Genomic DNA, 57,671 nt, shown 5'->3' with positions numbered 1-57,671 from the left:
TTGCGCGAGCCGCGCAGAAAAGGAGCCCGGGTCGCGGCTCCCAGCGGCTGCATCGTGCCTTGGGCGGCACGCGCATCCTGCTGGCCGCAGCCCCAACAGCTCCTCCCTGTTTCTGCCGCTGGCAGCGGTCGTCGCTGTTGCACAGGGGCTTTTTTACCCGCCGGACTGTTCGGCGGGTCGATGCTGTTCGAATCCACCCACATTTGTGAGTCTCACGCACAAGCAAAACAAAAAACTCCAGCGTGCTAAATACGCTAGAGCTTTTTTGGTGGGCGCGGGTGGATTCGAACCACCGAAGCTGAAAGCAGCAGATTTACAGTCTGTCCCCATTGGCCACTCGGGAACACGCCCATATTCTTTTTTACAGCCACGCGGACTGCTTGTATATGTTACCACTGAAAACGCGGTTTGTCAACCCATAATTTGGGCTGAGCGCAAAAAATAAGAAAGAAATGCAGCAAACACAAAAGCCCTCCCGTCCGGGTGTGCTTTACAGCGTCCGGGCGGGAGGGCTTTTCAGCCTGACAAAAACAGGTCAGGAGAAGATCACTTCTGGTTCTTCATGTAGATGTGGTGCGGCAGACCGGCGATGTACAGCGGGGTCAGCTCGGCCTGGATCAGCGGACGGGCGTAGTCCAAGAAGTCCTCGGTCATCTGGGTATGGTTGTTGTTCATCCAGCTCAGGGGAACCTTCTTTTCCAGGTTGGCGACCTCGCTGATGGGATGCAGCTCGGTGGTGCACTGGTAGGGGTTGTTGGAGATGCGCTTCAGCGCAACCATCTGCCCGGTAACGCCCTCAAAGGCTGCCTTGGCAGCGGCACCGCCTACCTGATAGGCTTCGGTGATGTCGGTGCGGCTGGTCAGGTGACCGGCGCAGCGCTGCAGGGTGGAAAGCTCGATGCAGCGGGTCTTGGTGTCCAGATTGCGGGCAACCACATTGGCCAGATACCGTGCAGTACCGGTCAGTGCCTTGTGGCCGAAAGCGTCCACTGCGTGCACGTCGTCCGCCAGCTCACAGACATAGCGGCCGTCCTCCAGCTTTACGCCCTCGGAAACAGCAATGACGATGCTGGGCTTCTTTTCCTGCATCACACGCACCTTTTCCACAAAGCGCTCCACATTGAAGGGAACCTCGGGCAGGCAGATCATGTCCACGCCCTCGCAATCGTCGCTCTTGGCCAGTGCGGCAGCGGCGGTCAGCCAGCCGGCGTTGCGGCCCATGATCTCCACCGCGGTGACGTACTTGGTGCCGTACACGGTGGCGTCACGGATGATCTCCTTCATCACAACGCCGATGTACTTGGCCGCAGAGCCGTAACCGGGAGTATGATCGGTGACCATCAGGTCGTTGTCGATGGTCTTGGGCACGCCCATAAAGCGGATGTCGCTGCCAACGCGCTGGCCGTAGTCTGCCAGCTTGCCGATGGTGTCCATGGAGTCGTTGCCGCCGATGTAGAAGAAGTAGCCGATGTTCAGCTTTTCTAGAATGGCGAACAGCTTTTTGTACACCGCCTCGTCATCCCGCCAGTCGGGCAGCTTGTAGCGGCAGCTGCCCAGAAAGCTGGACGGGGTGCGCTTGAGCAGCTCGATGTCCAGGTCATCGGTCAGCAGGGTGGAAAGATCCACCACCCGCTCCTCCAGCAGACCGGCAACACCGTTGCACATACCGTACACGATGTCTGCGCCGCGGTTCTTGCAGCTTTCAAAGACACCCGCCAGACTGGCATTGATGACAGAGGTGGGGCCGCCGGACTGACCGACGATTGCGTTTTTTCCCATGATGATTTCTCCTTTTTTGTTTTTTCTGTTTCGGCTATAAAAACGTGCAGTTGCACGAAAACAGACGCGGAAGGGAAAGGGAGATCACAGACGGATGTGGCGGGGGGTACCGTTCACATACACAGGAGTTACCTCGTCCAGGATCAGCGGACGGGCGTACTCCTCAAAGGCTTCGGTCACCTGCATCCCGTCCGGAGTGATCCATTCCAGCGGGACTTTCTTTTCCAGATTTGCCACCTGCTGCACATCCACAGACTCGGTGATGCACTGGTACGGGTAGTTGGAAACGCGCTTGAGGGCGATCATGCGGCCGCTCTCGCCCGCAAAGGCAGCAGCGGCAGCGGCACCGCCAACGGCGTAGGCCTCGTTCACATCCGTGCGGCTGGCCAGATGGCTGGCGCAGCGCTGCAGGGTGGAGAACTCGATGGCGCGGCTCTTGCACTGCAGTTTGTCGTGGATGAGCTCCGAAAGGTAACGGCTGGTGCCGCTGAGGATGGCCTTGTGACCAAAGGCGTCCAGCTGCCCGGCGGTGGAAACCAGATCGCACAGGTAAGTGCCGTCTGCGGTCTTTACGCCCTCGCTGGCTGCGATGATAACGTTGGACTTTACCCGCTGCAGCTCGTCCACCCGGGCAAGGAACTTATCCTGATCGAAGGGCACTTCCGGCAGCAGGATCAGGTCGGGGCCTTCGCAGTCCTCGCCGCCTGCCAGACAGGCCGCACCAGCCAGCCAGCCAGCGTGACGACCCATGATCTCGGCCACCGTCACGCTGCGGATGTTGTAAACCGAGGAGTCGCGGATGACTTCCTTCAAGATGGTGGCAATGTACTTTGCGGCAGAGCCGTAGCCGGGGGTGTGGTCGGTGAGACACAGATCGTTGTCGATGGTTTTGGGCACACCGATGAACCGCACACTGCTGCCCACCTGCTGCCCGTAGCGGGACAACTTCGCGATGGTATCCATCGAGTCGTTGCCGCCGATGTAGAACACGGCGCAGATGTCGTACTTGTCAAACAGGGTGAACAGCTTGACGAACGGGGTGGCATCGGTGTCCGGGTCGGGCAGCTTGAAGCGGCAGCTGCCCAGATAGCTGGACGGGGTGCGCTTGAGCAGCTCAATGCTCATGCGGTCGTCCAGCAGAACGTTGAGCTCCAGCAGCTCCTCCTTGAGCAGACCTTCGATGCCGTACTTCATGCCGTACACCTTGTCTGCACCCAGACTGCGGGCGGCTTTGTATACGCCTGCAAGGCTGGAGTTGATCACGGCGGTAGGGCCGCCGCTCTGACCAATGATGATATTCTTGGCCATGGAAACCTCCTTCAGATCATTTAAAATGTATCACTGCCGGGCAAACGGTTTTCCGCACCGTCCGGTAAAGTAGTCTGTCGACCCTGCACTGCCAACAGACCGGAACGGCAAAACAGCCGCCTGCCGCAACTGACACAAAAATATTTGCAGCTTGTGTATTCGCTTTTTGTAAAATGTGCAAAATAAGCTGCAATCCTATTGTACCCGTTTTGCCTGTTGTATGCAAGACCCAATTGGTTGCACAGGCAAAAAAAATATGATAAAATGGGTGCGCACTCCAAAATTACCGGGCAGAAGTACCTGCCTGTTGGGATAATTGCAGAAAGCTGGACAGAGATTATGGGCATTTCACACGAATATCATTCGGCACCCCGGCGGCGCACGGGCGGGGGCATCAGCGGCAAACTGCGGCTGGCAGGGGTCATTGTGGTCATCCTGCTGGTCGCCTATGCGGTGACCGCTATTCTGGAAAAGGGAACAGCGGCGGAGGACAGCACCCCGCAGACCAGCGCGGGCGGCATTGCGCAGAACATTCTGGCACCGCTGCCCATGCAGGGCGAGGCGGCTTCCGGCAGCGACAGCGAGGGTGCAGCCGATAGCAGCGGCACGGCGCAGGCGGTGCAGCTGGAAAACTTCGGCCCCGCCCGGCAGACCGACGGTGCCTATACCATTAAGGCTTACGACGCCAGCGTCATCCGGCAGCCGACCTGCGGTCAGGTAGACCTGAGCTATTTTTCGGACGCTGCCTTTCTGGGCGACAGCCTGACGGTGGGCTTTTCGGACTACCAGATCAATCTGAGCGGCGCGCTCATCTGCGGCTATACGGGTGTAGGGCCGGACGCCATCGTCAACCGCGCCGCCGTCAAGAGCCCCACCCGCGGGCAGGAGGTGGCACTGGATGTGCTGGCAGCGGCGCAGCCCAAAAAGCTGTATATCCTGCTGGGCACCAACACCCTGACCACCTTGGGCGCTGCGGACCGTTTTCTGGCATACTACGGACAGATGCTGGACGAGCTGCGCCAGACGCTGGGCGAGGACTGCATTATTTATGTACAGTCCATCCCGCCGGTACGGCCTGCGGCAGCGGAAAAAAAGCCGGGTCTTGCCTCGGACGTGCTGCGCGGCGTGAATGAGCAGCTGGCGCAGCTGGCTGCCAGCAAGGGCTGCGTTTATCTGGATCTGTGGGAGACACTGGCTGACGGCGAGGGCAACCTGAAAGAGATGATCGCCGCACCGGACGGCGTGCACCTTTCGGCCGGCAACGGCTACGGTGCATGGGTCACTTACCTGCGCAACCACGCGAAATATTCCGCAAGTAACCCGTGGATCATGGGCAGCGCATACAGCGCAGAATAACCAGAGCAAAGGACAGCTGCACCAAACGATGCGGCTGTCCTTTTTTTTTGCGGGTTCAGCGGGATGTTTTTGCACAAAACAGTCTTTTCTGCATGGAAAAGGCTGTCTGCCAAAAAGTTTTAGTTGACAGAAAAGGCGAATCATGTTATTCTTTTGTTGATTTTGAGAGACACCGCCTTGCAGAGTCTTTTCAAAGCAATTTACTCGGGACCGCCCAACGGGGCTAAGGCCATACGGACAGCCGGGTCCACTGCCGACCGGCGGCGCAAGCTGCCATTATTGATTGAGTTACTGCGAGACAACGATGAAACGGGTTTCAAACCTTGCGTTGGCTCGCGTGCCGCAGCACTGCTGTTTTGATTAGAAGCAGCGGCTGCCCCTGCGGCAAAGCTCTAAATTTTATAAGTTGGTTCCTTTACAACCATGAAATTGCGCAGCCTATGCGCAGACTTGTGAAACGGTCAATAAGAGTAGTAAAAGTGTAGTTGCTATATAGACTCTCATCACCCCGTCTTTTTGGATCGCGAATAACGCGCAGCACCGGCACTTACGGCTGGGTGCTTTATCAGCGCGGAAAAAGCTGTTCCAAGCGCAGGTCTGCACATTTGTGCAGTGCCTGCGCTTTTTTGTTGTGCAAAAAGGGAAACAGGGACGGAGGATAAGATGAACGAGAACAAAGCACGTTCCCGGCTGGACCAGCGCCGTGCGCCCATCTACGAGGCGCTGGAGCGGTTCCGGCAGATGCGGGTGGTGCCCTTTGACGTGCCCGGTCACAAGCGGGGCCGCGGCAACCCGGAGCTGACCGCTTTTCTGGGTCAGCAGTGCGTGGGCGTGGACGTGAACAGTATGAAGCCGCTGGATAACCTCTGCCACCCGGTGTCGGTCATCCGGGAAGCTGAGGAGCTTGCCGCCGATGCCTTTGGTGCGGCACACGCCTTTTTAATGGTAGGCGGCACCACCAGCAGTGTGCAGAGTATGGTGCTTACCGCCTGCAAGCGGGGTGATGAGATCATTCTGCCCCGCAATGTGCACCGCAGCGTGCTGAACGCGCTGGTGCTGTGCGGCGCTGTGCCGGTGTATGTGAACCCGGAGGTGGATAAGCGTCTGGGCATCTCGCTGGGCATGAAGCGGGAGCAGGTGGCAAAGGCCATCAAGGAGCACCCCAACGCCGTGGCTGTGCTGGTGAATAACCCCACCTACTACGGCATCTGCTCCGATCTGCGTGCCATCGTAAAAATGGCGCACGACGCCGGAATGCTCTGCCTTGCGGATGAAGCCCACGGCACCCACTTCTACTTTGGCGGCGGCCTGCCGGTGTCTGCCATGGCGGCAGGCGCAGATATGGCCTCGGTGTCCATGCACAAGAGCGGCGGCAGCCTGACCCAGTCCAGCCTGCTGCTCATCGGCCCCAATGTGCATCAGGGCTATGTGCGCCAGATCATCAACCTGACCCAGACCACCTCCGGCAGCTATCTGCTGATGTCCAGTCTGGATATCTCCCGCCGCAATCTGGCGCTGCGGGGACGGCAGGTGTTCCATCAGGTGGCAGACATTGCCGAGTACGCCCGCGAGGAGATCAACGCCGTAGGCGGTTACTACGCCTTTGGCAAGGAGCTGTGCAACGGCGATTCCGTCTTTGACTTTGACACCACCAAGCTCAGCGTCCATACGCTGGATATCGGTCTTGCCGGCATTGAGGTCTACGATATCCTGCGCGATGAGTACGATATTCAGATCGAGTTCGGCGATATCGGCAACATCCTTGCCTACCTGTCCATCGGCGACCGTCCGCAGGAGGTGGAGCGGCTGGTCAGTGCACTGGCCGAGATCAAGCGCCGCTACCGCACCGACGGCTCGGGTCTGCTGAGTCAGGAATACATCGACCCCGTGGTGGCCGCCAGCCCGCAGGAGGCCTTCTACGCCCCCAAAAAGAGCCTGCCCCTGCGGGAGACCGAGGGCATGGTGTGCAGCGAGTTCGTCATGTGCTATCCCCCGGGCATCCCCATCCTTGCACCCGGCGAGCGCATCACCAAGGAGATTTTGAACTATATCGAGTACGCCAAGGCCAAGGGCTGCAGCATGACCGGCCCGGAGGACCCTGAAATTTTGCACCTGAATGTTCTGGCATAAGGAGGGAAAAAGATGGAATTTTGGTTTTCAGAGTTTCACACCCCGGATGTGAAGCACAGCATCCGGGTGAACAAGCAGCTCTACTCCAAGCAGAGCGATTACCAGCGCATTGATATCTTTGAGACCCCGGAGTTCGGCCGGGTGCTCACGCTGGACGGCAACGTGATGCTGACCGAGCGCGATGAGTTCATCTACGATGAAATGATCGTCCATGTGCCCATGGCGGTGCACAAGGAAGCCAAAGATATTCTGGTCATCGGCGCCGGTGACGGCGGCGTGGTGCGGGAACTGACCCGCTACGACCGTGTGGAGCGCATCGACCTTGTGGAGATGGACCCGCAGGTGGTGGAAGCCTGCCGCGCCTATCTGCCCGGCAATGCCTGCCGTATGGATGACCGCCGGGTGCATATCTACTTTGAGAACGCCCTGAAGTATATCCGCCGCTGCGAGGAAGAATACGACCTCATCATCGTGGACTCCTCCGACCCCTTCGGCCCCTCTGAGGGTCTGTTCACCCGCGAGTTCTACGGCAGCTGCTTCAACGCCCTGAAAGAGGATGGCATCATGGTCAACCAGCAGGGCAGTCCCTTCTACGCCGAGGACGCCAGCGCCATGCAGCGCAGCCACAAGCGCATTGCGTCCACCTTCCCCATCAGCCGGGTGTATCAGGCACATATCCCCACCTTTGCGGCGGGGTACTGGCTGTTCGGCTTTGCAAGTAAAAAATATCATCCCATTGATGATCTGGACGCAGAGTCGTGGAAGGCGCTGAATATGCGCACCCGCTACTACACCACAAAACTGCATATCGGAGCATTCTACCTGCCGGCTTTTCTGGAGGAGATGCTGCGGGAAGTGGAGGAACACTGATGCACCCCAACGTTGAGAACTTTATCGGCTGCGACAGCAGCTACCGCGCCGCCAGCATCGTGCTGTACGGTGCACCTTACGATTCCACCACCAGCTACCGCCCCGGCGCACGGTTCGGCCCGGCGGCTATCCGGCACGAGAGCTATGGTCTGGAGACTTACAGCCCCTACCAGAACGCCGACCTGACCGATTTTGACGTGTTCGACAGCGGCGATCTGGAGCTGTGCTTCGGCTCCAGCGAGCTGGCGCTGGCCGATATCGAGGCTCGGGCAGAGGAAATTTTGAAGGACGGCAAGTTCCCGCTGCTGCTGGGCGGCGAGCATCTGGTCACGCTGGGCGCGGTGCGGGCTGCGGTGAAGAAATATCCCGACCTGCACATCGTCCACTTCGATGCCCATGCCGACCTGCGGGACGACTATCTGGGCGCGAAGCTGAGCCACGCCTGTGTGCTGCGCCGCTGCCACGAGCTGGTAGGGGACGGCCGTATCCATCAGTTCTGCATCCGCAGCGGAGACCGGGCAGAGTTCGAGTTCGCTGCCCAGCACACCGAGATGCACAAGTTTGATTTTACCGGCCTTGCAGAGTTGACCGCACAGCTGTGCGAGAGCAAGGTGCCGGTGTACCTGACCATTGATCTGGACTGCCTTGACCCTTCCTGCTTCCCGGGCACCGGTACCCCGGAGGCCGGCGGCGTGAGCTTTTTGCAGCTGCTGGATGCCATCCGCACTGTGACCAAGGCCAACATCATCGGCGCAGACCTGAACGAACTGGCTCCCACGCTGGACACCACCGGCGTTTCCACCGCCACCGCCTGCAAGGTGCTGCGCGAGACCCTGATCGCGCTGGACAAGGGCTGGCCGGGATTTCAGGTATAAATACGAACCTACCATTTACAGATAAAGGAGTAATCGACATGAGCAAAGTTCTGATCATCGGCTGCGGCGGCGTGGCCTCCGTTGCCATCCATAAGTGCTGCCAGGTGCCCGAGGTGTTCACTGAGATTTGCATCGCCAGCCGTACCAAGGCAAAGTGCGATAAGCTGGCTGCCGAGCTGGCTCCCACCACCGCTACCAAGATCACCACCGCACAGGTGGACGCAGACAAGGTGGAAGAGGTCATCGCTCTCATCAAGGCGTACCAGCCCGATCTGGTAATGAACATCGCCCTGCCTTATCAGGATCTGACCATCATGGACGCCTGCCTTGCCTGCGGCGTCAACTACATGGACACCGCCAACTACGAGCCCGAGAACACCGACGACCCGGAGTGGCGTGCCATCTACGAGAAGCGCTGCAAGGAGGCCGGCTTCTCTGCCTACTTTGATTACAGCTGGCAGTGGGCCTACGCCAAAAAGTTTGAGGAAGCCGGTCTGACCGCCCTGCTGGGCAGCGGTTTTGACCCGGGTGTGACCCAGGCATACTGCGCCTACGCCAAAAAGCACGAGTTCGATACCATTGACACCATCGATATTCTGGACTGCAACGGCGGCGACCACGGCTATGCCTTTGCCACCAACTTCAACCCCGAGATCAACCTGCGCGAGGTGTCCGCACCCGGCAGCTACTGGGAGAACGGTCACTGGGTAGAAATCCCCGCTATGAGCATCAAGCGGGAGTACAACTTCGATCAGGTGGGCGACAAGGATATGTACCTGCTGCACCACGAGGAGATCGAGTCTCTGGCAAAGAACATCCCGGAGGCAAAGCGCATCCGCTTCTTCATGACCTTTGGCCAGAGCTATCTGGATCACATGCGCTGTCTGGAGGACGTGGGCATGCTGTCCACCACCCCTGTCAACTTTAACGGACAGGAGATCGTGCCCATCCAGTTCCTCAAGGCACTGCTGCCGGATCCTGCCAGCCTTGGCCCCCGTACCAAGGGCAAGACCAATATCGGCTGCATCTTTACCGGCAAAAAGGACGGCAAGGACAAGACCTACTACATCTACAACGTCTGCGACCATCAGGAGTGCTACAAGGAAGTGGGCTCTCAGGCCATCAGCTACACCACCGGCGTGCCGGCTATGTGCGGCGCCCTGATGCTGCTCACCGGCAAGTGGACCACCAAGGGCGTGCACACTGTCGAGGAGTTTGATCCCGATCCGTATCTGGATGCACTGGACAAGTACGGCCTGCCCCGCTCCGAGAGCCACAACCCGGCTCTGGTGGACTGATGCGGGTGCGCGACAGCCGCCCGCCCTTTGCGGGGCTGGCAAACCTGTCCGAGGAGCAGCTGCACCGCCTGCCCACGCCCTGCTACCTGCTGGATGAAGCCCAGCTGCGCCGCAACGGCGAGATCCTGCTGGGGGCGCAGCAGCGTACCAGCTGCCGCATTCTGCTGGCGCAGAAGGCTTTTTCTAACTTCAACGTCTACCCGGTGCTGGCACCCTATCTGGCCGGTACCGAGGCCAGCGGCCTGTACGAGAGCCGTTTGGGCAGGGAAGAGCTGCCGGAGAAGGAGAACCATGTGTTCTGCGCGGCCTACCGGGCAGACGAGTTTGAGGAATTGCTGCAATACGCCGACCACATCGTGTTCAACTCGCCCAGCCAGCTGGCAAAGTTCGGCCCGGCGGCAAAGGCGGCTGGCAAAAGTATCGGCCTGCGCATCAACCCGGAGTGCTCCACGCAGGAGGGCCACGAAATTTATGACCCCTGTGCACCCGGCAGCCGTCTGGGCACCACCCGCGCCCAGTGGGACGCCGCCGTGGCAGCGCACCCGGAGCTGCCCGCCCTGCTGGACGGTCTGCACTTCCACACTCTGTGCGAGCAGGACGCGGATGCGCTGGCGGTAACGCTGGCAGCAGTGGAGGAAAAGTTTGCCGATCTGCTGCCCCGCATGAAATGGCTCAATTTCGGCGGGGGACACCACATCACCCGCCCGGGCTACGCCCTTGCTACGCTGGAAAGTTGCATCCTGTCGGTGCGGCAGAAGTACGGCGTACAGGTGTATCTGGAGCCCGGCGAGGCTTGGGCGCTGAACGCTGGCTATCTGGTTACCACCGTGCTGGACACCCTGCGCAACGGAGATACCAGCCTTGCCATTCTGGATATGTCCGCAGCCTGCCACACACCGGACGTCATCGAGATGCCCTACCGCCCGCCGCTGCTGGATGCCGGTGAGGCAGGGGAGAAGGCACACACTGTCCGGCTGGGCGGCCCCACCTGTCTTGCGGGGGATATCATCGGGGATTACAGCTTTGACGCCCCCCTTGCCGAGGGCGATAAGCTCATTTTCGGCGATATGGCCATCTACACCACCTGCAAGAATAACACCTTCAACGGGATGCCCCTGCCGCCCATCTGGCTGCTGGGTGCAGATGGCAGCTGCCGGGAACTGGTGCACTTCGGCTATCAGGACTTCAAAATGCGCTTGGGCGCACAGTAAAATAAAAAGCGTTTGTCACGGCCTGTGGGCTGCGACAAACGCTTTTTTCATGAAAGGGGTCGTTAAGGTGAACGACAGATAAGACAAAAAAGCACCACACGTTTCCGTGTAGTGCTTTGGTTCTGGTGGAGATTACCGGGCTGTTGTAATCACGGTGACCCTCTTGCAGTCCATGCACGGCGCTCTCCCGGGTGAGCTAAGCCCTCACTCGGTTGGCCTTAACGAAAAAAACACCACACGTTTCCATGTAGTGCTTTTCTTTCTGGTGGAGATTACCGGGATCGAACCGGTGACCTCTTGCATGCCATGCAAGCGCTCTCCCAGCTGAGCTAAACCCCCAGATGTCTTATTTTGTGCCTGACGACGTGTGTAATTATACCAGCCACAGGGGCGCTTGTCAACAGTTTTTTGAAAAATTTTTGCGGTAAAAGATCCCCGCAGGGCATGTGCCCGGCGGGGATCGGAAAGCGGGGGAGTGCTCGTTTTGAAAAACTACGCCTTAGCGTGCCTGACGGTCGAAGATCTGCGGGGCCACGCGGCACAGCAGCACAGCGGCCACCATGGTGAGCAGGGTCTCGGGCAGCATATAGCTACCGTTGTAGGTCAGGCTGTAAGTCCATGCGGCCAGACCATCATTCAGGTTGCCCCACACCAGCACGCCGGACAAAAAGCTGCACATAAAGCGCAGGAAACCGGCGGCAAAGGTGCCCACGGCTACGCCCACGGTGCGGTTTTTGAAGGGGCGGGCGAACAGCTCGGCCAGACCCAGTGCCATAAAGGCCAGCACATAGTCCAGCAGCACCTCACCGAGGAAGTAGAGGAAGGTGGAAGCGGGAGGAGGGTAGAAGCCCATGATCATTTGCAGGCAGGAGTTCACGAAACCGGTGAACAGGCCCCACTTTGCGCCGTGGCGGAAGGACACCAGCACAAAGGGCAGCATGCTCAGCAGGGTAATGCTGCCGCCGTTGGGCATGGTGAAGAACTTGATGTTGGAAAGCACCGTGCCAATGGCGATCATCAGGGCGCATTCCACCAGAATACGGGTCTTGGAATAGGTTTTGGACATGATGAAAAGATTCCTCTCTCATAGTAGTACACAAAAACAAAATGCGCCTGCTGGCAGCAGACGCATGGAGGTTTGTTGAACGTACCGGACAGTTCCGCAAACTCCCTACGCCGGTATTGCCCGGATCAGGTAAAGGGTACTCCGCGCAATGCGGATCTCAGCCTTACGGCGCCCCTGTTTTTATGTCCGCCCACAGTATACGCGCCGGGAGACAAAAAGTCAAGCCCGCAGACATATTCCGCCCCGGCGGCGCGTATGTTATACCATTGCAAAGCTGGAACGCAGGGAGGCGGGATATGAAAGCCGATCCGGAACAGCGCGCCGTGCAGCTGGGCGAGTACATTGCCGCCCACAACGCCACGGTGCGGGCAGCGGCGGCTGCGTTCGGGTGCAGCAAGTCCACCGTGCACAAGGACGTTGCCGTGCGGCTGCGCAGCATCAGCCCTGCGCTGTACGGGCAGGTGCGTGCCGTGCTGGCGCGCAACAAGGCCGAGCGTCACCTGCGGGGCGGGGCTGCCACCCGGCGCAGATACAGCCGCCGCTAAGCCCCAAAAAGACCGCTGCATTGTGCAGCGGTCTTTTTTGAGCCACTTTTTCATGGAGGGCGCAGCGAAAAGCGGCTGCTTTTATCCCCCGGTGTGGAACTGCTGCAATGCGCCTTTTTCCAGCCGGCTTACCTGTGCCTGACTGATGCCGATCTCCTGCGCCACCTCCATCTGGGTCTTACCGCGCAGATACCGCAGCTCCATAATGCGCTTTTCCCGGGGCGTAAGGGCGGCTACCGTGTCCCGGAACTGTAACCCGCTGATCCAGCTTTCCTCGCTGTCCGGGTCGCGCACCTGATCGATGACATACATCGCATCGCCGCTGTCGGTGTACACCGGCTCGTCAAGGCTGAGCGGCTCTACCACCGATTCCAGCGCGGCGGTCACCTCGCGCCGGGCAAGGCCCGCTGCGGCGGCGATCTCGTCCATGGTGGGTTCGCGTCCCAGCTGCTTTTCCAGCGCTTCCCGCGCCTGCATGGCGCGATAAGCGGTGTCCCGCAGGGTGCGGCTTACCCGCAGGGCGTTGTTGTCCCGCAGGAATCGCCGTATCTCCCCGATGATCATCGGCACGCCGTAGGTGGAAAAACGCACCGGCTGCGCGGGGTCAAAATTGTCGATGGCTTTGATCAGCCCGATGCACCCCACCTGAAACAGATCGTCCAGATTTTCGCCCCGCTGGGCAAACCGCTGCACCACGCTGAGCACCAGCCGCAGGTTGCCCTCCACCATCCGCGCCCGGGCAGCTTTGTCCCCGGCGTGGGCAAGGGTGAGCAGCTGACGCTTTTCCGCTTCGGTCAGCACAGGCAGCTGCCCCGTGTTTACACCGCATAGCTCCACCTTGTTGTACATCCAAACGCCCCCGGTCTTTTAGCTTTACCGGAAGTATGGCTCTGTGCGCCGGGCGCTATGCGTGGAAAAAATTGAGCGCCCCTCCGCAAAAGAGGGGCGCTTTATAGACAAATCTGTAATTTTATGGTATGCTGTGACTGGCGGCGCAAGCCGTCCATCAGGCGCTGTGCCCACAAACGCAGGACGGGTTGCGGCACCCAGTATCCGCTTCGTGCCTTGGGCGGCACTCGCGTCTTACTGGCCGCTGCCCCAACCTCGCCTCCCTGCTTCTGCCGCAGGCAGCGGTCGGCTCCGTTGCAGCTAGCTCCTTACCGGTACCTGAGTGCCGGGTAAGAGCGAATTTTTTTTTCTTTGAAATCTCGATTCTCCCCGGACGCTTAAGGGCGGGAAGGGGGGATGCGTCATGACATTTGAACAGGTCGTATTGCTGCTCACGCTGCTTGGCGGAGCGATCTACATCACCTTTCAGATCACATGGACTGTATCACACAGTGATGATAAAAAGAAAAAATGACCGCCTCCACGATTCCCCAATCCTGAACGGTCATTTTTCTTTTGATCTAACATGGTAAGGAGTTAGCCGTTTGCCGGGCCAGCGCCTCTTGTGTTCTTATTATACACGTTCCCACGCGGAATGTCAAGCGCTGCTACTCGCTTTCAAGGCGGGTTTTCAGGGTGTGGATGATGCGCTTTTCCAGCCGGGAGATATAGCTCTGGCTGATGCCAAGGGCGTCGGCGGCTTCCTTCTGGGTGCGCTCCACGCCGTCGGTAAGGCCAAAGCGCAGCTCCATGATCTGCCGCTCCCGTGCCGAAAGCGCTGCCACGGCGCGGCGCAGCACGGCGCGCTCGGCGTCCTGCTCCAGCTGCTGGCTTACCGCGTTGGCATCGCTGCCAAGGATGTCCGAAAGCAGCAGCTCGTTGCCGTCGCCGTCCACGTTCAAAGGCTCGTCGATGCTGGCTTCCTGCCGGCGGTTGGAGCTTTTGCGCAGGTACATCAGGATCTCGTTGCCGATGCAGCGGCTGGCGTAGGTGGCAAGTTTGATGCTGCGGGCAGGGGTGAAGGTGTTTACCGCCTTGATCAGCCCGATGGTGCCAATGCTTACCAAGTCCTCGGCGGGCACGCCGCTGTTTTCGTACTTTTTTGCCAGATACACCACCAGCCGCAGGTTGTGGGTGATCAGCTCCTCGCGGGCGGCGGCGTCCCCGGTGGCCATGCGGTCAAGCAGGGTTTTTTCCTGCTCGGGGGTCAGGGGCGGGGGCAGGCTGGGCCCGCCCGCCAGATAATGCACCGCGCCGCAGTAGCGCAAACGCCCCCACAGCCGCTGCCACATCTGCCGGAAAAACTGCAACATGGATATCCCTCCTGTGCACCATTTATTATATGTACTATAAGAGGAGCGTGCTCGCCCTCTCAGGCGCTAACGCGCCAGCTCTCCCAAAGGGAGAGCCCTTGGCATAGCGGAAAAGTTTTCAGTTACACCGTAAAGCATGTAGGTACAAAAACTTCATCTGAAAGTGACTCTTTACAAAGGGAAGCACTCTTGTCAAAAGATGAATCAAGCGGGGACTGCCAAGGCCTCTCCCTTTGGGAGAGGTGGATGCGAACGTAGTGAGCAGACGGAGAGGGCGAGCTTGCTGCCCGCAGCGCTGCACTTTCGCAGAAAGCGGCGCTGCAAATGCCGCCCCCCTTTACGACCCTTCCTGCGAAAATGCATTTGTAGCGCTCCGCAGAGCGCTACACCCCCACATCCTCCGCTACGTCGTCCCCCAGCAGCAGCGTCCATGCGCCGGCGGGGGCGTCCGGGGCGCAAAAAGCCGCCAGCAGGCCGGGCACGCGGCGCTGCCCGCAGCACAGTGCGGCGGGCACGGCAGGCAGCAGGCAGCGGCCGGTAACGGCGGCGCAGGGCACAAACTGTACCCCAAGCCCGGGGGGCGGGGCAGCGCCGGCGGCAAACCAGCTGTCTAAGGTTTCCCGCAGCGGCGCGGGCAGCCGGCTGCGCACCGGCGGGTACTGCACCAGCACCACCCGCCGCCCGGCAAGGGGGTCCTGCAGGGTAAAGCCGGTGTCGTGGTAAGCCTGCACCGGCACAGCCGCCCCTGCCAGATGCAGCACGGCGGCAAAGCAGCCCCGCTGCGGGCGTCCAAACACCGCCAGCAGCCCGCGCAGCAGCGCATACACCCCAGCGCAGCAGATCAAAAGCTGCCCCGGGCGCACCGGCAAAAGCACGCTCAGGTTGTTGGTCTGCACCCCGGGCAGCACCACCGCGCCGCACAGCACGCCGTTCAGCGCCGCGTACCACCCGCACAGGCGGGCAAAGCTGCGCGCCCCGGGCACGCCGTAGCACACCGCTACCACGCAGCAGCAGCTGACTATTTTATATAGTACCGCCAGCGGGGCGCACCACGGCGGCGCCAGCAGGGCAAGGGTGCTTACGGCAGCCGCCGCGCTGCCCGCGCACAGCCGCAGCCCGGTGCAGCTGCGCCCGCACAAAAGCCCCGCGCCCAGCAGCAGCGCGGCGGCTGCGGCAAAGTTTACCAGCAGCAATTCGTCCACAAAAACAACTGTTTTCATTGCAAAGCACCGCCTTATGGTTCTGAGAGCCAGTTTTTCATAAAATTGCGAAAAAAACTGTCACACCAGAAAAACCCGCATGAACAGTGCATATTTGCTACAAAAGCCGGGACTGGGTTTCACAGTTTTTACACTTTTTTCAAAAAAGTACTTGAACATTTCTGGAAAGTGTGGTATATTATTGCCATCCTAGTAAGGATTGAGCCGGAAACACCGGTTCGAAAATATTTTTTCTATTTTTGAAGGGAGTAATTCATTATGATGATGCCTGCAAATTTCTCTGCTGTGTCTGAGAACGAAATGACCTACGTTATCGGTGGCGGCGTTGCTGACTACCTGGCCCCCGTGATGGAGTCTGCTCAGTGGCAGAACTTCAGCAAGAACATGGTGACTGTGGTCGGTAACAAGTACCTGAGCGATTTCCTGACCAACACCGTTGGCGCTATGTTCAGCGGCACTTGGAAGCCCGGCGTTGGCATGGCTGGCTTCGGCAAGCAGTTCGGCGACATCTGGGCTGTTAACTACACCAACAAGCTGGGCGATGACACCACCGGCTTCCAGAAGTTCAAGTGGGGCCTGAAGGGCGCTGGCAACATCGCTCTGAACGTTGTTGGCAACCTGGCTGCTATCTACAACCTGGGCTTCGGCACCGTGAAGAACGCTGCTTCCGAGAGCACCTTCGTTAAGAATGGCGATTTCGCTTTCTAATCAGTTTTAACTGACTAGATCATGCTTGCGTGACTGTACCCCTAGGGGTGCAGGGAACATACTAGCATAATAACACCCCCGTAGGCTTATGCCTGCGGGGGTGTTTTTTTACCCCTTCCGTCTCGCTGCGCTCGCCAGCTCCCCCAAGGGGGCGCCTTTTGGCAATGCCGGAAAGTTTGCCGCTACCGCTGAAGCCGTCCCCTTGGACAGACTCTCCCCGGCCGGGGAGAGATGTCGCGTTAGCGACAGAGTGGGGAGCGGGTGACTGCGAACGTAGTGAGCAGACGGAAGGGGTGCACTCCGGGAAGTCGCTAACCGGAAAAACGAGACTGAGAGGGTTTTCCCACGTTCACACTTCTTTTACCAGACTGTTACTTTCCGTTTTATGCGGTTTGTGGTATACTATGGTCAACATGGGTCACCATGGCAACATTGAAACAGACAGGATGTGAAATCCTCTTATGAAAGATGGTTTTTTAAAGGCAGCTGCTTTTTCGCCCGCGCTGCGGGTGGCAGACTGCACCTATAACGCGCAGCAGATTCTGGAGCAGCTGCAAGCTGCCGCGCAGCGTGGGGTAAAGCTGGCGGTTTTCCCGGAGTTTTGCCTTACCGGCTACACCTGCGGCGATTTGTTTTTGCAGCGCACTTTGCAGCAGGGCGCACTGGATGCGCTGGAATGGCTGCTTGCGCAGACCCGCACGCTGGATACCGTGGCGCTGGTGGGCTTGCCGCTGCTGGTACACGGCAAGCTGTACAACTGCGCCGCCGTGCTGTGCCGCGGGCAGCTGCTGGGCATCGTGCCCAAGACCTACCTGCCCAACTACGGCGAGTTTTACGAAAAACGGCAGTTCACCCCCGGCAGCACCGAGGTGCAGACGGTGACTGTCTGCGGGCAGCAGGTGCTTTTTGGTACGTCGCTGCTGTTCCGCTGCCGCCAGATGCCCAGCTTTGTGCTGGGCGTGGAGCTGTGCGAGGACTTGTGGAGCGCGCTGCCGCCTTCCACCTTCCACGCGCTGGCGGGCGCTACCGTCATTGCAAACCTTTCTGCCAGCGACGAGACCGTGGGCAAAGCCGAGTACCGCCGCGCACTGGTGGCAAACCAGTCCGCCCGGCTGCTGTGCGGCTACCTGTACGCCTCGGCAGGGCACGGTGAAAGCACCACGGACATGGTGTTTGCCGGCCACGACCTCATCGCCGAGGACGGCAGCATTCTTGCCGAGACTGCGCCCTTTGCGGGCGACCATGCCGAGACCGAGCTGGACTGCCAGCGCATGGAAGTCGAGCGTGCCCGCAACACCAGCTTTGAGCCCAGCGCCGAGGGCTACGTCACGGTGGAATTTGACCTTGCACCGGAGGAAACGGTGCTCACCCGCCGCATTGACCCTGCGCCCTTTGTGCCGGGCGACCCGCAGCGCCGCGCCGCCCGGTGCGAGCTGATTTTAAAAATGCAGGCCGACGGCCTTGCCAAGCGGCTGGAGCACGCCCGCGCAAAAACGGCGGTCATTGGCATTTCCGGCGGCTTGGACAGCTGCCTTGCCCTGCTGGTGGCAGTGCGCGCCATGAAGCAGCTGCACCGCCCCGCCGCCGATGTGCTGGCGGTGACCATGCCCTGCTTTGGCACCACCAAGCGCACCCGCAGCAACGCCGAAATTTTGTGCGGGGAGCTGGGCGTGAGCTTTCAGGAGATCCGCATTGCCAACACTGTGCGCAGCCACTTTGCGGATATCGGGCAGGACGAAAAGGTGCTGGACGTCACCTTTGAAAACGGGCAGGCGCGTGTGCGCACGTTGGAGCTGATGGATCTTGCCAACCGCACCGGCGGCCTTGTGGTGGGCACGGGCGACCTTTCGGAGCTGGCGCTGGGCTGGGCGACCTACAACGGCGACCACATGAGTATGTACGGCGTAAATGCCGGTGTGCCCAAAACGCTGGTGCGCTATCTGGTGCAGTACGAAGCCGAGACTGCCGCCACCGCCGCTTTGCACGATGTGCTGCTGGATATTCTGGCTACCCCGGTCTCGCCGGAGCTGCTGCCCGCCAAGGACGGCGAAATTGCACAGATCACCGAGGATCTGGTGGGCCCCTACGAGCTGCACGATTTTTACTTGTATTATGTGCTGCGCTGCGGCTTTGGCCCGGCAAAGATCTACCGGCTGGCAAAGGCTGCCTTTGCGGGCAGGGCAGAGTACACGGACGCCGTGCTGTACAAGTGGCTGCGCAACTTCTACTGGCGCTTTTTTGCCCAGCAGTTCAAACGCAGCTGCCTGCCGGATGGCCCCAAGGTGGGCAGCGTGACCCTTTCGCCCCGGGGCGACTGGCGGATGCCCAGCGATGCCTGCGCCACCCTTTGGCTGGCAGAGCTGGAGCAGCTCAAGCCCGGGGAGCAGTAAGCTATGAAGAACAAAAAGCTTTTGACCAATATCCTGTTTGCAGCGGTGGTGCTGGCCATCGCAGCGGTACTGCTGGCTGTGCGCAGCCACAGCGCCACCGACGGAAAACTGGCTGCCCAGCTGATCTACGGTGACAACAATGCCGTGCTGGACATTCCGCTGGACAAGGATGAGACTTACAGTGTGGACACCGGTTATTATACGGTGCATATAGAGGTAAAGGACGGCAGCGCGCGGTTTATTGAATCGCCCTGCCCGGATCACATCTGCGAGGGCTTTGGCTGGCTGTCGGCGGAGGATCAGACCGCCACCTGCCTGCCCGCCCGCGCCGTGCTGACCATCGTTCCGGTGGGCTAAAAAAGGAGTATTCTCATGTTGGATGAAAACGAGCATTCCCGCAAGGAGGACGGCCGCTCCCTGCACCGCCTTTTGCACAAGACTGAGCAGCAGGACGCCACCGTGGAGGTGGACAGCGCCGCGTTTTTCTCGGAGCTGCCGCCGGAGCAATCTGCTCCGCCGCCCCGCCGCCCGCAGCAAAACACCCCCCGCACCACGGTGTCCGGGGGAAATGGGGCATACCAGCCCCCGAAACGAGGGAAGATCTTGCTGATCGTACAGGCAATTTTAAGCGTTCTGGCGCTGGTGCAGCTGTGGCGCACCCAGATGCTGCCGGTGCTGTATCTGGTGGTGCTGGCGGCGCTGCTTGCACTGCTGTGGCTGCTGGTCAAGCGCTGTCAGGAGTACAAAACTGCAGGCGCGGTGTCCCGGGCATTCTCGGTGGTGCTGTGTGCTGCCATGGCGCTGGGCTGCGTGTGGGCGCAGCAGGGTCTGACGGCGCTGGGCGATATGACCACCGGCTTTTTGAGCGATGCCGAGGCGAAAAAGATCACCAAAGAGCCTTTTGTGGTGTACTTGAGCGGCGTGGATACCCGCGGTGAGCTGACCGAAAAAGCCCGCAGCGATGTGAATATCCTTGCCGCCGTGAACCCCGAGACCAAGCAGGTGGTGCTGATCAACACCCCGCGCGATTACTATGTGGATCTTGCCGGAACAAACAGCAAGGATAAGCTGACCCATGCCGGCCTTTACGGCGTGCAGACCAGCATGGACACCCTTGGCAACCTTTACGGGGTAGATGTGCAGCACTACATCCGCATCAATTTTGCAGGCTTTATCAACATCGTTGATGCGCTGGGCGGCGTGGACGTGTACTCCGATCAGGCATTCACCTCGGTGGGCAGCCCCGGCTACTACGACCCCACCACCTTTGCCGAGGGCTGGAACCATCTGGACGGCAAGGCTGCGCTGGCCTTTGCCCGCGAGCGCCACGCCTTTAAGACCGGCGATGTGCAGCGCGGCATCAACCAGATGAAGGTGATCGATGCCATGCTGAACAAGATCAAGTCCCCGGCGCTGCTGATGGGATTTTCCAAGATCATGGATTCTGCCGCCGATTGCTTCGTCACCAGCCTTTCCCAGAACCAGATCAGCGCACTGGTGCGGATGCAGCTGAGCGATTTTGCAGAGTGGAACATTGAAAGCTACACCGTTACCGGCTCCTCCGGCAGCAGCACCAAGTGCTACTCTGCCAAGGGGCAGAAGCTCTATGTCATGAAACCGGACGAAAACTCCGTGGCAAAGGCCAAGGAGATGATCGCGGCGGTGCTGGGCGGCGAGGGCACGGTAAGCTCCACCACCCAGACCCCGGAAAAGACGGACGTGTACACCCCCACCGCCGACCCCGATGCCGCTGTCTCTGTGCCTGAGACGCCCGCCGACAGCGTGATCGTGGAAGAACCGGCGGAAAGCGTGCCCGAACAGTCTGGTGAGCAGTCTGCGGAGCAGCCCGCCGAACAGCCGGCAGAGCAGCCTGCGGAAACGCCCGCCGAGCAGCCCGCTGCCACCGAGACGCCCCAGCCGGAGACCCCCGCCGAGGGCGGCAGCACCGAGACGCCCGCCGTCAGCCTGCCCACGCAGGAGCAGGTAGAGCAGACCGCGGGCTCGCTGTACAGTGCCGCTTCCACCGTGCTGGACGCCATCCTTGGCGTCAGCGGGAACTGAGCATCCCTTTTGCGTAAACAACAAAGAGGTCACTGCACAAATCCTGTGCAGTGGCCCCTTTTTACGTTGCTGCAACAAAAAAGCTGCCTGCATAGCAGCAGACAGCGCAAAAACACAAAAGGGAAAACGAGATAGACCGTAAGCCGGGTTCTGTATTAAACGACGATCTGTCTAGGCCTGCCATTGCTGACAGGCTCGTGCCGCCTTCGGGACACGCGAGCAGCGCTGTACGTCCCATATAGGCGTTGCTTCCGGTAGGGTTTACAAAGCCGCATGGTCACCCATGCGCTGGTGAGCTCTTACCTCGCCGTTTCATCCTTACCGCATTGCTGCGGCGGTTTGTTTTCTGTTGCACTTTCCCTAAGGTCACCCTCGGCTGCCGTTAGCAGTTACCGTGCTCTGTGAGGCCCGGACTTTCCTCAGAGCGGTCAAAGCCGCCCCGCCGCCGTATGTTCCACTCGTTTTCCGTTCCTCATGATACCATAAAAAAGTAAGATTTGCAAGTGAAACGGATTTTTGTTATAATATCATTTGTGTTTTTGTGAATTTTGCAGGGGGAGGGCAGGCCATGCAGCTGTATTTTGCCGTGCCAGATACGGCTACCACCCACGAGGGGGTGCTGGTGCGCAGCTTTCTGCGCCAGTGTGCCGTCTCTACTGACCTTGCCCGGGCGGTCAAGTTCCGGGGTGGCGGCTTTTTTGCGGACGGTGTGCCTGTGCTGGCAAACCGGCGCATCTTCCCCGGGCAGGTGCTCTCCTTTGCCCTGCCGCCGGAAGGGGACGGTGTGACCCCGCAGCCGGAGATCCCGGTCAAGGTGGTCTACGAGGATGCCTTTGCCGTGGTGCTGGAAAAGCCGCCGCAGCTGGCGGTGCACCCCACCCTGAACTACCCCGGTGGTACGCTGGCAAACGGCTACGCGGCGTGGGCGGCTGCCCACGGCTACAGCCCGGTGTTCCGCCCGGTGAACCGCATTGATAAGGACACCAGCGGCCTTGTGCTGGCGGCGAAAAACGCCTACGCCGCACCGCTGCTGGCAGGCGGGGTGGCAAAGCTGTACTATGCCGTTGCGCAGGGTGCGCTGCCGCTGGGGGAAGGGGTCATTGATGCACCCATCGGCCGCCGGGGCGACAGCATCATCGGGCGCTGCGTCACCCCCGAGGGCAAGCCCAGCCGCACGGAGTATACTATTATAAAGGAAGAAAACGGCCTTAGCCTTGCAGCCTGTGTGCCGGTGACCGGCCGCACCCACCAGATCCGGGTGCATTTTGCGTCCATCGGCCATCCGCTTGCCGGGGACGACCTTTACGGCGGCAGCCGGGAGCGCATTGGCCGGCAGGCGCTGCACTGCGCCCGGCAGAGCTTTGCGGTGCCTGTGTACACCCCGCTGCCGGACGGTATCCGGGTAGAAATGCCCTTGCAGCTGCGCACGGTCACGGTGGAAAGCCCGCTGCCGCCGGATATGGAAGCGCTTTTTTCGTGAAAACTGCGTGAAAAAGTAGCCAAATTTTATGTAAGCGCTTGTTTCAAACCATGCAAAGTGTATAATAAAAAAGAGAGCGTATTGTGTACAGGCCCTGTTGGTCTTTTGAACAGGGGAACGTACACCATCTAGCTGCTGCGTTCCGGGCCGAAAAAATGCCCTGCAGCGGCGCAGGAAGGAGAAAATCCCGTTGACTGAAGATAAAACAAAGGAGCAGCAGCCCGCTGCGCAGCCGGTACGGCAGACCCGCCGCCAAAAGCTGCGCTCGCTGTGGGCACAGCTCCAGTGCCGGGGTGTGCTGCGGCGGCACAGACTGCGCCGCAAGCGTCAGCACCGCCGGGAAACGCTGTGGCATAAGCTGCTGCACAACCCCGTAGCGCCCATGGTGGGCGAGACGCTGTACGCCATCGGCTTTTCCGCCGAGTATGCGGTCATCCGTACCGGGCGCCGTTTGCAGCACGGGCTGCAGCGTCTGCTGCAGATGGGCAGAGATCTGCTGAAAAATATTGCATCCATGGCCTTTCCCGGGGCGGCGCGGCTGCTGCGGGATCTGTTTGGCCCGGTGGTGCTTGCCCTGCGGGGCACCGGGGCGCTGCTGCGCCACGCACACCGGGTGCGCAAGCAAAAAGGCTTTGGCGCTGCGCTGCGCGCAAGCGGGCACTTCATTGCGGAGGGCATCGCCGATAACATCCGCCTTGTGCCCCGCATGGCCATGTATGTGCTGCCGGCGGCAGCACTGGCTGTTATGGTGACGGTGTTCCAGACCACCATCCGTCAGCCTTACGCTTTGCAGGTGCAGGTGGACGATAAAACTGTGGGCTATGTGGCCAACGAAGAGGTGTTCAACTCTGCGCTGGAGGCTGTGCAGCAGCGTATCAATTATTCCGGTACAGAGCAGGCGCGCTTTACCGTGGAGCCTACTTATTCCGTGACCGTCGCCCATGACGTGATGGACGAAAATGACGTGGCTGACGCTATCCTCAAAACCTCCAGCGACCAGATCAGCGAGGGTACGGCTTTGTATCTGGACGGCGAGCTGACCGCCGTATGCGCGGACGGCACCGGTCTGCAACGATACATCAGCAGCCTGCTGGAACCCTACGAGAACCCGGACGACCCCAACACCACCGTGGGCTTCAACAAGGATGTCACGCTGGAAAACGGCATCTACTTCAACGAGAGCTTTCAGGAGGAAGCCGAGGTGGAGCAGCTGCTCTCCGGCGTGCAGCAGGCGGAAAAATCCTACACGGTGCAGAACGGCGATACCATCTGGTCCATTGCCCAGAAAAACGGCCTGACCGTGAAGGAACTGTGCGAAATGAACACCGGCTTTACCGCCAACGGCGAAAACGGCCTGACACAGGATTCCAAGATCCTGCCCGGCGATGCACTGACCGTGGTGCGGGAGGAGGAGACGCTGGAGGTGCGCATCACCAAGGTGGAAAGCTGGGAGGAAGAGATCGCCTACACCACCGAGACCACCAAGTCCAACGAGCTGAACTCCGGTACCAAGCGCGTTACCCAGAAGGGTGAGAACGGCATCCGCACCGTGACGGCACAGCGGGTGTACGATGCAAACGGCAATCAGCTTTCCCAGCAGATTTTGAGCACTGTAGTGACCAAGGAGCCTGTGACTGAAAAAGTTACGGTGGGCACCAAAAAGGTGTCCTCCGGTGCATCCTATATCACCGGCAGAGGACAGTTTATCTGGCCGGTGCCCGGCTATCGGAACTGCTCCCGCTGGTACGGCGGCAGCCACAAGGGCGTAGATATCTGCGCCGCCGCCGGTACGCCTATCTATGCTTCGGCAGGCGGTACGGTGACCAAGGCCGGCTATAACCGCGCCGGTGCAGGCAACGGCTACGGCAACTCCATCATCATCAACCACGGCAACGGCTACACCACCTTGTACGCCCACTGCCTGTCGCTGGTGGTGCACGCCGGTCAGTCGGTCAAGCAGGGTCAGCTCATCGGCTATGTGGGCAGCACCGGACGTTCCAGCGGCAACCACTGCCACTTCGAGATCCGGCGCAACGGCTCTTACATCGCACCGCAGAACGTGTTCAACCGCAGCAAATATCGGTAAATAGCAGCAAGGGCTTTTCCACAGGGGAAAGCCCCTCTGCTGTATCATGAATAAAAAGGAGAGATCATCTATGTCTACCCCTCACATCAGCGCAGAAATGGGCGATTTCGCCAAGACAGTCCTTATGCCGGGTGACCCCCTGCGTGCCAAGTTTATTGCCGATACCTTTTTGCAGGATGTCCGGCAGGTGACCGGTGTGCGCGGGATGCTGGGCTTTACCGGCACCTACGAAGGCCGTCCCATCAGTGTGATGGGCAGCGGTATGGGAATGCCCTCCATCGGCATCTACTCCTACGAGCTGTTCAGCTTCTACGGCGTGGAGAACATCATCCGCATCGGTTCTGCCGGCAGCTATACCGAAAAGGCCAAGCTGTTCGACACCGTGTTGGCTACCGGTGCTGTGAGCGAGAGCAACTACGCCCGGGTACAGAGCGGATTTACCGGCAACATCACCCTGCCCAGCGCAGCTTTGAATGAAAAGCTGCGTGCCTCCGCTGCAAAGCAGGGCATCCCCCTGATCGAGGGCAACATCCACTCCTCGGATGTGTTCTACCGCCAGCCCTCGGACGCAAAGCCCACCTACTGGGAAAAGCTGCGGGACGAGGATGGCTGCTTGTGCGTGGAGATGGAAAGCTTTGCCCTGTTTGCCAACGCGCAGGTGCTGGGCAAGAACGCCGCCTGCCTGCTGACCATCTCGGACAGCTTTGTGGCTCCCGGCATCACCACCGCAGAGGAGCGCCAGAAGAGTTTTACCGACATGATGAAGGTCGCTCTGGGCGCAGAGTACTGATCGCATAATTTTCCAGCGCGGCTGCCGCCCCAAGGCACAGCCGCGCTGTTTTTGCCCATAAAAGGAGGAAACAGCATGACAAAATTGACCATGGAAGAAAAGCAGGAGCTGATCCGCATGGCACTGGCCGCGCGGGAAAAGGCCTATGTGCCGTACAGCGATTTTATGGTGGGCGCTGCACTGCGCGCTGCGGATGGCCGCATCTTTACCGGCTGCAACGTGGAGAACGCCGCCTTTACCCCCACCAGCTGCGCCGAGCGCACCGCCCTGTTCAAGGCGGTGGCGGAGGGCGTGACCGCGTTTACGGATATCGCTGTGGTGGGCAGCCGCCGGGGCGAAGTGAACCGGCAGATCACCTCGCCCTGCGGGGTGTGCCGTCAGGCACTGTTTGAGTTCGGCGGGCCGGAGTTGAACGTCATTATGGCAAAGACCCCGGAGGATTTCATTGAGCGCAGCATGGACGAGCTGCTGCCCTTCGGCTTTGGCCCCTCCAACGTGGCGGGCAACAGCGCCGTGGAAGGGGAGTAAGTGTTCTTCTTTGAAAAACAGCGCAAGCAGGGATAAATTGGTGAATAAGCATTACTATTTTATAAATTATACAAAGGATTTGTAAAGAATTTGTAATCGGAAATTGCTTGCATCTGTCACATCCACCCGCTATACTTGAGCCAGTAAATGTGCCAGAGCGCACATTTCATTCTTTTGACGCATTTTTTTAAAATAAAAGGAGAGTTTCTTATGAAGATTTCTCGTCGTAACTTTCTGGCTGTGGCCGGTGCTGCTGCCGCTGCCGCTGCTCTGACCGCCTGCGGCGGTTCTTCCGCTTCTTCTACCAGCACTGCTTCTTCCGCAGCTGCCAGCTCTGCCGCCGCTTCCGGCGCAGCAGACGGCGCTGAGAAGATCACCAAGGTCGCTTTGACCTGCGATACCGGCACGATCGATGATGAGAGCTTCAACCAGGCTTGCTGGGCTGCTGTTTCCAGCTACATGGGCAAAAACTGCCAGTACTATATCCCCGAATCTGATGCTTCCGATGAGGACCGTGAGACCATGATCCGTCTGGCTGTCAACGAGGGTGCTGACGTTATCGTCTGCGTGGGCTACCTGTACGGTGCCTCTCTGGCATGGGCTGCTGAGCAGTACCCCAACATCAAGTTCATCGCTATCGATGTGACTCAGGGCGATATCGGCACCGACAGCATCCCCGCAAACTGCTACTGCATCACCTTCAAGGAGGAGCAGGCAGGCTATCTGGCAGGCTACGCCGTTGTCAAGGACGGCTACACCAAGCTGGGCTTCTTGGGCGGCATGGCTGTGCCCGCCGTTATCCGTTACGGCTACGGCTATGTGCAGGGCGCTGACGCTGCTGCAAAGGAGCTGGGCACCAACATCGACATCAACTACTTCTACGGCGGCCAGTTCTACGGCGATGCCAACATCACCTCCCGTATGGAGGGCTGGTATGCCAACGGCACTCAGATCGTCTTTGCCTGCGGCGGCGGCATCTACACCTCCGCTGTTGAGGCTGCTCTGAAGAACAACGGCTACGTTGTGGGCGTTGACGTTGACCAGAACTACATCGGTGTCAACGGCGTGGCAAAGGACGGCTACGCTTACAACCCGTTCATCACCTCTGCCATGAAGGGTCTGTCTGAGTCTGTCAGCACCGCTCTGGGCGATATCGAGGCCGGCGAGTGGAGCAACATCGCTGCTACCAACGGCAACTTCGGTCTGGAGGACGGCGACTACGTTGGTCTGCCTACTGCTGATGACAGCTGGAACTTCAAGACCTTCACCAAGGACGAGTACGAGACCCTGAAGACCAAGATCGCTTCCGGCGAGCTCGTTGTGGACAACAGCTCCGACGACGCTACCAAGCCCACCGTCAGCGAGTTCACCAAGGTCAACTACATCCAGTAATCGCTATCCCGGAATTACTCCCGTAATAGGGGCGGGGTGCTCATGCAGGGGCACCCCGCCCTTTTTGTATGCCTGCGTGGGAGAATCAGATTGGAAATCGTGCAGACCGTACAAAAGTAATACTTTTACTTGTGCTTTTTGACAAAAAATCAAAAAGCCGTGTGCAAACTGCAAAAAATCAGGTATAATGGTTTGTAGTATAGAAAAGGTGTCGTTACGGCACGAAAGGAGAGTGAGCAGATTGGCAGAGGATTATGTGATCGAGATGCTCCACATTACCAAGGAATTCCCCGGTATCAAGGCAAACGATGATATCACCCTGCAACTGCGCAAGGGCGAGGTACACGCCCTTCTGGGCGAGAATGGTGCGGGCAAAAGTACGCTGATGAGCGTGCTGTTCGGCCTGTATCAGCCGGAACAGGGCAAGATCCTGAAAAACGGCAAGGAGGTTGCCATCCGCAACCCCAACGATGCCAACGCACTGGGCATCGGCATGGTGCACCAGCACTTCAAGCTGGTGGAATGCTTCAGCGTGTTGGACAACATCATTCTGGGCGTGGAGCCCAACAAGATGGGCTTTTTGCAGAAGGCCGAGGCACGCAAAAAGGTGATGGCGCTGAGCGAAAAGTATGGTCTGCGGGTAGACCCGGACGCCCTGATCAGCGATATCTCGGTGGGTATGCAGCAGCGCGTGGAGATCCTGAAGATGCTGTACCGCGACAACGAGATCCTGATCTTTGACGAGCCCACCGCTGTGCTGACCCCGCAGGAGATCGACGAGCTGATGGAGATCATGCGCGGGTTCAAAAAGGAGGGCAAGTCCATCCTGTTCATCACCCATAAGCTCAACGAGATCATGGCTGTGGCCGACCGCTGCACCGTGCTGCGCAAGGGCAAATATATGGGCACGGTGGATATCAAGGGCACTACCAAGGAAGAGCTTTCCCGCCGCATGGTGGGCCGTGACGTGCAGCTGCAGGTGGAAAAGCAGCCCGCGCACCCCGGCGAGACCGTGCTGGACGTGGAGAATGTTACCATTCACAACGACCAGCGCAAGAAGGACGTGGTGAAGGATGTGTCCTTTAAGGTGCACGCAGGCGAGATCGTTTGTCTGGCGGGCATCGAGGGCAATGGCCAGACCGAGTTCATCTACGGCCTGACCGGCCTGAGCAAGCTGTCTAGCGGCAAGCTTACGCTGGACGGCAAGGATATCACCCACGAGAGCATCCGCCAGCGCTCCAAGGACGGCATGGGTCACATCCCGGAGGACCGCCACAAGCACGGTCTGGTGCTGGATTTCAGTCTGGAAAACAACATCGTACTGCAGCGCTACTGGCAGCCGGAGTTCCAGAAGGGCGGCTTTATCCGTGCCGATAAGGTGCGCGAGTACTCTGACCGGCTGATCAAGCAGTACGACGTGCGCAGCGGTCAGGGCAGTGTGACCACCGTGCGCAGTATGTCCGGCGGCAACCAGCAGAAGGCCATCATCGCCCGCGAGATCGACCGCGACCCCAAGCTGCTGGTGGCAGTGCAGCCCACCCGTGGTCTGGACGTGGGTGCTATTGAGTACATCCACCGCCAGATCGTGGCCGAGCGCGACAAGGGCAAGGCCGTGCTGCTGGTCAGCCTTGAGCTGGACGAGGTGATGAACCTTTCTGACCGCATCCTTGTAATGTACGAGGGCGAGATCGTGGGCGAGTTTGACCCCAAGACCACCACCGTGCAGGAGCTGGGTCTGTATATGGCAGGTGCCCGCAAGCAGGGAAAGGAGGAGCAGTAACACATGAATAAGAAAAAACTTTCCCGCAGCGGCAGCCTGCAAAGCTCTGTTACCAGCGTGCTGGCTGCACTGCTGTGCATCCTGATTGGTTTGCTGGTGGGCTTTCTGGTGCTGGTAGCCATCAACCCCGCGCACGCATGGGGCGATGGCTTTGTGCGCATCATCAAGGGCGGCTTCCACGATGCCCCCTACGGCGTGGGCAAGGAGCTTGCCAATGCCGCACCCCTGATTATGACTGGTCTGTCCGTGGCGTTTGCCTTCAAGACTGGCCTGTTCAACATTGGTGCAGCCGGTCAGTACACGCTGGGCGCTTACGGTGCGCTGTACTGCGCCATCATGCTCAAGCTGCCCTGGTTCGTCTGCCTGCTGGCAGCAGCGGTGCTGGGCGGCCTGTGGGGCGCAATCCCCGGTTTCTTCAAGGCCTACTTCAACATCAACGAAGTCATTACTTCCATTATGTTCAACTGGATCGGCCTGTATCTGGTAAATGAGCTCATCTACCAGAACGGTACCGGCCCTATGTACGATGTGCGCAACACCCGTACCTTGAACCTGAGCAAGAACGCCGATTTTGCCCAGTCCCTGATTCCGGACTTCGGCCTGAACAAGCTGTTCCAGACCAACAGCACCACCATTGCCATCTTCCTGGCGGCAGCGGTGGCCGTGCTGATCTGGGTGGTGCTGAACAAGACCACCTTCGGCTACGAGCTCAAGGCCGTTGGTCTGAACAAGAATGCCGCCCGCTATGCCGGTATCAACGAGAAGAAGAACATCATCCTCTCCATGGCCATTGCCGGTGCGCTGGCGGGCTTCGGCGCAGGCCTGTTCTATCTGTCCAACGTGTCCCAGTGGAACCCGCTGAACTCCACCAGCCTGCCGGGCATGGGCTTCAACGGTATCTCGGTGGCACTGCTGGCAAGCTCCAACCCCATCGGTACCGTGTTCTCTGCGCTGTTCATCTCCCATATCTCGGTCGGCGGCTCCTTCCTGTCCACCAAATTTTACCCCACTGAGATCTCGGATCTGATCAGCGGCATCATCATCTACCTGTGCGCATTCTCCATGCTGTTCCGGGGCAAGATCCAGAGTCTGCTGTTCCGAAATGCCGAAAAGACCAACGTGAACGCAGAGCCTGCGCCTGCCGCAGAAAAGACCAAAAAGGAGGGCAAGTAATATGCTGCTTCTGATCAAATATACCCTGCTGTACGGCATCGTGCTGATGCTGGTGGCACTGGGCGGTATGTTCAGCGAACATTCCGGCATCATCAACATTGCGCTGGAGGGCATCATGGTCATCGGCGGTGTGGCCGGTGTGCTTACCCTGACCATGCTGCCTGCAAGCCTTTCGCCCTTCCTTGTGGTGCTGATCTCCATTCTGGTGGCAGCGCTGGCGGGCGTGATCTACAGCCTGCTGCTGGCTTTTGCCTCCATCAACCTGAAGGCAGACCAGACCATCGGCGGCACGGCACTGAACCTGCTGGCTACCGCCATTGCCGTGGTCATCTCCAAGTACTTCAGCGAGAGCGGCAGCGCCAAGCTGAACTACTCCAACAAGCCCTTCCTGTTCAGCATCGGCGGACTGGAGCTCAGCGTGTTCGTGCCGCTGGGGCTGATCTTGCTGGTGGTCAGCTACATCGTGCTGTACAAGACCCGCTTCGGCCTGCGTCTGCGTGCCTGCGGCGAGCATCCGCAGGCTGCGGACTCGGTGGGCATCAACGTTTACAAGATGCGCTACGCCGGTGTCATCCTTTCCGGTGCGCTGGGCGCGATCGGCGGTCTGGCTTATATCGTGCCCCCGGTGCAGACCTGGAACTTTGAAGTCGGCGTGGCCGGTGCAGGCTTTCTGGCACTGGCAGTTATGATCTTTGGCCAGTGGAAGCCCTTCCACATCTTTGGCGCAGCCATGTTCTTTGCTGTGTTCAAGAGCCTTGCCAACATTGCAGACTCCACCTTCCTTGCGCAGCTGCACTGGTCCAGCAACATCTATAATATGATGCCCTTCGTGGCATCCATGGTCATTCTGGCCTTCACTTCCAAGAACAGCATGGCGCCCAAGGCCGAGGGTATTCCCTACGACAAGGGCTCCCGTTAAACGCTTTCGCTAAAAATCCATAAAAAGGGCAAATTTTGTTCATTTGTTTGCCGGCAGAAAATGGCATTTTCTGCTTGTAAAATACGCCGGGATATGTTATCATTAAAAGACGAATGTGTATCTATAGGAACCCGGTGTACATTTCTTGCACTGCGGAACAACAAGAAAGGTGAGTTTCTCTACTATGGACGAAAAAACAACTATGGGACAGCCGCTCCGAAGCATGGAGGACGAGGAGACCATTGATCTGATGGAGCTGGCGCGCCTGCTGTGGGCGCATATTGTGCAGATCGTGGCAGCAGCTGTTGCGGCAGCGCTGATCTGCCTGCTGGTGTGTATGTTTGCGCTTACACCCAAGTATCAGGCTTCTATCAATATGATCGTGAACACCCGGCAGGATAATTCCTCTACCTTTACCAGTGATAACTTCAACTCTGCCAAGAACCTGATCAGCACCTATGCGGTCATCATCAAGGGCAACACCGTGCTGAACGAGGTGATCGACACGCTGGATCTGGATATGACCTACGGCAAGCTGTATAAGATGGTGGAAGTGACCAGCGTGGACTCCACCCAGATCATGCAGATCACTGTCACTGATACCGATGCAGAGCGTGCAGGCGAGATCGCACAGACCATTGCCGACATCGTGCCCGATGTGCTGGTGGAAAAGGTGGAAGCCGGTTCCTGCAAGGCGGTGAGCGATGTGAGCATCGATCCCAACAAGGTGTTCCCCCAGACCAAGAAGTACGTTGTGCTGGCCGGTCTGCTGGGCGCTGTGGTGGTGTGCGGCGTGCTGGTGCTGGCACACCTGCTGCACGATACCATTGTGGATGACGAAGATGTTCAGAAGAAGCTCGGCCTGCCCGTGCTGGGCCTGATCCCGGAGGTGTAAGACGATGTGGAATCTGTTTAACAAAAAGAACAAAACTGACGGCGAGCACCGTACCCTGCAGCTGATCACCGATAAGGGGATGCCCTTTGGCTATGTGGAGGCCTACAAGTCTCTGCGCACCAATCTGGACTTTATGGCGGGCTCCATGGACGTGCACACGTTGGTCATCACCAGTACTGTGCCGGAGGAATCCAAGAGCAACGTGGCAGTCAACCTGGCACTGACGCTGGCCGAAAGCGGCAAAAAGGTGGCTCTGGTAGACTGCGACCTGCGCAAGCCGGTGCTGCACCGCTACCTGAAGGCAGGCCATAACGTAAAGGGCGTTTCCAACGTGCTGTCCAACCAGTGCACGCTGGACGAGGCGCTGCAGGAGCTGAAGGAAATGAATCTGACCTTCCTGCCCGCAGGTACCCCGCCGCCGAACCCCTCCGAGATGCTGAGCCAGCCGCAGATGCAGGCCATGGTCAACACCCTGCGGGAAAAGTTCGATGTGGTCATCTTTGATGCACCCCCGGTGTCCGTGGTCACCGATGCAGCGGTTATCGGCCGCTATGTGGATGGTGCAATGTTTGTGGTGCGCTCGGACTACGCCCCCGCCGATGCAGTGCGCGGCGCGGTGAAGAAGCTGCAGGATGCCGGTGTCCGGGTGCTGGGCAGCGTGCTGACCCGCTACGACATGAAGAAGGCGCTCAAGGGCTCCAGTTACGCATACAGCTATGCCTATAATTACAATTATGCCTACGAAAAACAGAAGGCTGATGTTGCTGAATAAGGAAGCGCTGCTATGACTGATCTGCATTGTCACATTTTGCCCGGCATTGATGACGGCGCAAAGGATACAGCGGTCTCGCTGGAGCTGCTGCGCAGGGAATATGAGGACGGTGTGCGCAATATCGCCTTCACCAGCCACTTCAACAGCGAACGTACCACGGTGGAAGCCTTTACAGCAAAGCGACAGGCTGCCTTTGAGCAGCTGACCGCCGCACTGGAGGGACAGCCCATGCAGTTTGACTTCAAGCTGGGCGCAGAGGTGTTCTTCTCTCCCGGTCTGTGCGAGCTGGATACCCGGGCGCTGTGTATGGGGGATACCGCCTATCTGCTGCTGGAGTTTCCCACCACCCACAAGCCGCACTTTATCCGGCAGACGCTGTACCAGCTGCAGCAGCAGGGCATCGTGCCGCTGATCGCGCATATCGAGCGCTATCCCTATGTGCTGGAGGACCCCACTCTGCTGTACGACTGGGTGGCCGCCGGTGCTTATGCACAGATCAATGCAGGGGCACTGCTGGAGCCCAAGCTGTGCAAAAAACTGTGCAAGTCCATTCAGTGGGGATTGGTCCATGTCATCTCCACCGACACCCATTCCCCGGACAAGCGCCCGCCCCGTATGGCGCAGGGTGTGCAGCAGCTGGAAAAGCTGCTTGGCAAGGAGACGGCTGCCCGCATCGTGCGCAACGGCGATGAACTGTTCCATGATCAGGAGCTGGACGCTGCGACCCTGCATCAGCCCAAAAAGTTTTTGGGAATGTGGGTCTGATCCAATTAGTAAGGAGAAAACTGCCCGGGCGGAGGAATACTCTGCCCGGGCAGCGGATTTTGATATGAAGAAAAATAAGGTCCTGAAAATCGTGTTGATCGTGCTGGGCACGCTGGTGGCATTGTTGGCAGCAGCTGTCCTTGGTGTGCTGCTTTATCTTCGCAGCATGGCAGCCAGTCTGCCGGAAACCCTGCCGGATGCCCCGGCAGACAGCACACAGTTCACCCTGACGGATGATGATTTGGATAAGCTGCTCAGCGGCGAGATCACGCTGGAGGAGCTGACCGGCGAAGCTGCTGCATCCAGCGGCGGGGAACAGGAGGCGGCGGCCAGTGCTCCGCAGGAGGAAGCAGGTTCTGCCGCTTCCTCGGGGAGCTCTGGCTCCCAGACGGAGAGCAGCAATGCGTCCTCTTCCGGCAAGAAGGAGAACACTACCGGCACATCCAGCTCCAGCACTGCTTCTGCCGCAGAAAAACCGGCGTCCTCTTCCGGTAAACAGGAAGCTGCCTACGAGACGGAGGTCAAGGCACTGCTGAAGCAGCTGTACAGTGTCAAGGCGCGCGCTGAGTCGGAGCTGAACAGCTGCATTGCCGGGGCAAAGGCAGAATACAAGGCGCTGCCGGAGTCTCAGCAGACACAGGCGCGCAAAATCTCCATTGCACTGGCGAGAAGCGGCAGACTGTATGCGATGCAGGCATCTTACGATAAGGAAGTGGAGAGCATCGTCAGCCAGATGCGCACTGTGCTGACCGCCAACGGCCAGAGCACCGCCTTGGCTGATCAGGCAATGGCTTCCTATAAGGCACAAAAGAGCGCCATGTACTCCCAGCTGACCGCAAAACTGTACTCCTGACCCGCAAAACGACCCATGACCACCCGCAGCATATCTCCCGGGCACCGACCGTGCCGGAGAGGGGAGCTGCGGGTGGTTTTGCTTGTGATATAGAGAAAAATAGCACCCTTATGGATGGATGGCTCAGGAGCGGAGACGCTGCCTTTTGTACTGATAGGGGAGAACAGATTGTACGTGTCAACGGAACAGTTGCCTGAAAGAACTAAAAAGTAGCACTTTTACTTACAAATAAACAGAAAATTTGTATAAAGTATAAGATTTCACTCATGCTCTGCTGTAATGAAGTGAATTTTTTTCATGTAAATTGACAAAAATCGAGGTTGTCTTTATAATAGATAGAGTGTTTCTCGGGTATGGACGATGGTGTTTATGCAACCGCAAGATGCCATCGTTTTATTATTCGCTTTTCTGTCCGCGTGCCAAGGACAGACGTCCGCTATGTGTGAGGCTGGCGGACTGCGGGAAAGTGTGGCTCGGCCTGAGAGCAAAAACAGTAATTCATTGATAGGATTGGAGTGGCATCAAACGATGGCAAAGTACATCATCAAGCGTGTCGCAATGGGTATCTTCAGTATCTTCATTGTGGCTACGGTTACCTTTTTTGTCATGAACCTGGTCCCCGGTGGCCCGTTCGTGGCAGAAAAGTCCATCAGTGCCGCTGCTCAGCAGGCTCTGGCCGAAAAGTATGGCCTGGATAAGCCGCTGGGTGTGCAGTACGTCAACTACATGGAGAGCCTTTTGCACGGCGATCTGGGTCTGAGCCTGCGTCAGCGCGGCCGTACCGTGAACCAGATCATCGCCAGCAAACTGCCGGTGTCCTGCCGTCTGGCAGGCATTGCAGTGGTGGTGGCTCTGTGCGTGGGCATCCCGCTGGGCTGCATTTCCGCTTACAACCGCGGCAAGTGGCTGGATAACGTTATTATCGTGTTTGCTACCTGCGGCATCGCGATCCCCAGCTTTATCTCCAGCGTGCTGCTTTTGTACCAGTTTGGTATGAACATGAAGGTGCTGCCCACCGTTGGCCTGAACAGCGCAGCCGCCTATATCATGCCGGTCACCGCACTGGCCATCTATCCCTCGGCTTATATCACCCGTCTGATGCGCTCCAGCCTGCTGGACGTCATGGGTCAGGACTATATGCGCACTGCCCGCGCAAAGGGCGTGTCCCAGTTCATGATCCTGTTTAAGCACGCACTGCGCAACGCCATCCTGCCTGTCATCACCTACGTCGGCCCCATGCTGGCCAGCCTGATGACCGGTTCTTTTGTGGTGGAAAAGATCTTCTCCGTGCCCGGTCTGGGCCGCGACTTCGTGTCTGCTATCACCAACCGTGACTACACCATGATCATGGGCACCACCATCCTGCTGTCCAGCATGGTCATCATTGCAAACGTGATCGTGGATATCCTTTATAAGATCATCGACCCGCGCATCAAACTGCAGTAAGAGAAAGGAGCGATTTTCATGGAAAACATTAAAAAGAATCCGCTCAGCCTGCAGCTCAACGCGGAGGATTTTCTGCCCGCCAGCAATGAGGAAAAGCAGAGCCTGGTGGTCATGCGCGAAAGCGTCAACTTCTGGAAGGACGGTATCCGCCGCCTGAAGAAGAACAAGATCGCCATGGTCAGCTTTGTGTTCATCATTGCCATTGCCATCTTTGCCTATCTGCTGCCCGCTGTCTGGCCTTACAGCTATTCCGAGCAGATGAAGGGCAGCAACAACCTGAAGCCCTTCGAATACTCTGCCTCCGAGCAGGCGCGTATCGACGCAGGCGAAAAGGTGTTCCCGCACATTCTGGGCACCGACCGTATGGGTCGTGACTTCGCTGTGCGTATCATGATGGGCACCCGCGTCAGCCTGTCTGTCGGTCTGATCGCTTCTGTGCTGGTGCTGATCATCGGCGCTACCTATGGTGCGGTTGCGGCCTTTGCCGGCGGCTGGGTGGACAATATCATGATGCGTATTACAGATATTCTGTACACCATCCCCGATATTCTGCTGATCATCCTGCTGGGCATGGCCCTGAAGGACCCGCTGGACAAGCTGTCCACCCAGCCTGGCTTCAAGTGGATGCAGACCCTTGGCCCCAACATGATCTCCATCTTCATCATCTTTGCTCTGCTGTACTGGGTCGGCATGGCGCGTATCGTCCGCAGCCAGATCCTGATCCTGAAGGAGAGCGAGTACGTTACCGCTGCCCGCGCACTGGGCGCATCCAGCGGCCGTATCATCAAAAAGCATCTGCTCACCAACTGCATCGGTACTCTGATCGTTACCACCACTCTGCAGATCCCGGCTTCCATCTTCACCGAGAGCTACCTGAGCTTCATCGGTCTGGGTGTTGCAGCCCCGCTGCCTTCTCTGGGTTCTCTGGCTACCGATGCCGTCAAGGGCATGAACACTTACCCCCATCTGCTGATCGCCCCCGCACTGATGATCAGCGTGATGATCCTTGTGTTCAACCTGTTCGGCGATGGCCTGCGCGATGCCTTTGACCCGAAGCTGAAGAATTGATGAGGTGAACAGAAATGAGCGAGAAAATTCTTGACATCAAAGAAGAACGCCTTTCTTTCTTCACCCCTGCGGGCGAAGTAAAGGCACTGAACGGCGTTTCCTTTACCATGAATCAGGGCGATGTTCTGGGCGTTGTGGGTGAGTCCGGCTCCGGTAAGTCGGTCACCGCCTACTCCGTTATGGGCCTGACCGCTTATCCCGGCAAGCTGGTGGGCGGCAAGGTGTGGTTCAACGGCCACGAGATCGAGAACATGAAGGAGAAGGACTTCCGCAAGATCCGCGGCAACGAGGTCTCCATCATCTTCCAGGACCCCATGACCAGCCTGAACCCGGTGTACACCATCGGCAACCAGATCGTGGAGGTCATCCGCCTGCACACCGATAAGAACAAGGCCGATGCATGGGCACGCGCCAAGGAGCTGCTGGAGCTGGTTGGCATCAATGAGCCTGAGAAGCGTCTGAAGCAGTACCCCCACGAGCTGTCCGGCGGTATGCGCCAGCGTGTGATGATCGCCATTGCACTGGCCTGTGAGCCCAAGCTGCTGATTGCTGACGAGCCCACCACCGCATTGGACGTGACCATTCAGGCACAGATCCTTGAGCTGATGCAGGATCTGCGCAAGAAGCTGGGCATGAGTATCATCATGATCACCCACGATCTGGGCGTTGTGGCTTCCATGTGCGAGAAGATCGCCGTCATGTACGCCGGCCACATTGTGGAGTACGGCACCACCGACGAGATCTTCTACCAGCCGGGTCACGAGTACACCAAGGGTCTGATCAACTCCATCCCCAAGCTGAACACCGCAGAGCACGAGCGCCTTGTGCCCATCGAGGGTACCCCTGTGGACCTGCTGAATCCGCCGGCCGGCTGCCCCTTTGCGCCCCGCTGCAAGAACTGCATGAAGATCTGTCTGAGCAAGATGCCCCCGCGCACCGAGCTCAGCGATACCCACTATACCTACTGCTGGCTGCAGCAGAAGGCTGCATTTGAGAAAGGGGAAAAGGCAGAATGAGTGAACACAAGACGCTGGTCGAAGTCCAGCACCTGCAGCAGTATTTCCCCGCCGGCGGTGTGGGCAAGAACCGCAAGTACGTTCAGGCTGTGGATGACGTAAGCTTTGCCATCCGCAAGGGCGAGACCCTTGGTCTGGTAGGTGAGTCCGGTTGTGGCAAGACCACCACCGGCCGCACCCTGCTGCGCCTGTACGAGCCCACCGGCGGTAAGATCTACTATGACGGCAACCTGCTGTTCGATAAGGACAACAAGATCGCAGTGGATATGCTGCCCTACCGCCGCCGGATGCAGATCGTTTTTCAGGATCCCTACGCAAGTCTGGACCCCCGCATGACCATTGGCGACATCGTGGGCGAGGGCATTGATATCCATCATCTGGCCGAGAACGAAAAGGACCGCCACGATAAGATCATCGCTCTGCTGGAGCGCGTTGGCCTGAACAGCGAGCACGCAAACCGCTACTGCCACGAGTTCTCTGGCGGTCAGCGTCAGCGCGTGGGCATTGCCCGTGCACTGGCTGTGAACCCCGAGTTCATCGTTTGTGACGAGCCTGTTTCCGCACTGGACGTTTCCATTCAGGCACAGGTCGTCAATATGTTCGAGGATCTGCAGCAGGAGATGGGTCTGACCTACCTGTTCATCGCCCATGACCTGAGCGTTGTCAAGCACATCTCCAACCGCATCGGCGTGATGTATCTGGGCAAGATGGTGGAGCTGGCCGACAGCTACGAGCTGATCACTCACAGCATCCACCCCTACACCCGCAGCCTGATCTCCGCAATTCCGGTGGCAGACCCCATTACGGCCCGCCAGTCCAAGCGTATCGTGCTGCAGGGCGATGTGCCCAGCCCCCTGAACCCGCCGTCCGGCTGCCGTTTCCGCACCCGCTGCCCCTATGCAGACGAGCAGTGCGCCAACGAGGTGCCCGAGTTCAAGGAAGTCTCCACCGGCCACTGGGCAGCCTGCCATCACCTTGACCGCGTGAAGTGAGAACACTTCACACCAGTAAAAGGTGAAAGCAATTCAACTTAGCGCTGAAATGTTGTCACAAAATGGTTACAGTCCAAGTTTTGGACTTGTAACCGGCATGAGAACGCATTATAATCATTCGTGTTCCTCCGGTGTACAAATTATTTGCACCGGATCGAATATAGAGGCGGCTGGGGCAACCTGGCACACTCAAATTTGATATAAGGGAAGGATATTATTATGAAACGCATTTCTCGTCGTAATTTCCTCAAGGTTGCAGGCGTGGGTGCCGCTGCTCTGGGTCTGGCAGCCTGTGGCGGCAGCAAGTCCGGTTCTACCGCAACCTCCGGCACTGCTTCTTCCGCTGCTGGCTCTTCTACCGGCAGTGTCAACACCGCTGGCTTCACCGTCCAGTACGGCCCCAACCCCGAGACTCTGGATCCCTCTTTGAACAGCGCTGTTGATGGCGCCAACACCATCATCACCATCTTCGAGCCCCTGCTGATCATCAACGAGAACAACGAAGTTATTGGTGGCCAGGCTGAGAGCTGGGAAGAAAGCGAGGACGGCCTGACCTGGACCTTCACCATGCGTGACGGTCTGAAGTGGAGCGATGGCACCGACCTGACCGCTAAGGACTTCGAGTACAGCTTCAAGCGTATGGCTGATCCTGCTACCGCTGCTCCCTATGCAGCGACCTGCCTGGGCATGATCGACGGCTACGACGCAGCTGCCGGCTTCCCCGATGCAGACGGCAACCCCACTGCAGAGCCCAACCCCGATGCTCTGAACGTTAAGGCAAGCGATGACGGCAAGACCCTGACCATCGTGCTGTCCTACCCCTGCTCCTACTTCGACAAGATGGCCGCATTCGCATCCATGAGCCCTGTGCAGCAGGCTACCGTTGAGGCCAACGGCGATGCATGGTGCACCTCCGCTGAGACCTTCGTCTCCAATGGCCCCTACATGATCACCGAGTGGACTCCCTCCGAGCGTATCGTCCTGACCAAGAACCCCAACTACGTTGGCGGCTGGGACAGCTCCAAGATCGTTTCCGACAGCATCACCCTGCTGCTGCTGGAGGACTCTTCCGCTTCCTTCGCTGCTTATAACAGCGGCGAGGCTGTCCTGATCAAGGACGTGCCCACCGACGAGATCCCCAGCCTGACCAAGGCAGAGGACGGCGGCGACTTCTATGTTGACACCATTCTGGGCACCTACTACATCAGCATGAACCTGCAGCGCGATGCCTTCAAGGATGCCAAGGTCCGCAAGGCTCTGGCTCTGGCTATCGACCGCGACTACGTTGCCAACACCATCATGCAGGGCACCTACTCTGCTGCTTCCAACATTGTCGGCCCTGGCATCGTGGACGAGAACGGTTACTTCTACGACAACGCGAACGGCGGTTCTCCCTACATTGCTGATGACTACGAGGCAAATATGGCCGAGGCTAAGAAGCTGCTGGAAGAGGCTGGCTACCCCAATGGCGAGGGCTACCCCACCATCGAGTACAGCACCAACGATTCCGGCTACCATGTGCCTCTGGCAGAGTACCTGCAGCAGACTTGGGGCGATCTGGGCATCACTTTGAGCATCAGCAAGATGGAGTGGTCTGCCTTCACCGCTGCTCGCCGTGCCGGCGAGTACGATGTTGCCCGTAACGGCTGGGTCATGGACTACAACGATCCTTCCAACATGATCGAGATGTTCTGCACCGACAACGGCAACAACGATGGTAAGTACTCCAACCCTGACTTCGATGCTGCTATGGAGGCTTCCAAGGTTGCTGATGTCGCCGAGCACTTTGCTCAGCTGCATAAGGCTGAGGACATCCTCATGGAGGATATGGGCTGCATCCCCGTTGCTTACTACAACGACTTCTGGCTGCAGAGCTCTTCTCTGAAGGGCGTCTGGCACAGCCCCTACGGCTACTGGTACTTCCAGTACGGCTACATCGAGGAGTGATCTCCTCCCTGTGCTGTGCAGCGTAAGCTGAACCGTAAACTCTAAGCACTAAGCACCCCGCTGACCGGAAACGGTTGGCGGGGTGCTTTTTTGCTGTTGTTTTGTAAAAAAAAGACAAGTGCTCGGTTTCGCCGATGCACTCGTCTTTTATATGTAAACCAGATTGAAAAGGTGAAAAGGTACCATGTGCTTACACGGCAGCCATGGCAGCCAAAACGCTCTGCCAGCTCTTGCTGCGTGCGGCAGGCACTGGGGCAGAGCGGGTGCACCGTGCAGCAGGGACACTATGACCGGTCGCAGAGGATACCGTCAGGGCAGGGGAGGGGCAGAAGAACACAGCAGTGTCCTTTGCCAGCCACTGCGCAGCCAGTGCAGCGGCCTGCGGGTCAGACTGCAACGCGCGGCGCTCGTTCCCGGCCAGAAAATCAGCCAACCAGTACAAAATTGCGGCCAGCGGCAGGCAAGGGGAAGCGTCCTGATTCCAGTAGCTCCAGCGTGCACCGCAGCCAAGGTGACTTTCCACTGTGATCTGTGCGCCGGTGCGGGCATTCTGCGGGATGGCACCGATATAATTTGTACCGGCACGCTGCCCCAGCTCCTCTATAAGGCGCTGGGTACGGGCAGCATCCAGCCGATCCTCCCGGCAGTAGGCGCGGAAGTCGGTCTGGCTGAGCAGGCTGTCGGCACTGGACGGAAAACGCCCGGTCAACTGCCCATCCGCATTGTGGCACAGCTGCCAGCCCTTGCGGAACAGCTGGAAATTCAGGCAGCGCCGCCCCATGGTGGAGTAGCACACAAGGGCGCTTTGCTCCCCGGGCAGCTGTTTTACTTCAAGATAGGCATCGTTGCCGCAGGTATCCTGCAAACGGACGGTAAGCAGCAACTGTGCACCGGCGTGCTGGGTGGACATGGCGTTGTGCATGGCGTCAAAATAACGGGAAGCGTCCATGATTGATCTCCTTCCTATAGCAATTCAACTTTTTAATGCAACAGCAACAACGTTGAATTGCATATCGCAAATATGCTGTTTGAATGTTGCACTAATTTCTTGCCTTGCGATAAAAGCAAACAGCGAAACGTTGTAAAAGTGCCAGCCGGGTGATCGGGCCGTCAGGCTGCATAAAACTTCTCTGAACGTAGTATAGCATACTTTTGAATGAAAAACAACTGTAAGTTTTCCAAAACAACAAATTTTTGCAAAAATCTACAGCACATTGCAAACAAAAGTTCAAAGTATGGTTGTGCACTGAGATGTGCGGTTGTAAAAAAATGACCCCTGCGGGAGATGCCGGCTAAGGCCGGAACTGCTCCCACAGGGGTCGCTTTGTTTTTTCAATCGCCAAGTTCCCGGATCTCGTTCTGGATCAGCCGTCCGGCAGCGCGGGCAAGCTGATCCATGCCGCGGATGCGTGCCATATTTTTGCCGTAGATCTGCGCGGCGGCACCGGCGCTGCTGTCCTCGCCCATAAAAACGGCAGACACCCGCACGCCCTGCCGCTGTAAGGTGCGCACCTGTGCGGCGGTATCGGCTACACCGGCGGCGTCCTCGTAGGCGCAGCCCAGCGGGTTCTCCGCTGTGGGTGGGATGCGGCGGCTGTCGTTGGGGCTGGCGTCGGTCAGCAGGATCATCAGGTGGCGCGGGGCGGGGCCGGGGGCGTACCGGATCAGGTCGCCCGCCGCCCGCAGCGCCAGACCGTCCCGGTTCCAGCCCGAGGCGAAGTAGCGGAAGATATTCTGCCGGTTTTTGTCCGCAAAGCCTTTCAGCACCCGCAGCACCGTATAGCCCCGCAGACTGCTGAAGGCGCTTACCCGCACCGGAATGCCGCAGTTGGCCAAGCTTTCGGCCAGAATGGCACCCTGCGCCGCGATCACCTCCTGACAGTGCAGGCGGGAAGCGGAAGCGTCCAGCAGCAGATCCACCGTAAAGGCGGGACAGTTCTCCTCCTCCGGGCACAAAAACACCCGGTCGTCGTTCAGGTAAGGGGCGCGCCACACCCGCCCGGCGCACAGATCACCGCTGCGTGCTATCCGCTGGTCGGGCTGCTGATGCACCAGAATGCAGTTGCGGATCTGCTCGGTAAGGCGCAGCACCACGCTGCGGTGCAGCTCCTGATTTTTGGCATAGTAGGCGCGGTTGCGTTCGGCCTGCAATTCGGCCTGCTGTGCCAGCTGCCGCGCTTCCGGGGTGGGGGCCTGTGCCGGGCTGGGAACCCCGGCGCTGAACCACAGATGACAGCCCAGATGCACTCCGGTGCACAACTCCTGTTCGGCCTTGCGCAGCTGCTCCGGCGGGTAGAAGCAGTGCCCGAAGCAGCTTTCGATGTAGGCACGATCCTGCGCGGCGCGCTGCTTTAGAGTGATGTTTGCCCGGCGCTTGTCCACCGCCAGTCCGCTGCCTGGGGCATCCACCGCGCCGGAATGCTCCACCGTCACCCGGTCGGTCTTGATCATCTGGGTGGGCATGGTTTTGGTGGCAAGCTTCGTCCAAAAGCCTTGCAGCCGCAGATGCAGCGCGGGCTTTTGGCGTACCTCGCCGTCAAACAGGGCAAATTTTGCATACAGCGCCAGCAGGTCGTTTTTGAGCTGTGCCGGTTCCGGTACGGTCTCCGGTGCCAGTGCTGCGGCAAGGCTGCTCTCGTAAGGGGTCATGACCGGGGCGGTGCGTCCCAGCACCTTGCGCCAGCGTGCAGCCTGCATGGTGTACACCAGCTGGTTTTTCGCCATCCACTCCTGCCGCGAAAGCTTGTACTGGATGGCAAAAAAGTAGTCCGCGTGGGCAAACCGCAGCGCTTCCAGCACCGGGCGGCGGGGCAGCTCCAGCCGGTAGGCGGCGTTTTCTAAGTACAGCCACGCCATATCGTCCAGCATGGGCTGGCGCGTGTCGCCCTCCCATGCGGAAAAAATGTCCCGGATTAGCGCGTCACCGTAGTATTTGTGCACCAGCCCCACGATGCAGTTCATGTAAAAATCAATGGTGCCGTCCGTGTTGCGGGCCAGAAACAGCGGCTCGAAGCCGTAAGCACCAGCAGCGGCCCAGACCTGATTGGCCGCACGCCGCTCCTGCGCGGTGTAGCTCTGGGCGTCCATCAGGCAAACAGCTTTCCGGCATCCAGCTTGGCCGGGATGCGCGCGGCGATCACGTCCCGGATCAGTCCCTGCTCGTAGGAGTCAAAGGCCTTGTTGGTGATGCCCATATCCAGCGCCGCCCCGGCGGGGATGCCCCTGCGGATCAGCCGCAGCGCGTCCAGCATACCGCGCAGATCCAGCGCCTTGGTGGAGATCTCGGCACTGTCGCACTTTTTCTGCAGGTCCAGAAACAGCAGTGCGAACTGGTGCACATACTTTGCGGCAAGATCCGGGAACTGCGCCCGCAGTAGCTTTTCCAGATTATCCTGCGTGATGGTGGGCATCTGCACCACCGCAAAGCGGGAGGTGAGCGCTTCGTTCAGCTCCCGGGTGCCCGCGTAGCCGTAGTTCATGGTGGCAATAAAGCGGGTCTCCTCAGCCAGCGGGATGCGGTCGTACCCGGGCACGTCGATGGCGCGGCGGAAATCCAGTACCGCGTGCAGCACCGCCAGCGCCTCGTTTTTGGCCATGTTGATCTCGTCCAGCACGCCAAAGCCGCCGCACTGTGCGCAGCGGTACACCGGCCCGGGACGGAACACTACCTGCCCGCCCGCAAAGGTATCCATGCCGATGAGGGAGACGGCGTCCATGTTTACATGAAAGGAGATGTCCCACGCGGGGCGGCCAAAGGCGGCGGCAAGATTTTCTGCCAGCACGTTTTTGCCGGTGGCCTTTCCGCCGGCCAGCAGCAGGTTTTCGCCGCAGAGGATAGCCGCCAGCGCCTGCTCCCACACCTCTTTGCCGTAGTAGATAAAGGCAGGGGCGGGGATACGCGGGCGCAGCGTCTCGCTGAGCGGATGGGCGGCGCGGTATTCCTGCACCGCCGTAAGCAGGGCGGGGTCCACCCCTTCCTGCCGTAAGGTATCCAGAATATCCGACATTTGTACAAACACCTCGATCTCTGACCGGGTGGGATGAACTGCCCGGTTTTCAGCCTTATCATAGCACAATCGCGGCCATTTGTGTAGGGGGCGTGCAGGGCAAAAACACAAAGAGGGGCAGCCCCAAGATCGGGGCTGCCCCTCTTCACATGAAAAAGAAGAAAAGAAGAAACGCTTAGAGTATGCAGGAAAAACGCGCTTTATCAGGCGTTTTCCAGACCGGCCATCTGCTTGATGGCCTTCATGGCGAAGGTCAGGGTACGGCCCATAGCCACACCGGCCATCAGGCAGGGGTAGTTGTTGGCAAAGAAGCTGCCGGACATATCGCCGGTGATGTACAGACCCTCCATGGGCTGGTTGTTGGTGTCCAGAGCCTGACCCTTTTCGTTGATGGCGATGCCCTGCTCAGTGGTCAGCAGGGAAGCACCCAGCCAGCAGCCGTAGAAGGGCGCGGTGCGAATGGCGCTCAGGCGGTAAGCGGGCTTGCCGAAGTCCTCATCGTTCTGCTTATCGTACAGCTCATTGTAGCGCTCCACGGTAGCAAGGAAGGTATCCTTGGCAGCGCCGGTAAAGCCCATCTTGTCGGCCAGCTCGTCCAGAGTATCGCACTTGAACAGTGCACCGGCCTCGATAGCCTCGTCCATCTTACCCTGAATGTACTTCTCACCGCCGTTGCGGGTCTGGGCAGAGCAGCCGATGGTGTGGAAACGCTTTGCGTCCTCCAAAATGTTGGCATCGCAGATCTGTGCGTAGACGCGGCCCGGCTGGTGGGCGGCAGCGTAGACGATATCGTTGTAGGGGCAGCTCTCGTTGGCAAAACGCTCGCCGTTGCGGTTCACCTTCAGGAAGGGCTGGGTGCCGGGATTATACTGGCGGATCTTGCCGGGGAAAGCCTTGCCGCCAAAGGCGGAGTCGCTGTCCACATAACCGGCATCCACACCGGGGGCAACAATGCCGCGGTCAAACAGCATGGGAGCGGCTTCCTTGTCCAGATTAGCGCCTGCCCACACTGCTGCACGGATGCCGTAGCCCTTGTCGGCGGGGGAGTAGGAGCAGGCGGTGGTCACGCTGGTGCCCAGCGGATCCAGCTGCTCCATCATGTAGGGGTTGCCGGGGAAGCCGCCGCAGGCCAGCAGCACGCCCTGATTGGCGTTGTAGCGGATGAAGTGATCATCCTCGGTGCTCTGGGCGATGATGCCGGTAATGCGGCCATCGCTGTTCTTTTCCAGCTTTGCCAGACTGGTCTTGAAGTCCACATCGTAGCCCAGCTCCTGAATGTACTGCAGCAGCAGCTCATTGCGGGGTGTGCCGGAAGCACTCTCGCTGGCCATGTAGTTGTGCTCCTGCACAGGGTAGAGGTAGTCGGTGTTGTGCTCGGCATTCTCTGCGGGCCATGCAGCCTCGCTGCCGGAGGTGAAATCGCACACCCAGCCGTACTTATCCTCCAGAATGCTGCGCATAAAGTCGTGCATGGCAGCAGATTCGTTGATCCAGGTCTTGACAACGCGCTGGTCGCACTTGCCGGAGGCGTAGCGGGAGATCTCGCTCAGCAGCTTTGCCTTATCGGTGGCGGGTTCGCCAGCCTCCTTAGCGGCAGCAGAATCAACAGCGCCGTACCAGTGACGGGTGTCCTGCACGTTGGCGTTCTGCTCGATAACACGGAAGTTCAGACCGTTGGCAGCAGCATAGGCGGCAGCAAACATACCGCCGTTGCCAGCGCCCACGATCAGGATGTCGGTGTCCACGGTCTCGGTGATGGCGGTCTCGTCGATATCGGGCTCGGTACCCAGCCAGTCGTTTGCATCGCCGGTGGGCAGCTGCACGCTGGAGACCACGGCCTCGCCCTTGGCCTGTGCGTAGCAACTCTTGGCGGCCTTCATCACGGCATCGGAGGTGATGGTGGAGCCGGAAACGCCGTCGATCTCGGCAGAACCGGCAGCCAGCAGCTGCTCGCGCAGCTCATCGGCAGCGGCAGCGCCGAAGGAAGCGGTCTCGCCGGAGGTGTCCACCACCACATCGGTCACAGCGCTGTCGGAGAAGGTCATGGTGACCTTGACGGTGGAGGAGATGCCCTCGGCAGTGCCTTCGTAGGTGCCGGGAATGTACTGACCGGCAGCACCGGAAGTGGAAGCGGAAGCAGAGCCGGAGGCGGCATTGCAGGCAGCCAGAGCACCGGCGGTCACACCGCTCATGGCGGCAGCAGCGGCAATCTTGATAAAGCCCTTACGGGAGATCTTGTTCATAGGTACGCTCTCTTTCTTTTTATTCTTCTTTGTGTTCCTTCTTATCCTGCAGCAAGGTGAAAGGTACTTTGCTGAATCCTTAACAATTGTATCGTAGTAGGGTGCTGTTTACAATTCATATTTTTTATATTATAATTTAGGATAACCTAATGTATCGCGGGAGGGAGAAACGCATGAACGAGAGCGCACTGGAAGGCTTTGTAAAGATCGTGGAACTGAACAGCTTTTCTGCGGCGGCAGAGGCGCTGTATCTCTCCCAGTCGGCACTTTCGCAGCAGATCCGCACGCTGGAAGGGCAATTGCAGTTCGAGCTGTTCCAGCATGTGCCCCGCCGGGTGGTGCTGACCCCGGCAGGGCGGGATTTTTACCCCAAGGCAAAGCAGCTGGTAGCCCTGTATCAGCAGGCGGTGCGCCATGCCCGCGCGGTGCAGCAGCAGGAAAACCCGCCGGAAAGACATCTGATCATCGCAGGGTGTCATGAGGCAATGCGGATGTTCGCATACGACCTGTTTTCCCTGACGAGTGACTTGTGCCTGCGGTATACCCCCATTCTGGGGTGGTGTGCCAACCGCAGCGAGGTTTGGCGCAGCCTGAAAAAAGGGGAGATGGATCTTTCCTTCCAACTGGAAAGCGCAGAATTTTACGCACAGGGGCTTACCTTTGTGCCGCTGCTTTATGTGCCGGAGCTTTGCATCCCCATCCACCCGCCCGCCGATATGCCAGTGGGCAGGCTGACTTTAGAGCAGGCATTGCAGTACCGCTGGCTGCTTATCAAGGAGATGTACCAGACCGTTTACGAGACAAGTCTGGTGCAGGAGGGGCTGGAACGCGGGGTGAGCTTTACGCCGGTGGGCGGCATCCGCAGTGCAGCCTACGGCGACCCGGCGCTCAAGATGGTCCCGGCGGTCTATTACCGCAGACCCGACCTCAGCTTTGTACGGGTACTGGACTGGGGCAGTGGACACCGGTTTGGCATCGTGCTGGGGCAAAAGCGCGAGGACCCGGTGGTAATGGCTTATGTCCGAGCCTTGCAGCAACAGCTGCCGTCCCTCTCAGAAAAGCTGTTCGGCTTGAAGCTGGAACCGGTGGAGGAATAAAAAAACGGAAACCCTCTCAGGCGCATTCGCGCCAGCTCTCCCGAGGGGAGAGCCCTATTGCAGCTGACCGACTCCCCCTCTCGGGGGAGCTGGCATCGCGCAGCGATGACTGAGAGGGTAAAACAAAATAGCACCTGCTGCCTTAAAAAGGCGACAGGTGCTATTTTTGCAGTTATATTGCGATAACAGGTGCTTTAATCCACCACGTCCTCGAACTGGCTGTTGTACAGATCGGCGTAGAAGCCGCCGGCTTCAATCAGCTGGTCGTGGGTGCCCTGCTCCACAATGTCGCCGTCCCGCATCACAAGGATGAGGTCGGCGTCCCGGATGGTGGAAAGGCGGTGGGCAATAACAAAGCTGGTGCGGCCCTCCATCAGACGATCCATAGCGGTCTGGATACGCTGTTCGGTGCGGGTATCCACGCTGCTGGTAGCCTCGTCCAAAATCAGGATGCGGTTATCTGCCAGAATGGTGCGGGCGATGGTAAGCAGCTGCTTCTGTCCCTGACTGACGTTGGAGGCGTCCTCGTTCAGCTCCATCTGGTAGCCGCCGGGCAGGGTGCGGATAAAGTGGTCGGCGTTGGCAGCCTTTGCGGCGGCAATCACCTCTTCATCGGTGGCGTCCAGCCGACCGTAACGGATGTTCTCCATGATGGTGCCCTTGAACAGCCATGTGTCCTGCAGCACCATGCCAAAACCTTCGCGCAGGGCGCTGCGGTCAAAGTCCCGCACATCGTGGCCGTTCAGGGTGATGGAACCGGAATCCACATCGTAGAAGCGCATCAGCAGCTTGACCATAGTGGTCTTGCCCGCGCCGGTGGGGCCTACAATGGCTACCTTCTGGCCGGGCTGCACCGTGCAGCTGAAATCGTGGATAACGGTCTTGTCCGGGGTGTAGCCGAAGCGCACATGGTCAAAGGTGACCTGTCCGTCAATGTCGGCGGGGTCGGCGCGGTGGGCGGGGTCTGCCAGCTGCTCTTCCTCCGGCTCGTTCAAAAACTCGAACACCCGCTCGGCAGCAGCGGCCATGCTTTGCAGCATATTGGACACCTGCGAAAGCTGCTGGATGGGCTGGGTGAAGTTTTTGACGTACTGGATAAAGGCCTGAATATCACCGATGGTGATAACGCCGTTTGCGGCAAAAATGCTGCCCACGATAGCCACTGCCACATAGCCCAGGTTGCCCACAAAGTTCATGATGGGCATCATCAGGCCGGAGAGGAACTGGCTCTTCCATGCGGATTCGTACAGCTTATCGTTGGCGGCGTTGAAGTCTGCCAGCACCACGGCCTCCCGGTTGAAGGCCTTGACTACGTTGTGACCGGCGTAAATCTCCTCGACCTGACCGTTGACCACGCCCAGCGTGGCCTGCTGCGCTTTGAAGTACTTCTGGCTGAACTTGACCACCACCAGCACCAGCGCCAGCGACACCGGCAGGATCAGCAGGGCGATCAGGGTCATGCGGGGGCTGATGGAGAGCATCATCACCAGCACACCGATCATGGTGGTCACGCTGGTGATCAGCTGGGTGATGCTCTGGTTCAGGCTCTGTCCCAGCGTGTCCACATCGTTGGTGATGCGGGAGAGCACCTCGCCCACGGTGCGCTTTTCAAAGTACGCCAGCGGCAGGCGGTTGATCTTTTCGCTGATCTGGCGGCGGAAGTCGTAGCAGACCTTCTGGGAAAGGCCGGTCATCAGCCAGCCCTGAATAAAGCTGAAAGCGCTGCTCAGCAGGTACATCCCCAGCAAAAACAGCAGGATGCGGCCGATATACACAAAATCGATGCTGCCGGTGCCGCGCAGCCGGGCGATCCAGCCGGTGGCAAGGGCGGTGGTGGCCTTTGCCAGCACCTTGGGGCCTGCAATGTTGAAGATGGTGGACAGAACAGCAAACAGCATGGCTGCCGCAAGGGGCAGCTTGTAGTGGCTCATGGTGCGGATGAGCTGCCGCAGCGTGCCTTTAAAGTCCTTGGCGCGCTCGGTGGTGGGACGTCCGGGTCTGGGCATATCACTCACCCTCCTTTTCCGTATTCAAGGTATCCAGCGCCAGCTCTTTCTGGCTCAGCTGGCTGCGGGCGATCTCCTGATATTCCGGGCAGCTGACCATCAGCTGGGCGTGGGTGCCCTTGCCCACCAGCCTGCCCTCGTCCAGTACAAGGATCTGGTTTGCGTGCAGCACGGTGGAGATGCGCTGTGCCACAATGATCACAGTGGCGTTGTCGGTCTGTGCCTTCAGGGCGCGGCGCAGGGTTACATCGGTCTTGTAGTCCAGTGCCGAGAAGCTGTCGTCAAACAGATAGACCTTGGGGTCCTTGGCAATTGCCCGGGCAATGGAAAGCCGCTGCTTCTGGCCGCCCGATACGTTGGAGCCGCCCTGTGCGATGGGGCTTTGGTAGCCCTCCGGCTTTGCTTCAATAAAATCAGTGGCCTGCGCAATGGCAGCAGCTTTTTGTACCTGCGCATCGGTGATATCTTCGCCGCCGAATTTCAGGTTGCTCTCAATGGTGCCGCTGAACAGCACACCCTTCTGGGGCACATAGCCCAGCAGGTCGTGCAGCTGTGCCTGCGGCATCTCGCGCACATCGATGCCGTCCACGGTCACCTTGCCGCCGGTCACATCGTAAAAGCGGGGGATGAGGTTGAGCAGGGTGGACTTGCCGCAGCCGGTGGAGCCGATGATGGCGGTAGTCTCGCCGGGCTTTGCGGTAAAACTGATGTGCTCCAGTGCATCGCTGTCTGCACCGGGGTAACGGAAGCTCACATCCTCGAACTGCACCACGCCCTGCCAGTCGGTGTGTGCCTGTGCGGCCTTTGCGGCGGCTTTGTCCGGGTCGTGGATGGTGGCTTTGGTGCGGATGACCTCGTCGATACGATCCGCAGCCACACCGGCGCGGGGCAGCATGACGGCCACCATCGCCAGCATCAGGAAGGACATGACGATCTGCATGGTGTAGGTGATAAAGGCGATCATCTCGCCCACCTGCATGGTGCCGGCATCCATGGCCTTGCCGCCGAACCAGACGATGAGCAGGCTGGTACCGTTCATGATCAGGGTCATAAAGGGCATCATGGCCACCATGGCGCGGTTGGTGAACAGCTGGGTGCCCATCAGCTCCCGGTTGGCCTTGTCAAAGCGCTGCTCCTCAAACTTTTCGCGGCTGAAGGCGCGCACCGGCATGATGCCGGTCAAAATTTCGCGGCTGACCAGATTCAGCCGGTCCACCAGCTGCTGCATCACCTTGAATTTGGGCATGGCAACGCTCATCAGGAAAATGATGAGCAACAGCAGGATGGCCACGTCCAGCACCACGATCCAGGAAAGGCCGGAGCTGCTGCCCACAACGTGCAGCACACCGCCAATGCCCAGAATGGGCGCATAGGCCACCATGCGCAGCAGGATGACGCAGACGAACTGCACCTGCTGGATATCGTTGGTGGTGCGGGTGATGAGGGAGGCGGTGGAGAAGTTCTCGATCTCTGCATTGGAGAAGCCGATGACGCTGGAGAAGGTCTCCCGGCGCAGGTCGCGGCCGATGGCGGCAGATACCCGGGAGGCAAGGAAGCCTACGGCCACAGCCACGGCTACCATCAGCAGAGTAAGGGCAAGCATCTGGCCGCCCACCCGGAACAGGTAACCCATCTGCACATTCCGTGCAACGCCCTGTGCCTCGTATTCCAGCTGCACCAGCAGCAAAGACTGGCTTTTCAGGTTTTCCAGCAGGGTGCTGTCCAGCTGGCTCATGGCACTGTCCAGCTGCTTTTGCAGCATACTGCGGTCAAAACCGGGCATCTGGCTCATGGCGGCAAACTGGCTGCATACCGTATCCAGATCTGCTGCCGTGGGGGTAACGGTCTCGGTGTCGGTGTCCGCAGCGGCAGAGGGCATCTCGGCAAGGCCGGTCATGCCAATGCTGCTTTGCCCGGCGGGGGTGTTGGCGGCCTGTGCGGCAGCCATATACAGCACGATGTCCGGGGTGGTCACGGCATCTTCCAGTGCGATGCGCTCATCCTCGGTCAGGTCAGAGCGCAGCTGCAGCACGCCATCGTCCTGCAGGTAGTACTGGTAGGCGTTTTGCAGCTTTTGTGCATCCTCTTCGCTCATCAGCAGGCTCAGCGTGTCCAGCGTGCTCTGGCGCACCGTCTGGGGCAGGGGACTTTCAATGCCGCCCTGCTGGATGCCGGTGTCCACGATCTTGCTGGTGTAGTCCGGCAGTGCAAGGTCACAGTACGCCTGCACGAACAGCAGCGCGAACACCACAAGGCAGACCGCCCAGTGTCGGGCCAGCTGCTTAAAGATCTTTGTCATGGTTCGTTTCTCCCTTCGGGTCAATGTTGCGCGCGGCATTTTCCGCAAGAATGGCATCCATCAGCGCGCCGCGCAGCGCGTCCATCTGGGCTACCTGCTCCGGCTCTAACCGTGCCAGCACGCTGGCAAAGTAGTCGCGCAGAGCCTGCTCACACTGGTGGCACAGCTCATACCCCTTGGGGGTGACGCGCACCAGCGTTTTGCGGCGGTCGGCGGGGTCTGGCTCCCGCACCACGGTGCCGTCCTGCTCCATCAGCCGCAGCCCGCGCGAGACCGCCGGCAGCGGCTGTCGGATCTCCCGGGCAAGGTCAGAGACATAAATGGCACCGTCCTTTCCGTGGCAGTTGATGGAATGCAGCAGGCCTTCCAGCATATTAAAATGGCATTTGGGGCAATCAGCCAGCGCCGCCCGTATCCCGGCCTTGGATGCCTTGCTCAGCTGCCCGATATAGTGGCACATCCCCTGAAAGCTGGGGGTGCTTGGCTCGGACATAACAGTTCCTCCTCATTTGCATTTCTTAATACTTAACAGCTGTTAAATATTAACGCTTGATAAGAATATTCCTTTTGCAGCCGGATTGCAAGAGAATGGGGAAATATTAAACAAAAATTCACAAAAAACTTGTAGGCTTTGTCAATGCGCAAACCGGCTCTCGCTGCATAGAAATAAAGGACAGGCAGAAACGGAGGGTGCGGATGGAGCAGGGATTCCAAGTGTTGTTACAGGTATTCGGCGGATTGGCGCTGTTTTTATACGGGACGGACAGCCTGTGTCGGGCGGTGCAGCAGGGAGCGGGCAGGCGTCTGCGCGGCCTGCTGGCGCGGTGCACCGCAAACCCGGCGGCGGGGCTGCTGACCGGGGCGGCGGTCACGGCGGTGCTGCAAAGCAGCTCGGCGGTCACGGTCATGGTCATTGCTTTTCTGGCAGCGGGGCTGCTGCAGCTGCGGCAGGCGGTGCCGGTGGTGTTCGGGGCGAATATCGGTACAACGGTCACAGCACAGCTGCTGGCGTTCCGGGTGGAAAGCTGGCGGTATCTGCTGCTGTTTTGCGGGGTGCTGCTCTGTCTGGCCTGCAAAAACTGGCGGGGCCGCTGCGTGGGCGAGGCGGTGTTCGGCTTTGGGCTGCTGTTCGAGGGCGTCACGGTGATGCGCAGCGCCATGGAGCCGCTGCTGCAAAGCCCGTTGCTCCGGTTGGAGCTTGCCCGGGTGCAGCAAAGCCCTTTGCATGGGCTTCTGGCGGGCGTCTGCATGACACTGACAGTACAAAGCAGCTCTGCCACGGTGGCGCTGCTGCAAAGCATGGCGGCGCAGCCCGGGGTGGACGGCGTGCACAGCCTGCTGGGGATGACCGCTGCCATTCCCATTCTGCTGGGGGATAACATTGGCACCACCGTTACGGCGGTGCTTGCCGCCATCGGGCAGGGAAGAGACGCCAAGCGGGTGGCGGCAGCCCACGCCATCTTCAACCTGAGCGGCGCGGCGGTGTGCTGCGCACTGCTGCAGCCCTTTGCGGCGCTGGTGCGGCTGTGCTCGCCCACGGGGGCAGAGTGTGCCGTGATCGCCCGGCAGATCGCTAACGCCCACACCCTGTTCAACGGGCTGTGTGCACTGGTCTGGCTGCCCCTGACCGGGCAGATGGTGCGGCTGGTCTGCGCGCTGCTGCCCGATAAAAATCGCCCGAAAGAACGGTTGTAAACCGGAGCGGGGAATGGTATACTGAAGCAGACGGATACTATTATATAAAGGATGGAATGCAATGAAACGGAAAATCGGCAGGCTGTGCATGGTGCTGGGTGCGGTGCTGATCTTGAGCGCCGCCGGGCTGCTGGGTTACAACCGGTGGGATGCCGCCCGGGCAGAAAAGGCTTCGCAGGAAGTATTGGGCGAGCTGGAGCAGACCATGCAAAAGACCATTACGGAGCACCGGCAGGAAAACGAGACCGCAGCCCCGCAGCCGGTGCTGGACCCGGCGCAGGAGATGACCACCGTAGAGGTGGAGGGGCATGACTACATCGGGGTGCTTTCCATCCCGGCGGCAGGGCTGGAACTGCCGGTGATGGCACAGTGGAGCTACGCCGGGCTGAAGGTCGCCCCCGGACGGTACAGCGGCACTACCTATGCCGATGATCTGGTGCTCTGCGGCCACAACTACGCAAAGCATTTCAGTCCCATCAAGTGGCTGGCGATCGGCAGCCCGGTCTACTTTACGGATGCGGATGGTCTGCGCTGGAGCTACGAGGTGGAGAGCGTGGAGACTTTGCACCCCACCCAGATCGAGGAGATGACCACCGCCACCGAGACAGACAGCTGGGATCTGACCCTGTTCACCTGCACCTCCGGCGGCAACGCCCGGTATGCGGTGCGCTGTGTGCGGACGGGCTACCCCGTCCGGGTGACGGATGCGGCAGAGTGATGCCATCTTTTGCGGGGCGGGACGATTTGGAATGCCCGCCGCGTGTGCTTTGGGCATGATCAGCGGAAAATATATTTTTATCGCAATTTTCAAAAATAGTGCCAATCAAAACGGCAGCTTTGCGATATGCAGTTTGCGGATGTTGCTTGTGCATTAAAAACGCAAACTGCTATAATTTCGGGATAGCGGAGCGTCTGCGGACGATCCGCTATCCTATTTTCACGGGAGGGGGTCGTGACGGAAAACGGCAGCTCCGGCGCCTGTTTCCTGCGGAAATGCGGCGCTGCGGAGGGGAACTGCCAAAGCCCCGATTTCCGAGGGGGTGGCTGCGGACAGGGGGGAGCAGACCGTGGAGTATCATCCGATTTTTGCGCAAAAAGTCTGCAAAAACATTTGAAAGTCCTTTTTATAGTATCCTTATTGTGCGATACTGTGTTCACCGGGGAAGTCCCGGGAATAAAACAGACACACAGGAGGGAAACACCATGAAGGATTTTGAGTTGCGTTATGTGGGCAGTCATGTGGAGGTATACACCGGCAGTGGTGTATTCCTGTTTTCGGCCGATACGGTGCGCGAGGCCATGGAAGAACTGGCCGGTTAAGCGGAGGCATACCGCATCCGAGATGGTATAATGTAAAATGTATGTAAAATAACGGAAAGCTTTTTGTTTGCCACCCGGAAATATGTTGCGGAATGTGTGAAAAAAGTAATTTTCGTGTAAAATAAACCTTGTTGAGACGCCCCCTTTGATGGTATAATAAAAATAAGCGGCTGCCGGAACAGGGCAAGTGCTGTGCACGTGCAAGGTTTCGGCAGCTGTGTGCTGTAAAGGATAAAAAGGGAAGTTTCATATTAGGAGTATCGTTATGGATATCACACACATTACCTCTCTGCTGGGCGGCGTTGCGCTGTTCTTGTACGGTATGTCCATCATGGGCGCCGGACTGGAAAAGCTGGCAGGCGGCAAGATGCAGGGCGTATTGCAAAAGCTTACCTCCTCTACCATCAAGGGCGTGATCTTCGGCACACTGATCACCGGCGTCATCCAGTCGTCGGCTGGTACGGTGGTTATTTGTGTTGGTCTGGTCAACTCCGGTATCATGACACTGACGCAGTCGGTAGGCGTGATCATGGGTGCAAATATTGGTACTACGGTAACAGGTCAGTTGATCCGCATGGCGGATATCTCAGGCGACAGCCTGTGGCTGACCTTGATCCAGCCCAAGACCTTTGCCCCCGTGGTGGCGTTTATTGGCTGCATTTTTTATGTGTTCCTCCGCAATGCCAAAAAGAAGAACATCGGCCAGATCATGCTGGGCTTCGGTATCCTGTTTACCGGCATGAGCCTGATGGATACCGGCGTGGCACCCCTGCGGGAGAGCGCAGTCTTTCAGAATCTGTTCGTCACCATGACCAACCCCATTCTGGGTGTTCTGGTGGGCGTGGTGGTCACCGTGATCATCCAGTCCTCCTCCGCCTCCGTGGGTATTTTGCAGGCACTGTCCAGCACAGGGCTTGTCACCTTCAGCTCTGCCATTCCTATCATTCTGGGTGCGCATATCGGTACGGCGTTCACCCCGCTGCTCACCATCGGCGGCTCCTCCAAGGATGGTAAGCGGGCAGCGCTCATCCACCTGTACTTCAATGTCATCGGCAGTGTTATTCTGCTGGCACTGATCTATGCGGTGCAGTTCACCATCGGCATCCCCATGTGGGGCGATGTGATGAACAAGAGCTCCATTGCAAACATCCATACCATGTCCAGTGTATGCGCTATGCTGCTGTTCCTGCCTTGCAGCGGGGTGCTGAGCCGCTTGGCGATGCTCACAGTGCCCAGCAGCGTGGAGGAAGCACAGGAACTGAGTATGCCGGTGCTGGACGAGCGTCTGTACAAGAGCCCGGCTGTGGCTCTGCAGCAGGCTAAGAACGCGGTGATCAAGATGTCCCGCCGTGCCGCCCGCAATGTGGGTCTGGCCGCGCCGCTGCTTTTGAAGATGGACGAGGAGACCGTGAGCGCCATCAAGGTGCGCGAGAACCTGATCGACCGTATGGAGGTGGAGATCACCAACTACCTGATCAAACTGACCGATCAGGAGCTGGGCGATGACGAGAGCCACGCGGTGACCGAGCTGCTGAACTTTGTCACCGAGTTCGAGCGCATCGGTGACTATGCCGTGAACATCATGGAAAAGGCTGAGGAACTGTACGACAAGGAAGCCAGCTTCAGCGAGAGCGCCAAAAAGGAACTGCAACTGCTGGACGCCGCATTGGAGCGCATTCTGGTTCTGACGGACGAGGCCTTTGAAAACGATGATACCCAGAAGGCTGCACAGGTGGAGCCGCTGGAAGAGATCATTGATGTGATGGTGGAGCGCCTGCGCGACCAGCACATCCGCCGTCTGAAGGACGGCATTTGCTCCATCGACACCGGCGTGGTGTTCCTCGATGTGCTGAACAACGCCGAGCGTATCTCCGACCACTGCTCCAACATCGCAGTGCGCATGGTGGGCATGGAGGCCGGCGATGATTACGACTCCCACACCCTGAAAAGCATTATGCACCACAACCCCAGCAAGGACTATATGCTGGAATACGAGCAGTGCCGCAAGGAATACCTTGTGCCGCTGGAAGAAATGGAAGCTTGAATCCTATAAATGCAATAGGCCGCTGCACATCGTGCAGCGG

General features: G+C 58.9%; 45 protein-coding genes, 2 tRNA genes, 1 other RNA gene and 1 riboswitch. Of the genes, 32 read left to right on the top strand and 16 right to left on the bottom strand.

What is annotated here, in order from left to right; genetic code table 11:
- Window positions 1-266: 266 nt before the first annotated feature.
- From WMO20_RS02000 to WMO20_RS01990, 3 genes are all read right to left on the bottom strand, one after another.
- Window positions 267-351, bottom strand: a tRNA-Tyr gene (locus tag WMO20_RS02000).
- 195 nt (window positions 352-546) lie between these two features.
- Window positions 547-1,779 carry a 6-phosphofructokinase gene (locus tag WMO20_RS01995; protein ID WP_349185674.1) on the bottom strand — a complete coding sequence of 411 codons (1,233 nt, stop codon included), beginning with the start codon at window positions 1,777-1,779 and terminating at the stop codon, window positions 547-549.
- A gap of 84 nt (window positions 1,780-1,863) precedes the next feature.
- A complete protein-coding gene (locus tag WMO20_RS01990; RefSeq protein ID WP_217285332.1) occupies window positions 1,864-3,087 on the bottom strand; it encodes a 6-phosphofructokinase in 1,224 nt (407 codons plus the stop codon).
- A 339-nt stretch (window positions 3,088-3,426) separates the two neighbouring features.
- On the opposite strand from WMO20_RS01990, the gene WMO20_RS01985 reads away from it, so the two are divergent.
- From WMO20_RS01985 to WMO20_RS01960, 6 genes are all read left to right on the top strand, one after another.
- On the top strand, window positions 3,427-4,443 hold the full coding sequence (locus WMO20_RS01985) for a GDSL-type esterase/lipase family protein (protein ID WP_349185673.1): 1,017 nt from the start codon (window positions 3,427-3,429) through the stop codon (window positions 4,441-4,443).
- A 663-nt stretch (window positions 4,444-5,106) separates the two neighbouring features.
- Window positions 5,107-6,573, top strand: coding sequence for an aminotransferase class I/II-fold pyridoxal phosphate-dependent enzyme (locus tag WMO20_RS01980; RefSeq protein WP_097785880.1), 1,467 nt, complete (start codon window positions 5,107-5,109; stop codon window positions 6,571-6,573).
- Between the two features lie 12 nt (window positions 6,574-6,585).
- Complete coding sequence (gene speE / locus WMO20_RS01975) at window positions 6,586-7,443, top strand: polyamine aminopropyltransferase (RefSeq protein WP_055186663.1); 858 nt, start codon at window positions 6,586-6,588, stop codon at window positions 7,441-7,443.
- Entirely contained in the window at window positions 7,443-8,318 is an 876-nt protein-coding gene (gene speB / locus WMO20_RS01970; RefSeq protein WP_112090275.1) for an agmatinase, read from the top strand. The genes speE and speB overlap by 1 nt, the downstream gene beginning before the upstream one ends.
- 38 nt (window positions 8,319-8,356) lie before the next feature.
- Entirely contained in the window at window positions 8,357-9,616 is a 1,260-nt protein-coding gene (locus WMO20_RS01965) for a saccharopine dehydrogenase family protein (protein WP_015537820.1), read from the top strand.
- A complete protein-coding gene (locus WMO20_RS01960) occupies window positions 9,616-10,827 on the top strand; it encodes a carboxynorspermidine decarboxylase (protein WP_349185672.1) in 1,212 nt (403 codons plus the stop codon). The genes WMO20_RS01965 and WMO20_RS01960 overlap by 1 nt, the downstream gene beginning before the upstream one ends.
- Window positions 10,828-11,090: 263 nt before the next feature.
- On the opposite strand, the gene WMO20_RS01955 is transcribed toward WMO20_RS01960, so the two are convergent.
- Together WMO20_RS01955 and thiT are read right to left on the bottom strand one after the other, a co-directional pair.
- Window positions 11,091-11,166 (bottom strand) — tRNA-Ala (locus WMO20_RS01955).
- 160 nt (window positions 11,167-11,326) lie between these two features.
- Window positions 11,327-11,893: an energy-coupled thiamine transporter ThiT gene (gene thiT / locus WMO20_RS01950; protein ID WP_097783562.1), complete on the bottom strand. Its 567-nt coding sequence runs from the start codon at window positions 11,891-11,893 to the stop codon at window positions 11,327-11,329.
- An 85-nt stretch (window positions 11,894-11,978) separates the two neighbouring features.
- Window positions 11,979-12,079: riboswitch (TPP riboswitch) on the bottom strand.
- A gap of 110 nt (window positions 12,080-12,189) precedes the next feature.
- Between thiT and WMO20_RS01945 the strand changes: the two genes are divergently transcribed.
- Window positions 12,190-12,438 (top strand): sporulation transcriptional regulator SpoIIID, encoded by a 249-nt coding sequence (locus WMO20_RS01945; RefSeq protein WP_015537824.1) that lies wholly within the window; start codon window positions 12,190-12,192, stop codon window positions 12,436-12,438.
- Window positions 12,439-12,519: 81 nt separating this feature from the next.
- Here the strand turns inward: WMO20_RS01945 and sigG are convergent, their stop codons facing one another.
- The 3 genes from sigG to WMO20_RS01930 all read right to left on the bottom strand — a co-directional run bounded on the left by sigG (window position 12,520) and on the right by WMO20_RS01930 (window position 15,859).
- Window positions 12,520-13,287, bottom strand: a complete 768-nt coding sequence (gene sigG / locus WMO20_RS01940; RefSeq protein WP_349185671.1) for an RNA polymerase sporulation sigma factor SigG — start codon at window positions 13,285-13,287, stop codon at window positions 12,520-12,522.
- A gap of 647 nt (window positions 13,288-13,934) precedes the next feature.
- Entirely contained in the window at window positions 13,935-14,639 is a 705-nt protein-coding gene (gene sigK / locus WMO20_RS01935; protein WP_349185670.1) for an RNA polymerase sporulation sigma factor SigK, read from the bottom strand.
- A 383-nt stretch (window positions 14,640-15,022) separates the two neighbouring features.
- Window positions 15,023-15,859, bottom strand: coding sequence for a sigma-E processing peptidase SpoIIGA (locus WMO20_RS01930; RefSeq protein WP_349185669.1), 837 nt, complete (start codon window positions 15,857-15,859; stop codon window positions 15,023-15,025).
- A gap of 258 nt (window positions 15,860-16,117) precedes the next feature.
- Between WMO20_RS01930 and WMO20_RS01925 the strand changes: the two genes are divergently transcribed.
- From WMO20_RS01925 to WMO20_RS01910, 4 genes are all read left to right on the top strand, one after another.
- The gene (locus WMO20_RS01925) at window positions 16,118-16,567 is read left to right on the top strand and encodes a hypothetical protein (RefSeq protein WP_349185668.1); all 450 of its coding nucleotides are present in this window, start codon (window positions 16,118-16,120) and stop codon (window positions 16,565-16,567) included.
- A 461-nt stretch (window positions 16,568-17,028) separates the two neighbouring features.
- Window positions 17,029-18,957 carry an NAD(+) synthase gene (locus WMO20_RS01920; RefSeq protein ID WP_349185667.1) on the top strand — a complete coding sequence of 643 codons (1,929 nt, stop codon included), beginning with the start codon at window positions 17,029-17,031 and terminating at the stop codon, window positions 18,955-18,957.
- Between the two features lie 3 nt (window positions 18,958-18,960).
- The gene (locus tag WMO20_RS01915; RefSeq protein WP_349185666.1) at window positions 18,961-19,314 is read left to right on the top strand and encodes a NusG domain II-containing protein; all 354 of its coding nucleotides are present in this window, start codon (window positions 18,961-18,963) and stop codon (window positions 19,312-19,314) included.
- Between the two features lie 15 nt (window positions 19,315-19,329).
- On the top strand, window positions 19,330-21,018 hold the full coding sequence (locus WMO20_RS01910) for an LCP family glycopolymer transferase (protein ID WP_349185665.1): 1,689 nt from the start codon (window positions 19,330-19,332) through the stop codon (window positions 21,016-21,018).
- A 123-nt stretch (window positions 21,019-21,141) separates the two neighbouring features.
- Here the strand turns inward: WMO20_RS01910 and rnpB are convergent.
- Window positions 21,142-21,479: RNase P RNA component class A (rnpB, locus tag WMO20_RS01905), an RNA gene on the bottom strand.
- 107 nt (window positions 21,480-21,586) lie between these two features.
- On the opposite strand from rnpB, the gene WMO20_RS01900 reads away from it, so the two are divergent.
- From WMO20_RS01900 to WMO20_RS01820, 17 genes are all read left to right on the top strand, one after another.
- A complete protein-coding gene (locus WMO20_RS01900; protein WP_349185664.1) occupies window positions 21,587-22,498 on the top strand; it encodes an RluA family pseudouridine synthase in 912 nt (303 codons plus the stop codon).
- A gap of 190 nt (window positions 22,499-22,688) precedes the next feature.
- The gene (locus WMO20_RS01895) at window positions 22,689-24,584 is read left to right on the top strand and encodes a peptidoglycan DD-metalloendopeptidase family protein (RefSeq protein ID WP_349185663.1); all 1,896 of its coding nucleotides are present in this window, start codon (window positions 22,689-22,691) and stop codon (window positions 24,582-24,584) included.
- A gap of 70 nt (window positions 24,585-24,654) precedes the next feature.
- Window positions 24,655-25,374 (top strand): purine-nucleoside phosphorylase, encoded by a 720-nt coding sequence (deoD, locus tag WMO20_RS01890; protein WP_044960247.1) that lies wholly within the window; start codon window positions 24,655-24,657, stop codon window positions 25,372-25,374.
- 75 nt (window positions 25,375-25,449) lie between these two features.
- The gene (locus WMO20_RS01885) at window positions 25,450-25,902 is read left to right on the top strand and encodes a cytidine deaminase (protein ID WP_349185662.1); all 453 of its coding nucleotides are present in this window, start codon (window positions 25,450-25,452) and stop codon (window positions 25,900-25,902) included.
- A gap of 210 nt (window positions 25,903-26,112) precedes the next feature.
- Complete coding sequence (locus WMO20_RS01880) at window positions 26,113-27,294, top strand: BMP family lipoprotein (protein WP_349185661.1); 1,182 nt, start codon at window positions 26,113-26,115, stop codon at window positions 27,292-27,294.
- A gap of 265 nt (window positions 27,295-27,559) precedes the next feature.
- Window positions 27,560-29,074: an ABC transporter ATP-binding protein gene (locus WMO20_RS01875; protein WP_349185829.1), complete on the top strand. Its 1,515-nt coding sequence runs from the start codon at window positions 27,560-27,562 to the stop codon at window positions 29,072-29,074.
- Between the two features lie 3 nt (window positions 29,075-29,077).
- On the top strand, window positions 29,078-30,247 hold the full coding sequence (locus WMO20_RS01870) for an ABC transporter permease (protein ID WP_117929816.1): 1,170 nt from the start codon (window positions 29,078-29,080) through the stop codon (window positions 30,245-30,247).
- Window position 30,248: 1 nt separating this feature from the next.
- Window positions 30,249-31,166 (top strand): ABC transporter permease, encoded by a 918-nt coding sequence (locus WMO20_RS01865; RefSeq protein WP_097785893.1) that lies wholly within the window; start codon window positions 30,249-30,251, stop codon window positions 31,164-31,166.
- A gap of 184 nt (window positions 31,167-31,350) precedes the next feature.
- On the top strand, window positions 31,351-32,061 hold the full coding sequence (locus WMO20_RS01860; protein WP_349185660.1) for a YveK family protein: 711 nt from the start codon (window positions 31,351-31,353) through the stop codon (window positions 32,059-32,061).
- 4 nt (window positions 32,062-32,065) lie between these two features.
- Window positions 32,066-32,833: a CpsD/CapB family tyrosine-protein kinase gene (locus WMO20_RS01855; RefSeq protein WP_349185659.1), complete on the top strand. Its 768-nt coding sequence runs from the start codon at window positions 32,066-32,068 to the stop codon at window positions 32,831-32,833.
- 12 nt (window positions 32,834-32,845) lie between these two features.
- Complete coding sequence (locus WMO20_RS01850) at window positions 32,846-33,598, top strand: tyrosine-protein phosphatase (RefSeq protein ID WP_349185658.1); 753 nt, start codon at window positions 32,846-32,848, stop codon at window positions 33,596-33,598.
- A gap of 64 nt (window positions 33,599-33,662) precedes the next feature.
- Window positions 33,663-34,451: a hypothetical protein gene (locus tag WMO20_RS01845; protein WP_316541080.1), complete on the top strand. Its 789-nt coding sequence runs from the start codon at window positions 33,663-33,665 to the stop codon at window positions 34,449-34,451.
- A 528-nt stretch (window positions 34,452-34,979) separates the two neighbouring features.
- Window positions 34,980-35,897 carry an ABC transporter permease gene (locus tag WMO20_RS01840; protein WP_112090293.1) on the top strand — a complete coding sequence of 306 codons (918 nt, stop codon included), beginning with the start codon at window positions 34,980-34,982 and terminating at the stop codon, window positions 35,895-35,897.
- An 18-nt stretch (window positions 35,898-35,915) separates the two neighbouring features.
- Window positions 35,916-36,965 (top strand): ABC transporter permease, encoded by a 1,050-nt coding sequence (locus WMO20_RS01835; RefSeq protein WP_005923262.1) that lies wholly within the window; start codon window positions 35,916-35,918, stop codon window positions 36,963-36,965.
- Between the two features lie 14 nt (window positions 36,966-36,979).
- A complete protein-coding gene (locus WMO20_RS01830) occupies window positions 36,980-37,981 on the top strand; it encodes an ABC transporter ATP-binding protein (RefSeq protein WP_005923264.1) in 1,002 nt (333 codons plus the stop codon).
- Window positions 37,978-38,973 (top strand): ABC transporter ATP-binding protein, encoded by a 996-nt coding sequence (locus WMO20_RS01825; protein WP_005923266.1) that lies wholly within the window; start codon window positions 37,978-37,980, stop codon window positions 38,971-38,973. The genes WMO20_RS01830 and WMO20_RS01825 overlap by 4 nt, the downstream gene beginning before the upstream one ends.
- A 219-nt stretch (window positions 38,974-39,192) precedes the next feature.
- Complete coding sequence (locus WMO20_RS01820) at window positions 39,193-40,920, top strand: peptide ABC transporter substrate-binding protein (protein ID WP_349185657.1); 1,728 nt, start codon at window positions 39,193-39,195, stop codon at window positions 40,918-40,920.
- Window positions 40,921-41,110: 190 nt separating this feature from the next.
- Here WMO20_RS01820 and WMO20_RS01815 read toward each other — a convergent pair whose 3' ends face one another.
- The 4 genes from WMO20_RS01815 to WMO20_RS01800 form a co-directional block, all read right to left on the bottom strand.
- Complete coding sequence (locus WMO20_RS01815) at window positions 41,111-41,869, bottom strand: hypothetical protein (protein ID WP_349185656.1); 759 nt, start codon at window positions 41,867-41,869, stop codon at window positions 41,111-41,113.
- Between the two features lie 383 nt (window positions 41,870-42,252).
- Window positions 42,253-44,007, bottom strand: a complete 1,755-nt coding sequence (locus tag WMO20_RS01810) for a vWA domain-containing protein (protein ID WP_349185655.1) — start codon at window positions 44,005-44,007, stop codon at window positions 42,253-42,255.
- Window positions 44,007-44,927: an AAA family ATPase gene (locus WMO20_RS01805; RefSeq protein ID WP_349185654.1), complete on the bottom strand. Its 921-nt coding sequence runs from the start codon at window positions 44,925-44,927 to the stop codon at window positions 44,007-44,009. The genes WMO20_RS01810 and WMO20_RS01805 overlap by 1 nt, the downstream gene beginning before the upstream one ends.
- A 203-nt stretch (window positions 44,928-45,130) precedes the next feature.
- The gene (locus WMO20_RS01800; protein WP_349185653.1) at window positions 45,131-47,170 is read right to left on the bottom strand and encodes an FAD-binding protein; all 2,040 of its coding nucleotides are present in this window, start codon (window positions 47,168-47,170) and stop codon (window positions 45,131-45,133) included.
- A gap of 173 nt (window positions 47,171-47,343) precedes the next feature.
- Here WMO20_RS01800 and WMO20_RS01795 point away from each other — a divergent pair, with 173 nt between their 5' ends.
- Window positions 47,344-48,267, top strand: a complete 924-nt coding sequence (locus tag WMO20_RS01795) for a LysR family transcriptional regulator (RefSeq protein ID WP_349185652.1) — start codon at window positions 47,344-47,346, stop codon at window positions 48,265-48,267.
- A gap of 194 nt (window positions 48,268-48,461) precedes the next feature.
- Here WMO20_RS01795 and WMO20_RS01790 read toward each other — a convergent pair whose 3' ends face one another.
- From WMO20_RS01790 to WMO20_RS01780, 3 genes are read right to left on the bottom strand one after another with little or no spacing between them, the layout of a single operon-like run.
- Entirely contained in the window at window positions 48,462-50,273 is a 1,812-nt protein-coding gene (locus tag WMO20_RS01790) for an ABC transporter ATP-binding protein (protein ID WP_349185651.1), read from the bottom strand.
- A 1-nt stretch (window position 50,274) separates the two neighbouring features.
- Window positions 50,275-52,572 carry an ABC transporter ATP-binding protein gene (locus tag WMO20_RS01785; protein WP_349185650.1) on the bottom strand — a complete coding sequence of 766 codons (2,298 nt, stop codon included), beginning with the start codon at window positions 52,570-52,572 and terminating at the stop codon, window positions 50,275-50,277.
- Window positions 52,556-53,065: a MarR family winged helix-turn-helix transcriptional regulator gene (locus WMO20_RS01780; RefSeq protein WP_242983173.1), complete on the bottom strand. Its 510-nt coding sequence runs from the start codon at window positions 53,063-53,065 to the stop codon at window positions 52,556-52,558. The genes WMO20_RS01785 and WMO20_RS01780 overlap by 17 nt, the downstream gene beginning before the upstream one ends.
- A gap of 221 nt (window positions 53,066-53,286) precedes the next feature.
- Between WMO20_RS01780 and WMO20_RS01775 the strand changes: the two genes are divergently transcribed.
- From WMO20_RS01775 to WMO20_RS01765, 3 genes are all read left to right on the top strand, one after another.
- Window positions 53,287-54,267: a Na/Pi cotransporter family protein gene (locus WMO20_RS01775; RefSeq protein ID WP_349185649.1), complete on the top strand. Its 981-nt coding sequence runs from the start codon at window positions 53,287-53,289 to the stop codon at window positions 54,265-54,267.
- Between the two features lie 61 nt (window positions 54,268-54,328).
- Complete coding sequence (locus WMO20_RS01770) at window positions 54,329-54,985, top strand: sortase (RefSeq protein ID WP_112090304.1); 657 nt, start codon at window positions 54,329-54,331, stop codon at window positions 54,983-54,985.
- An 867-nt stretch (window positions 54,986-55,852) separates the two neighbouring features.
- The gene (locus tag WMO20_RS01765; protein WP_005923318.1) at window positions 55,853-57,631 is read left to right on the top strand and encodes a Na/Pi cotransporter family protein; all 1,779 of its coding nucleotides are present in this window, start codon (window positions 55,853-55,855) and stop codon (window positions 57,629-57,631) included.
- Window positions 57,632-57,671 lie beyond the last annotated feature (40 nt).

The sequence above is a fragment of the Faecalibacterium intestinale genome, from assembly GCF_040096575.1.
Lineage (GTDB): Bacteria > Bacillota > Clostridia > Oscillospirales > Ruminococcaceae > Faecalibacterium > Faecalibacterium intestinale.
The sequence above is the reverse complement of the archived record's forward strand: the minus strand, read 5'-3'. Positions and strand labels throughout refer to the sequence as shown.

Coding starts and splice junctions, on each gene's coding strand:
- deoD (WP_044960247.1), top strand. CDS start 24,655: ATGTCTACCCCTCACATCAGCGCAGAAATGGGCGATTTCGCCAAGACA.
- WMO20_RS01855 (WP_349185659.1), top strand. CDS start 32,066: ATGTGGAATCTGTTTAACAAAAAGAACAAAACTGACGGCGAGCACCGT.
- WMO20_RS01820 (WP_349185657.1), top strand. CDS start 39,193: ATGAAACGCATTTCTCGTCGTAATTTCCTCAAGGTTGCAGGCGTGGGT.
- WMO20_RS01900 (WP_349185664.1), top strand. CDS start 21,587: ATGCAGCTGTATTTTGCCGTGCCAGATACGGCTACCACCCACGAGGGG.
- WMO20_RS01880 (WP_349185661.1), top strand. CDS start 26,113: ATGAAGATTTCTCGTCGTAACTTTCTGGCTGTGGCCGGTGCTGCTGCC.
- WMO20_RS01835 (WP_005923262.1), top strand. CDS start 35,916: ATGGAAAACATTAAAAAGAATCCGCTCAGCCTGCAGCTCAACGCGGAG.
- WMO20_RS01875 (WP_349185829.1), top strand. CDS start 27,560: ATGCTCCACATTACCAAGGAATTCCCCGGTATCAAGGCAAACGATGAT.
- WMO20_RS01990 (WP_217285332.1), bottom strand. CDS start 3,087: ATGGCCAAGAATATCATCATTGGTCAGAGCGGCGGCCCTACCGCCGTG.
- WMO20_RS01910 (WP_349185665.1), top strand. CDS start 19,330: ATGTTGGATGAAAACGAGCATTCCCGCAAGGAGGACGGCCGCTCCCTG.
- WMO20_RS01805 (WP_349185654.1), bottom strand. CDS start 44,927: ATGTCGGATATTCTGGATACCTTACGGCAGGAAGGGGTGGACCCCGCC.
- WMO20_RS01915 (WP_349185666.1), top strand. CDS start 18,961: ATGAAGAACAAAAAGCTTTTGACCAATATCCTGTTTGCAGCGGTGGTG.
- WMO20_RS01960 (WP_349185672.1), top strand. CDS start 9,616: ATGCGGGTGCGCGACAGCCGCCCGCCCTTTGCGGGGCTGGCAAACCTG.
- WMO20_RS01780 (WP_242983173.1), bottom strand. CDS start 53,065: ATGTCCGAGCCAAGCACCCCCAGCTTTCAGGGGATGTGCCACTATATC.
- WMO20_RS01790 (WP_349185651.1), bottom strand. CDS start 50,273: ATGCCCAGACCCGGACGTCCCACCACCGAGCGCGCCAAGGACTTTAAA.
- WMO20_RS01920 (WP_349185667.1), top strand. CDS start 17,029: ATGAAAGATGGTTTTTTAAAGGCAGCTGCTTTTTCGCCCGCGCTGCGG.
- WMO20_RS01770 (WP_112090304.1), top strand. CDS start 54,329: ATGAAACGGAAAATCGGCAGGCTGTGCATGGTGCTGGGTGCGGTGCTG.
- WMO20_RS01845 (WP_316541080.1), top strand. CDS start 33,663: ATGAAGAAAAATAAGGTCCTGAAAATCGTGTTGATCGTGCTGGGCACG.
- WMO20_RS01995 (WP_349185674.1), bottom strand. CDS start 1,779: ATGGGAAAAAACGCAATCGTCGGTCAGTCCGGCGGCCCCACCTCTGTC.
- thiT (WP_097783562.1), bottom strand. CDS start 11,893: ATGTCCAAAACCTATTCCAAGACCCGTATTCTGGTGGAATGCGCCCTG.
- WMO20_RS01800 (WP_349185653.1), bottom strand. CDS start 47,170: ATGAACAAGATCTCCCGTAAGGGCTTTATCAAGATTGCCGCTGCTGCC.
- WMO20_RS01850 (WP_349185658.1), top strand. CDS start 32,846: ATGACTGATCTGCATTGTCACATTTTGCCCGGCATTGATGACGGCGCA.
- WMO20_RS01840 (WP_112090293.1), top strand. CDS start 34,980: ATGGCAAAGTACATCATCAAGCGTGTCGCAATGGGTATCTTCAGTATC.
- WMO20_RS01930 (WP_349185669.1), bottom strand. CDS start 15,859: ATGAAAACAGTTGTTTTTGTGGACGAATTGCTGCTGGTAAACTTTGCC.
- WMO20_RS01980 (WP_097785880.1), top strand. CDS start 5,107: ATGAACGAGAACAAAGCACGTTCCCGGCTGGACCAGCGCCGTGCGCCC.
- WMO20_RS01965 (WP_015537820.1), top strand. CDS start 8,357: ATGAGCAAAGTTCTGATCATCGGCTGCGGCGGCGTGGCCTCCGTTGCC.
- speB (WP_112090275.1), top strand. CDS start 7,443: ATGCACCCCAACGTTGAGAACTTTATCGGCTGCGACAGCAGCTACCGC.
- WMO20_RS01885 (WP_349185662.1), top strand. CDS start 25,450: ATGACAAAATTGACCATGGAAGAAAAGCAGGAGCTGATCCGCATGGCA.
- WMO20_RS01830 (WP_005923264.1), top strand. CDS start 36,980: ATGAGCGAGAAAATTCTTGACATCAAAGAAGAACGCCTTTCTTTCTTC.
- speE (WP_055186663.1), top strand. CDS start 6,586: ATGGAATTTTGGTTTTCAGAGTTTCACACCCCGGATGTGAAGCACAGC.
- sigK (WP_349185670.1), bottom strand. CDS start 14,639: ATGTTGCAGTTTTTCCGGCAGATGTGGCAGCGGCTGTGGGGGCGTTTG.
- sigG (WP_349185671.1), bottom strand. CDS start 13,287: ATGTACAACAAGGTGGAGCTATGCGGTGTAAACACGGGGCAGCTGCCT.
- WMO20_RS01865 (WP_097785893.1), top strand. CDS start 30,249: ATGCTGCTTCTGATCAAATATACCCTGCTGTACGGCATCGTGCTGATG.
- WMO20_RS01810 (WP_349185655.1), bottom strand. CDS start 44,007: ATGGACGCCCAGAGCTACACCGCGCAGGAGCGGCGTGCGGCCAATCAG.
- WMO20_RS01765 (WP_005923318.1), top strand. CDS start 55,853: ATGGATATCACACACATTACCTCTCTGCTGGGCGGCGTTGCGCTGTTC.
- WMO20_RS01870 (WP_117929816.1), top strand. CDS start 29,078: ATGAATAAGAAAAAACTTTCCCGCAGCGGCAGCCTGCAAAGCTCTGTT.
- WMO20_RS01985 (WP_349185673.1), top strand. CDS start 3,427: ATGGGCATTTCACACGAATATCATTCGGCACCCCGGCGGCGCACGGGC.
- WMO20_RS01945 (WP_015537824.1), top strand. CDS start 12,190: ATGAAAGCCGATCCGGAACAGCGCGCCGTGCAGCTGGGCGAGTACATT.
- WMO20_RS01825 (WP_005923266.1), top strand. CDS start 37,978: ATGAGTGAACACAAGACGCTGGTCGAAGTCCAGCACCTGCAGCAGTAT.
- WMO20_RS01795 (WP_349185652.1), top strand. CDS start 47,344: ATGAACGAGAGCGCACTGGAAGGCTTTGTAAAGATCGTGGAACTGAAC.
- WMO20_RS01815 (WP_349185656.1), bottom strand. CDS start 41,869: ATGGACGCTTCCCGTTATTTTGACGCCATGCACAACGCCATGTCCACC.
- WMO20_RS01925 (WP_349185668.1), top strand. CDS start 16,118: ATGATGATGCCTGCAAATTTCTCTGCTGTGTCTGAGAACGAAATGACC.
- WMO20_RS01785 (WP_349185650.1), bottom strand. CDS start 52,572: ATGACAAAGATCTTTAAGCAGCTGGCCCGACACTGGGCGGTCTGCCTT.
- WMO20_RS01860 (WP_349185660.1), top strand. CDS start 31,351: ATGGACGAAAAAACAACTATGGGACAGCCGCTCCGAAGCATGGAGGAC.